Annotated in this window: 59 protein-coding genes and 2 tRNA genes (1 of these 61 running past the window's edge); 33 read left to right on the top strand and 28 right to left on the bottom strand. The window is 59.1% G+C overall.

Annotation, left to right across the window (positions count from 1 at the left end):
* Positions 1 to 170: the start of a phosphomethylpyrimidine synthase ThiC gene (gene thiC, locus WA928_RS09410; protein ID WP_424302675.1), read on the bottom strand. It extends 1,744 nt beyond the left edge of the window; the window shows 170 of its 1,914 coding nt (coding positions 1-170); the start codon lies at positions 168 to 170; its stop codon lies off the left edge, out of view.
* Between the two features lie 263 nt (positions 171 to 433).
* Positions 434 to 1,684 carry a D-amino acid dehydrogenase gene (locus WA928_RS09405; protein ID WP_417275801.1) on the bottom strand — a complete coding sequence of 417 codons (1,251 nt, stop codon included), beginning with the start codon at positions 1,682 to 1,684 and terminating at the stop codon, positions 434 to 436.
* A gap of 232 nt (positions 1,685 to 1,916) precedes the next feature.
* Here WA928_RS09405 and WA928_RS09400 point away from each other — a divergent pair, with 232 nt between their 5' ends.
* On the top strand, positions 1,917 to 2,405 hold the full coding sequence (locus tag WA928_RS09400) for an Lrp/AsnC ligand binding domain-containing protein (RefSeq protein ID WP_350382740.1): 489 nt from the start codon (positions 1,917 to 1,919) through the stop codon (positions 2,403 to 2,405).
* Here the strand turns inward: WA928_RS09400 and proB are convergent.
* The 9 genes from proB to thiD form a co-directional block, all read right to left on the bottom strand.
* The gene (gene proB, locus WA928_RS09395; protein ID WP_424302670.1) at positions 2,386 to 3,552 is read right to left on the bottom strand and encodes a glutamate 5-kinase; all 1,167 of its coding nucleotides are present in this window, start codon (positions 3,550 to 3,552) and stop codon (positions 2,386 to 2,388) included. The two genes, WA928_RS09400 and proB, sit on opposite strands and share 20 nt — an antisense overlap.
* Positions 3,553 to 3,595: 43 nt before the next feature.
* The gene (gene obgE, locus WA928_RS09390; RefSeq protein WP_424302667.1) at positions 3,596 to 4,690 is read right to left on the bottom strand and encodes a GTPase ObgE; all 1,095 of its coding nucleotides are present in this window, start codon (positions 4,688 to 4,690) and stop codon (positions 3,596 to 3,598) included.
* Between the two features lie 70 nt (positions 4,691 to 4,760).
* Positions 4,761 to 5,021, bottom strand: coding sequence for a 50S ribosomal protein L27 (rpmA, locus tag WA928_RS09385; RefSeq protein WP_350382743.1), 261 nt, complete (start codon positions 5,019 to 5,021; stop codon positions 4,761 to 4,763).
* 20 nt (positions 5,022 to 5,041) lie between these two features.
* Positions 5,042 to 5,353, bottom strand: a complete 312-nt coding sequence (gene rplU, locus WA928_RS09380; RefSeq protein WP_350382745.1) for a 50S ribosomal protein L21 — start codon at positions 5,351 to 5,353, stop codon at positions 5,042 to 5,044.
* 147 nt (positions 5,354 to 5,500) lie between these two features.
* Entirely contained in the window at positions 5,501 to 6,727 is a 1,227-nt protein-coding gene (gene argJ, locus WA928_RS09375) for a bifunctional glutamate N-acetyltransferase/amino-acid acetyltransferase ArgJ (protein WP_417275804.1), read from the bottom strand.
* Positions 6,728 to 6,842: 115 nt separating this feature from the next.
* The gene (locus tag WA928_RS09370) at positions 6,843 to 7,373 is read right to left on the bottom strand and encodes a MarR family winged helix-turn-helix transcriptional regulator (protein ID WP_424302662.1); all 531 of its coding nucleotides are present in this window, start codon (positions 7,371 to 7,373) and stop codon (positions 6,843 to 6,845) included.
* Positions 7,374 to 7,541: 168 nt separating this feature from the next.
* A complete protein-coding gene (gene hemL, locus WA928_RS09365) occupies positions 7,542 to 8,819 on the bottom strand; it encodes a glutamate-1-semialdehyde 2,1-aminomutase (RefSeq protein WP_417275806.1) in 1,278 nt (425 codons plus the stop codon).
* A gap of 25 nt (positions 8,820 to 8,844) precedes the next feature.
* On the bottom strand, positions 8,845 to 9,486 hold the full coding sequence (thiE, locus tag WA928_RS09360; RefSeq protein ID WP_417275807.1) for a thiamine phosphate synthase: 642 nt from the start codon (positions 9,484 to 9,486) through the stop codon (positions 8,845 to 8,847).
* Positions 9,483 to 10,292 (bottom strand): bifunctional hydroxymethylpyrimidine kinase/phosphomethylpyrimidine kinase, encoded by an 810-nt coding sequence (gene thiD, locus WA928_RS09355; protein ID WP_417275808.1) that lies wholly within the window; start codon positions 10,290 to 10,292, stop codon positions 9,483 to 9,485. Before thiD ends, thiE begins: the two co-directional genes overlap by 4 nt.
* A 111-nt stretch (positions 10,293 to 10,403) precedes the next feature.
* Between thiD and WA928_RS09350 the strand changes: the two genes are divergently transcribed.
* Genes WA928_RS09350 through WA928_RS09335 form a run of 4 tightly spaced genes read left to right on the top strand, consistent with a single transcriptional unit; the run spans position 10,404 to position 12,377 of the window.
* Positions 10,404 to 10,568: a rubredoxin gene (locus WA928_RS09350; protein WP_043685094.1), complete on the top strand. Its 165-nt coding sequence runs from the start codon at positions 10,404 to 10,406 to the stop codon at positions 10,566 to 10,568.
* Between the two features lie 46 nt (positions 10,569 to 10,614).
* Positions 10,615 to 11,211, top strand: coding sequence for a YqgE/AlgH family protein (locus WA928_RS09345; RefSeq protein ID WP_424302657.1), 597 nt, complete (start codon positions 10,615 to 10,617; stop codon positions 11,209 to 11,211).
* Positions 11,204 to 11,599 carry a Holliday junction resolvase RuvX gene (gene ruvX / locus WA928_RS09340; protein ID WP_424302654.1) on the top strand — a complete coding sequence of 132 codons (396 nt, stop codon included), beginning with the start codon at positions 11,204 to 11,206 and terminating at the stop codon, positions 11,597 to 11,599. Before WA928_RS09345 ends, ruvX begins: the two co-directional genes overlap by 8 nt.
* Positions 11,600 to 11,639: 40 nt before the next feature.
* Positions 11,640 to 12,377 (top strand): lysophospholipid acyltransferase family protein, encoded by a 738-nt coding sequence (locus tag WA928_RS09335; RefSeq protein WP_424302651.1) that lies wholly within the window; start codon positions 11,640 to 11,642, stop codon positions 12,375 to 12,377.
* Here the strand turns inward: WA928_RS09335 and WA928_RS09330 are convergent.
* The 6 genes from WA928_RS09330 to mpl form a co-directional block, all read right to left on the bottom strand.
* The gene (locus tag WA928_RS09330; RefSeq protein WP_424302648.1) at positions 12,341 to 13,165 is read right to left on the bottom strand and encodes a symmetrical bis(5'-nucleosyl)-tetraphosphatase; all 825 of its coding nucleotides are present in this window, start codon (positions 13,163 to 13,165) and stop codon (positions 12,341 to 12,343) included. The genes WA928_RS09335 and WA928_RS09330 overlap by 37 nt on opposite strands.
* Entirely contained in the window at positions 13,162 to 14,340 is a 1,179-nt protein-coding gene (gene lptG, locus WA928_RS09325; protein WP_424302645.1) for an LPS export ABC transporter permease LptG, read from the bottom strand. The genes WA928_RS09330 and lptG overlap by 4 nt, the downstream gene beginning before the upstream one ends.
* Positions 14,341 to 14,422: 82 nt before the next feature.
* Positions 14,423 to 15,127, bottom strand: coding sequence for a monofunctional biosynthetic peptidoglycan transglycosylase (mtgA, locus tag WA928_RS09320; protein ID WP_424302642.1), 705 nt, complete (start codon positions 15,125 to 15,127; stop codon positions 14,423 to 14,425).
* Positions 15,124 to 16,014: an energy transducer TonB gene (locus WA928_RS09315; protein WP_424302639.1), complete on the bottom strand. Its 891-nt coding sequence runs from the start codon at positions 16,012 to 16,014 to the stop codon at positions 15,124 to 15,126. The genes mtgA and WA928_RS09315 overlap by 4 nt, the downstream gene beginning before the upstream one ends.
* Before the next feature lie 6 nt (positions 16,015 to 16,020).
* Positions 16,021 to 17,901 (bottom strand): ribonuclease catalytic domain-containing protein, encoded by a 1,881-nt coding sequence (locus tag WA928_RS09310; RefSeq protein ID WP_424302636.1) that lies wholly within the window; start codon positions 17,899 to 17,901, stop codon positions 16,021 to 16,023.
* 12 nt (positions 17,902 to 17,913) lie between these two features.
* Complete coding sequence (gene mpl / locus WA928_RS09305; protein ID WP_424302633.1) at positions 17,914 to 19,317, bottom strand: UDP-N-acetylmuramate:L-alanyl-gamma-D-glutamyl-meso-diaminopimelate ligase; 1,404 nt, start codon at positions 19,315 to 19,317, stop codon at positions 17,914 to 17,916.
* A 71-nt stretch (positions 19,318 to 19,388) separates the two neighbouring features.
* Between mpl and WA928_RS09300 the strand changes: the two genes are divergently transcribed.
* The 7 genes from WA928_RS09300 to WA928_RS09270 all read left to right on the top strand — a co-directional run bounded on the left by WA928_RS09300 (position 19,389) and on the right by WA928_RS09270 (position 25,484).
* Positions 19,389 to 19,889, top strand: coding sequence for a TlpA family protein disulfide reductase (locus WA928_RS09300; RefSeq protein ID WP_424302630.1), 501 nt, complete (start codon positions 19,389 to 19,391; stop codon positions 19,887 to 19,889).
* Between the two features lie 279 nt (positions 19,890 to 20,168).
* On the top strand, positions 20,169 to 20,612 hold the full coding sequence (gene accB, locus WA928_RS09295) for an acetyl-CoA carboxylase biotin carboxyl carrier protein (protein ID WP_350382772.1): 444 nt from the start codon (positions 20,169 to 20,171) through the stop codon (positions 20,610 to 20,612).
* Between the two features lie 3 nt (positions 20,613 to 20,615).
* Positions 20,616 to 21,962, top strand: coding sequence for an acetyl-CoA carboxylase biotin carboxylase subunit (gene accC / locus WA928_RS09290; RefSeq protein ID WP_424302626.1), 1,347 nt, complete (start codon positions 20,616 to 20,618; stop codon positions 21,960 to 21,962).
* A 9-nt stretch (positions 21,963 to 21,971) separates the two neighbouring features.
* Positions 21,972 to 22,886: a 50S ribosomal protein L11 methyltransferase gene (gene prmA, locus WA928_RS09285; RefSeq protein WP_424302623.1), complete on the top strand. Its 915-nt coding sequence runs from the start codon at positions 21,972 to 21,974 to the stop codon at positions 22,884 to 22,886.
* Positions 22,887 to 22,904: 18 nt separating this feature from the next.
* Complete coding sequence (locus WA928_RS09280) at positions 22,905 to 23,984, top strand: zinc-ribbon and DUF3426 domain-containing protein (protein WP_424302620.1); 1,080 nt, start codon at positions 22,905 to 22,907, stop codon at positions 23,982 to 23,984.
* Positions 23,985 to 23,996: 12 nt separating this feature from the next.
* Positions 23,997 to 24,950: a carbohydrate kinase family protein gene (locus WA928_RS09275; protein ID WP_424302617.1), complete on the top strand. Its 954-nt coding sequence runs from the start codon at positions 23,997 to 23,999 to the stop codon at positions 24,948 to 24,950.
* Between the two features lie 33 nt (positions 24,951 to 24,983).
* Entirely contained in the window at positions 24,984 to 25,484 is a 501-nt protein-coding gene (locus tag WA928_RS09270; protein WP_424302614.1) for a glycine zipper 2TM domain-containing protein, read from the top strand.
* An 11-nt stretch (positions 25,485 to 25,495) separates the two neighbouring features.
* Here the strand turns inward: WA928_RS09270 and WA928_RS09265 are convergent, their stop codons facing one another.
* Positions 25,496 to 26,062 carry a YggT family protein gene (locus WA928_RS09265; protein ID WP_350382780.1) on the bottom strand — a complete coding sequence of 189 codons (567 nt, stop codon included), beginning with the start codon at positions 26,060 to 26,062 and terminating at the stop codon, positions 25,496 to 25,498.
* Between the two features lie 148 nt (positions 26,063 to 26,210).
* On the opposite strand from WA928_RS09265, the gene WA928_RS09260 reads away from it, so the two are divergent.
* Positions 26,211 to 27,218, top strand: coding sequence for a hypothetical protein (locus WA928_RS09260; RefSeq protein ID WP_424302610.1), 1,008 nt, complete (start codon positions 26,211 to 26,213; stop codon positions 27,216 to 27,218).
* 227 nt (positions 27,219 to 27,445) lie between these two features.
* Here the strand turns inward: WA928_RS09260 and WA928_RS09255 are convergent, their stop codons facing one another.
* Positions 27,446 to 27,880, bottom strand: a complete 435-nt coding sequence (locus WA928_RS09255) for a CopD family copper resistance protein (RefSeq protein WP_424302607.1) — start codon at positions 27,878 to 27,880, stop codon at positions 27,446 to 27,448.
* A 135-nt stretch (positions 27,881 to 28,015) separates the two neighbouring features.
* Here WA928_RS09255 and WA928_RS09250 point away from each other — a divergent pair, with 135 nt between their 5' ends.
* Positions 28,016 to 28,504, top strand: coding sequence for a hypothetical protein (locus tag WA928_RS09250; protein WP_424302604.1), 489 nt, complete (start codon positions 28,016 to 28,018; stop codon positions 28,502 to 28,504).
* 68 nt (positions 28,505 to 28,572) lie between these two features.
* Here WA928_RS09250 and gltX read toward each other — a convergent pair whose 3' ends face one another.
* Positions 28,573 to 29,988, bottom strand: a complete 1,416-nt coding sequence (gene gltX, locus WA928_RS09245; protein ID WP_424302601.1) for a glutamate--tRNA ligase — start codon at positions 29,986 to 29,988, stop codon at positions 28,573 to 28,575.
* Between the two features lie 106 nt (positions 29,989 to 30,094).
* On the opposite strand from gltX, the gene WA928_RS09240 reads away from it, so the two are divergent.
* Complete coding sequence (locus WA928_RS09240) at positions 30,095 to 32,551, top strand: GNAT family N-acetyltransferase (RefSeq protein ID WP_424302598.1); 2,457 nt, start codon at positions 30,095 to 30,097, stop codon at positions 32,549 to 32,551.
* Positions 32,552 to 32,645: 94 nt separating this feature from the next.
* On the opposite strand, the gene WA928_RS09235 is transcribed toward WA928_RS09240, so the two are convergent.
* On the bottom strand, positions 32,646 to 33,344 hold the full coding sequence (locus WA928_RS09235) for an alpha/beta hydrolase (protein ID WP_424302595.1): 699 nt from the start codon (positions 33,342 to 33,344) through the stop codon (positions 32,646 to 32,648).
* Positions 33,334 to 33,906: a ribosome biogenesis factor YjgA gene (gene yjgA, locus WA928_RS09230; protein WP_424302592.1), complete on the bottom strand. Its 573-nt coding sequence runs from the start codon at positions 33,904 to 33,906 to the stop codon at positions 33,334 to 33,336. Before yjgA ends, WA928_RS09235 begins: the two co-directional genes overlap by 11 nt.
* A gap of 51 nt (positions 33,907 to 33,957) precedes the next feature.
* Here yjgA and pmbA point away from each other — a divergent pair, with 51 nt between their 5' ends.
* From pmbA to erpA, 7 genes are all read left to right on the top strand, one after another.
* The gene (gene pmbA, locus WA928_RS09225) at positions 33,958 to 35,328 is read left to right on the top strand and encodes a metalloprotease PmbA (protein ID WP_424302589.1); all 1,371 of its coding nucleotides are present in this window, start codon (positions 33,958 to 33,960) and stop codon (positions 35,326 to 35,328) included.
* Between the two features lie 76 nt (positions 35,329 to 35,404).
* The gene (locus tag WA928_RS09220) at positions 35,405 to 36,505 is read left to right on the top strand and encodes a TRAP transporter substrate-binding protein (protein WP_424302586.1); all 1,101 of its coding nucleotides are present in this window, start codon (positions 35,405 to 35,407) and stop codon (positions 36,503 to 36,505) included.
* Positions 36,506 to 36,778: 273 nt separating this feature from the next.
* Complete coding sequence (gene rplM / locus WA928_RS09215) at positions 36,779 to 37,207, top strand: 50S ribosomal protein L13 (RefSeq protein WP_043685031.1); 429 nt, start codon at positions 36,779 to 36,781, stop codon at positions 37,205 to 37,207.
* Between the two features lie 12 nt (positions 37,208 to 37,219).
* A complete protein-coding gene (gene rpsI / locus WA928_RS09210; RefSeq protein ID WP_424302583.1) occupies positions 37,220 to 37,612 on the top strand; it encodes a 30S ribosomal protein S9 in 393 nt (130 codons plus the stop codon).
* A 162-nt stretch (positions 37,613 to 37,774) separates the two neighbouring features.
* Positions 37,775 to 38,839, top strand: coding sequence for an N-acetyl-gamma-glutamyl-phosphate reductase (gene argC, locus WA928_RS09205; protein ID WP_424302580.1), 1,065 nt, complete (start codon positions 37,775 to 37,777; stop codon positions 38,837 to 38,839).
* Positions 38,840 to 38,899: 60 nt separating this feature from the next.
* Positions 38,900 to 39,586, top strand: coding sequence for a DUF6776 family protein (locus WA928_RS09200; protein ID WP_424302577.1), 687 nt, complete (start codon positions 38,900 to 38,902; stop codon positions 39,584 to 39,586).
* Entirely contained in the window at positions 39,586 to 39,948 is a 363-nt protein-coding gene (gene erpA / locus WA928_RS09195) for an iron-sulfur cluster insertion protein ErpA (RefSeq protein WP_424302878.1), read from the top strand. Before WA928_RS09200 ends, erpA begins: the two co-directional genes overlap by 1 nt.
* Here the strand turns inward: erpA and WA928_RS09190 are convergent, their stop codons facing one another.
* Both WA928_RS09190 and WA928_RS09185 read right to left on the bottom strand, forming a co-directional pair.
* The gene (locus WA928_RS09190) at positions 39,949 to 41,076 is read right to left on the bottom strand and encodes an anhydro-N-acetylmuramic acid kinase (RefSeq protein ID WP_424302574.1); all 1,128 of its coding nucleotides are present in this window, start codon (positions 41,074 to 41,076) and stop codon (positions 39,949 to 39,951) included.
* A gap of 75 nt (positions 41,077 to 41,151) precedes the next feature.
* Positions 41,152 to 42,552 carry a peptidoglycan DD-metalloendopeptidase family protein gene (locus WA928_RS09185; RefSeq protein ID WP_424302571.1) on the bottom strand — a complete coding sequence of 467 codons (1,401 nt, stop codon included), beginning with the start codon at positions 42,550 to 42,552 and terminating at the stop codon, positions 41,152 to 41,154.
* Between the two features lie 179 nt (positions 42,553 to 42,731).
* On the opposite strand from WA928_RS09185, the gene tyrS reads away from it, so the two are divergent.
* From tyrS to WA928_RS09150, 7 genes are all read left to right on the top strand, one after another.
* Positions 42,732 to 43,958 carry a tyrosine--tRNA ligase gene (gene tyrS, locus WA928_RS09180; RefSeq protein ID WP_424302569.1) on the top strand — a complete coding sequence of 409 codons (1,227 nt, stop codon included), beginning with the start codon at positions 42,732 to 42,734 and terminating at the stop codon, positions 43,956 to 43,958.
* A 21-nt stretch (positions 43,959 to 43,979) separates the two neighbouring features.
* Entirely contained in the window at positions 43,980 to 44,612 is a 633-nt protein-coding gene (locus tag WA928_RS09175; protein ID WP_424302567.1) for a YbhB/YbcL family Raf kinase inhibitor-like protein, read from the top strand.
* Positions 44,613 to 44,698: 86 nt separating this feature from the next.
* Positions 44,699 to 45,943: a serine hydroxymethyltransferase gene (gene glyA / locus WA928_RS09170; RefSeq protein WP_424302564.1), complete on the top strand. Its 1,245-nt coding sequence runs from the start codon at positions 44,699 to 44,701 to the stop codon at positions 45,941 to 45,943.
* A gap of 35 nt (positions 45,944 to 45,978) precedes the next feature.
* On the top strand, positions 45,979 to 46,446 hold the full coding sequence (gene nrdR, locus WA928_RS09165; RefSeq protein ID WP_424302561.1) for a transcriptional regulator NrdR: 468 nt from the start codon (positions 45,979 to 45,981) through the stop codon (positions 46,444 to 46,446).
* Positions 46,433 to 47,602, top strand: coding sequence for a bifunctional diaminohydroxyphosphoribosylaminopyrimidine deaminase/5-amino-6-(5-phosphoribosylamino)uracil reductase RibD (ribD, locus tag WA928_RS09160; protein ID WP_424302558.1), 1,170 nt, complete (start codon positions 46,433 to 46,435; stop codon positions 47,600 to 47,602). Before nrdR ends, ribD begins: the two co-directional genes overlap by 14 nt.
* Positions 47,603 to 47,640: 38 nt before the next feature.
* A complete protein-coding gene (locus WA928_RS09155; protein ID WP_424302555.1) occupies positions 47,641 to 48,273 on the top strand; it encodes a riboflavin synthase in 633 nt (210 codons plus the stop codon).
* A gap of 265 nt (positions 48,274 to 48,538) precedes the next feature.
* Positions 48,539 to 48,629 (top strand) — tRNA-Ser (locus WA928_RS09150).
* A gap of 53 nt (positions 48,630 to 48,682) precedes the next feature.
* On the opposite strand, the gene WA928_RS09145 is transcribed toward WA928_RS09150, so the two are convergent.
* From WA928_RS09145 to gloB, 4 genes are all read right to left on the bottom strand, one after another.
* Complete coding sequence (locus WA928_RS09145) at positions 48,683 to 49,159, bottom strand: DUF4262 domain-containing protein (protein ID WP_424302552.1); 477 nt, start codon at positions 49,157 to 49,159, stop codon at positions 48,683 to 48,685.
* 63 nt (positions 49,160 to 49,222) lie between these two features.
* Entirely contained in the window at positions 49,223 to 50,005 is a 783-nt protein-coding gene (fabI, locus tag WA928_RS09140; RefSeq protein ID WP_350382836.1) for an enoyl-ACP reductase FabI, read from the bottom strand.
* 23 nt (positions 50,006 to 50,028) lie between these two features.
* Entirely contained in the window at positions 50,029 to 51,426 is a 1,398-nt protein-coding gene (locus WA928_RS09135; protein ID WP_417252102.1) for a transglycosylase SLT domain-containing protein, read from the bottom strand.
* Positions 51,427 to 51,433: 7 nt separating this feature from the next.
* Entirely contained in the window at positions 51,434 to 52,228 is a 795-nt protein-coding gene (gene gloB, locus WA928_RS09130; protein ID WP_424302875.1) for a hydroxyacylglutathione hydrolase, read from the bottom strand.
* A gap of 30 nt (positions 52,229 to 52,258) precedes the next feature.
* Here gloB and WA928_RS09125 point away from each other — a divergent pair, with 30 nt between their 5' ends.
* From WA928_RS09125 to WA928_RS09110, 4 genes are all read left to right on the top strand, one after another.
* On the top strand, positions 52,259 to 53,026 hold the full coding sequence (locus tag WA928_RS09125) for a class I SAM-dependent methyltransferase (RefSeq protein WP_417252100.1): 768 nt from the start codon (positions 52,259 to 52,261) through the stop codon (positions 53,024 to 53,026).
* A gap of 39 nt (positions 53,027 to 53,065) precedes the next feature.
* Positions 53,066 to 53,581, top strand: a complete 516-nt coding sequence (gene rnhA, locus WA928_RS09120) for a ribonuclease HI (RefSeq protein WP_424302547.1) — start codon at positions 53,066 to 53,068, stop codon at positions 53,579 to 53,581.
* Between the two features lie 9 nt (positions 53,582 to 53,590).
* Positions 53,591 to 54,352: a DNA polymerase III subunit epsilon gene (gene dnaQ, locus WA928_RS09115; RefSeq protein ID WP_424302544.1), complete on the top strand. Its 762-nt coding sequence runs from the start codon at positions 53,591 to 53,593 to the stop codon at positions 54,350 to 54,352.
* A gap of 109 nt (positions 54,353 to 54,461) precedes the next feature.
* Positions 54,462 to 54,536, top strand: a tRNA-Val gene (locus tag WA928_RS09110).
* Positions 54,537 to 54,737 lie beyond the last annotated feature (201 nt).

The raw sequence follows: 54,737 nt of genomic DNA, 5'->3' as shown, positions 1-54,737 counted from the left end.
GGCTCGCCGCCAAACTGCCCTGGGGTGTCATCCTGGTGGATTTCCCGGAACGGGACACGCAGGTCGGCACGTGAGCCAGTAACGTGGATTTTTTGTGACGCGGGCAATGGATGGACAGCAGCCGGGTCGACAGTGGCCTGTGTGGCCAGAAAAGAGGGATGGGTATTCAAGAAGGAGCTCCAGGTTCGAAAGAATTTCGGAAATGGAGCCGAGTCGGGGAGGATTGGACGCAAGATGCCCCTGAGAGACACCCTGCACGCTCCCAGCATCGGCATTATCCGTACTGGTACGAAGGGTGTTTCTCAACCCGCCGACAATGCCGTCGAGTACCCCCGCGTGAGGCCAAGTATACGGGTGTCGATGCGGGTTGGGCAGGGTATTGCTTAAATAATCATTATTTTGTGGTGCTCCAGGTGTGCATCAAGGCCAACACCTAGCGATAGCGCTGCACGCCCAGATCGTCGCTGCGGATGGCGGTAGGCTTGCCCGAGACCAGATCTGATATCAGTTGCCCGCTGCCGCATGCCATGGTCCATCCCAGGGTGCCATGGCCGGTGTTAAGGAACAGATTGCTTAAGCGCGTGCGCCCCACGATGGGGGTGCTGTCAGGCGTCTTGGGCCGCAGGCCTGTCCAGAAATGTGCATCACCAGGCGCGTAGCTGCCGGGAAACAGATCGTTAAGCACCATCTCCAGGGTGCGCTGACGGCGGGGATCCAGATGGGTGTCGTAGCCCACCACCTCGGCCATGCCGCCCACACGGATGCGATCGTCAAATCGTGTCAGGGCGATCTTGTAAGTTTCGTCCAGCAAAGTAGACACTGGTGCGCGGGCAGGGTCTGAGATATCCACTGTGATGGAATAGCCTTTCATGGGATAAATGGGCAAGTCGACAATACCGCGCAGCAGCAATGGCGAGTACGAACCCAGCGCCACCACATAGGCGTCGGCCTGCAGCAGCCCCGAGGCGCACTGCACACCGGTGATGCGCCCGCTGGCCTGTTGCAAGGACTGGATCACTTCGCCGAAGCGAAACTGCACACCTTGCTGTTCTGCCAGTTGCGTCAGTTCGTGGGTGAACAGCCGGCAGTCTCCGGTTTCGTCTTCGGGGGTGCGCAGGCCGCCCACCAGCTTGTGGCGCACCTGATGCAGGGCGGGCTCGTAATCCACCAGATGGTCACCGTCAACCAGCTCGAAGGCAACGCCCGCGTCGCTGAGTGCCTGGACGTCACGCTGTGCGTCGTCCATCTGCTTTTGTGTGCGAAACACCTGCAGGGTGCCTTGGCGACGGCCTTCAAACTGGATGCCCGTGTCTGCCTGCAGCTGATGCAGGCATTGGCGGCTATGAGTGGATAGCCGCAGCATGCGCTCTTTATTGGTGGCGTAGCGTGCCGGTGTGCAATTGCGCCACATGTCGTACATCCAGCGCAACTGAAACAGGCTGCCATCGGGCCGGATGGTTAGCGGCGCATGCTGGGTAAACAGCCATTTCAGGGCTTTCAGGGGAATGCCCGGTGCAGCCCAGGGAGATGAGTATCCAAACGACAGCTGGCCGGCGTTACCGAAGCTGGTTTCTTCGGCCGTACTGGTTTCGCGATCGATTACAGTGACTTCATGCCCCTGCTGAGCCAGATAGTAGGCGCTGGTAACACCGACCACGCCTGCTCCCAAAACCAGAACTTTCATGACCAAACCTCATAGAGAGTAATTTTTGATGATGATAGGCGATATCAGTGGGTGATTTTTTATGAAAAAATGTAGTTTGCAGGAATATAAACGTCTGCCCATCTATCTGGCTACAATTGTCAGCACAAAATGCTGGTTTGCCGCCTGATGGAAATTTAAATGTTTAAGATCAAGTGTTTAAGGCCTGTCTTGCGGGCCTGTCACAGGCACTCCAATGCTCGCGGGAGCCCCTATGAGAGTTCAAAAAGAATCCGTCCACGCGCTCGATAAGCTCGACCGGCGCATCCTGGATCTTCTGCAGCAAAATGGCCGTCTCTCCATGACCGAGCTGGCTGACGCGATTGGGCTGACAGTCACACCCTGCATTGAGCGTGTGCGCCGGTTGGAGCGTGACGGTGTGATTACGGGATATCACGCACGTGTGGCGCCTGTTGCCCTGGATGCAGGTTTGCTGGTGTTTGTGGAAATCACTATGTCCAGCAAGTCAGAGCGTACCTTCGAGGAATTTCGCCGCGAAGTCCTGTGTGTGCCGCAGGTACTGGAATGCCACCTGGTGTCCGGAGACTTCGACTACCTGATCAAGGCCCGTATCAAAGAAATTGGCCAGTATCGCCACCTGTTGGGCAATATTCTGTTGCGGCTGCCCGGGGTGACCCAAACCAAAAGCTGTGTGGTGATGGAAGAGGTAAAAGAAACGCTGTTTATTGCTGCCCAGAAATAGCGCCTGCGGGGCGCACCACCACCAGGTTGTCGCGGTGAATGAGTTCCGGGTCTGACAGATGGCCCAAGATCTCGGCAATCTGCGCGCTGGGCTGGCGCAGGATGCGGGCGGTATCTGCAGAAGAATAGTTGATCAGGCCGCGGCCGCACTCTACTCCATGCTCATCCACGCAGGCCACCACATCACCCCGCTCGAAATCTCCCTCGACGTCGATCACACCAATAGGTAGCAGGCTGCGATGCCCTTGTGTCAGAGCGCGCACGGCGCCTGCATCCAGCGTAACGCGGCCGCGTAAGCGCAGATGGTTCACCATCCAGCGCTGGCGTGCCGAGCGGACGGGCAATACGGCCTGCAGCTCGGTGCCGATGGGTTCGCCGGCGGTCAGGCGTTGCAGTACGGCGGGCTCGCGCCCGGAAGCGATGATCGTGTGCCCGCCGCTGTTGGCTGCCCGTCGTGCGGCCAATACTTTGGTCAACATCCCCCCGGTGCCAAAAGTACTGCCTGCGCCACCCGCCATTGCTTCAAGTGCAGGGTCGCCCGCTTGGCCCTGATGGATGAATTCGGCATCCGGGTGTTTGCGTGGATCGGCACTGTACAGGCCGGCCTGGTCGGTGAGGATGATGAGTACCCTGGCTTCAACCAGGTTGGTGACCAGCGCGCCCAGCGTGTCGTTGTCGCCCACCCGGATCTCATCGGTGACCACGGTGTCGTTCTCATTGACAATCGGCACCACGCCCAGATTCAGCAGGGTCACCAGCGTGCTGCGAGCATTTAAGTAGCGGCGCCGATCAGAGAGGTCTTCGTGGGTCAGCAGGATTTGTGCGGTGCGTACCCCGTGGCGTGCAAACGCCGCTTCGTAGGCCTGTACCAGGCCCATTTGTCCCACGGCAGCCGCCGCCTGCAGCTCGGACATTGCCTTGGGCCGCCGCGGCCAGCCCAACCGTGCCATGCCCTCGGCAATCGCGCCGCTGGAAACCAGAACCACCTGGCGCCCAGCTGCGTGCAAGGCAGCAATTTGCTCGGCCCATTGGGCCACCGCTTGGGTGTCGATGCCACGCCCTTCGTTGGTGACCAAAGAGGATCCCACTTTAAGCACCAAGCGGTGGGCGTGTTGTGCAACCGAAGGAGAGAGGCTGGATGAACTCATGCTGCAGGGCGTAACGAAAAAGTGACGGCGGTAATGGGACAGTTTAGTGCGCGTCGGGAGATGCCGGGTCTGTTTTGTCGTCCACGAAACGCGGGTCTTCATCGTGGGCGTGCTCGGCTTGCTGCTGTTCGTCCAGCCATGTCTGGATGGCGCCCATCAGGGCTGGCGTACCGGTGCCTGTCAGTGCCGAGATCCCGTAGACCGGGCCGGACCACTGCAGCTCCTGGCAAATACGTCGCTGGATCGCAGCAGCGTCTTCAACCATATCCATCTTGTTTAGTATCAGCCAACGGGGCTTGGCTGCGAGCTCGGGGCTGTAGCGCTCAAGCTCGCGGGTGATCGCCTGGGCGTCCCGCACTGCTTGTGCGCAGGCGTCGATATCGGGATCAGGCGAGTAGACGTCCAGCAGATGCAAGAGCACCCGGGTGCGGCTGAGGTGACGCAAAAATTGGTGTCCCAGCCCGGCGCCTTCGGAGGCGCCTTCGATCAGGCCCGGAATATCGGCGATGACGAAACTGTGCGAGGTGGATGTGCGCACCACGCCCAGGTTGGGATGCAGCGTGGTAAAGGGGTAGTCTGCGATCTTTGGCCGGGCATTAGATACCTTGGCAATGAGGGTGGATTTGCCCGCATTGGGCATCCCCAGCAAACCCACATCGGCCAGCACTTTGAGTTCAAGCCGCAGATGGTGCTGTTCGCCCTCGCGCCCCGGCGTAAATTGCCGTGGTGCGCGATTGGTGCTGGATTTGAAGTGCAGATTGCCCAGCCCTCCGTTGCCACCGGCGGCCAGCGTGACTTGCTGGCCGTGGTGGTCGAGATCGAAGAGTTGCTGGTTTGTCTCGGCATCGTAGATGACGGTGCCCACCGGCATGCGCAGGACAATATCGGCTGCCCCCGCGCCGTACTGGTCGGAGCCGCGGCCGTTTTCACCATTTTTTGCACGGTGCAGGCGTGCATAACGGTAGTCAATCAAGGTATTGATGTTGCGATCGGCCACCGCCAGGATAGAGCCGCCACGGCCGCCATCGCCGCCGTCGGGCCCGCCCATCGGGATAAATTTTTCGCGGCGAAAGCTGGCCACGCCGTTACCACCCTTGCCGGCAACGACTTCAATCGTGGCTTCGTCTACAAATTTCATGATGCATATTCTACTTAAACAAAAAGACCCTGCTATCAAGCAGGGCCTCTTTTTGGCTGATCGGTGAAGATCAGTTGCTGGCGTTTACCGACACGGTGCGCTTGTTAAGCGCGCCCTTGACGGAAAACTGCACGGTGCCGTCCACAAGGGAGAACAACGTGTGGTCTTTGCCGATGCCGACATTGACGCCAGGATGGAATTGCGTGCCCCGCTGGCGAACAATGATGCCGCCCGCCGAGATTTGTTGGCCGCCATATACTTTGACGCCCAGCCGTTTGGATTCTGAATCGCGGCCGTTACGCGTTGAGCCGCCGCCCTTTTTGTGTGCCATGAGTGTGCTCCTTGGTCAGGTCAGGCCGCAACGGCGTCGATGCGGATTTCGGTGAAATTCTGGCGATGGCCTTGGTGCTTTTGATAATGCTTGCGCCGGCGCATCTTGAAGATTTTGACCTTGTCGTGACGACCTTGTGCAAGAACAGTGGCTTTGACCGCAGCGCCCGTGACGAAAGGCGTGCCGATTTTCAGCGCATCACCTTCGCCAACCGACAAAACCTGGTCTAGCGAGATTTCTTGCCCAATGTCAGCTGGTATCTGTTCGATTTTCAGTTTTTGGCCAGCGCAAACACGATACTGTTTGCCACCGGTTTTTATGACCGCGTACATGGGGATTTCCTGTGAGAATATTCCTGGTGCCTCATGCTTAAAAAGAGCCTAAGCCTTGCACCAGGGATGCCAAAAAGGCCTGTGCTTAAATGCATAAGCATGGCCAAGCCAAGTATTTTTGCAGATTTGATCTTGTAAATCAAGCCCCTAAGAGCGGTAATCTGCATTGATACTGACGTATTCGTGGGAAAAATCACACGTATAGACGGTATCGGAGGTTTGGCCACGTCCCAGTGCTACCCGTACCAGGATCTCTGCTTGCGCCATGATGCGCTGGCCGTCTTCTTCGAGATAGTTGGGATCGCGACCACCTTGCGTGGCCACCTGGATGTCGCCCAACCACAGGGTAAGTTTGGAGACGTCGAGATCGTCAATGCCCGCGTAGCCAATAGCTGCGAGGATTCGGCCCAGATTGGGGTCGGACGCATAAAACGCGGTTTTTACCAAAGGCGAATGGGCAATGGAATAAGCCACCTTCAGAGCTTCTTCGGTGGTGGCGGCCTGTTCGACCTGGATGGTCATGAATTTGGTTGCACCTTCGGCGTCGCGCACGATTTTTTGGGCCAGATCGCGTGCGGCCTGAGTGAGTGCCTGCACCAGTGGCTGGAAGCGAGGGTCTTGTGGGGACTGGATCTGGACGCCGCTGGCCCCGGTGGCCATGATGATGAAGGAGTCGTTGGTGGAGGTGTCACCATCCACCGTGATGCGATTGAACGACTGGTTGGCGATCTGGCTGGCCAGGGTTTTGAGCAGTGGTGCAGGCAGGCCCGCGTCGGTGGCCAGAAAACCCAGCATCGTGGCCATATTGGGGCGGATCATGCCCGCACCCTTGCTGATGCCGGTGATGGTTACCGTGGTGCCGCCCAGATCGATCTGTTGCGAATGAATCTTGGGTTGCGTGTCGGTGGTCATGATGCTGTGGGCAGCTTCAAACCAGTGCGCCGATTGTGCATCGGCCACAGCAGCAGGCAGGCCGGCAATCAGGCGGTCTACTGGCAGGGGCTCGAGGATGACCCCCGTGGAAAACGGCAAAATCTGTGTGGCGTGCACGCCCAGCTGGCTTGCCAGTGCCTCACAGGTCTGATTGCTTGCCTGCAGGCCGGGTTCTCCGGTGCCTGCATTGGCATTGCCAGTGTTGATAACCAGCGCCCGGATGCCTGCCTGTGCCGCCAGATGGGCCTCGCACACTTGCACCGGTGCAGCGCGAAACCGGTTGCGGGTAAAGACACCAGCCACCGTGGTGTTGGGCGCGAGCAAAAAGACGGTGAGGTCGCGTCGGCCTGCTTTGCGGATGCTGGCTTCGGCCGTGCCAATACGGATGCCTGCAACGGGGAAAATGGCGTCGCGCGCCGGAATATGCAAATTGATGGCCATGGCTTGAGTGCGTGATGAGATGCCGTACCTGTGCGGGCGGGGCAAGAATGAAACAAACCCTCATTCTATGCCGAATGAGGGTTTGCATGAGAGGCCAAACCAGACTGTGCAGCGATTAGGCCACAGGCAATCGGGTATGTGTGGTGCGTTTGAGATCGCCCAGGAGTTCGAACAGGCTGGATCGTGCAGAAGGGGCCATGCCGCCGAGCAGTGATTGAATCCAGGAATCGTGGGCACTTTGCATGCGTCGGTAATAACGGCGCCCTTTTTGGGTAAGGCGCAGCAGCGAGCTGCGGCGATCGGTTTCGTTTCTCTGGCGTTCGATCAGGCCGTCTTTCTCGAGTTGGTCGGCGATGCCGGTAATGTTGCCGTTGCTGACCATCATCAGGCGGGAGAGCTCGGACATTTTGAGCCCTTTTGGGGTATGCGTGAGTTGTGAGAGGAGGTCGAAGCGTGGCAACGTGGTCTGGAACTCGGTGCGCAAACGGGATCGAACCTCGGTCTCGATGAGGTTGCAGCAACTGAGCATACGCAGCCAGAGGCGGATGTCGGGGGATTCTTTGTCGGTGATGCGGGTTTCGAGGTCGCGGGGGGGGAGTGCAACAGCGGGGTGTTGCGTGGCGACGTAGTGTGTGTAGTCGGTCATGGCGCGCCTTTGGGGCGGTAATAAGCCGCCGCTGAGATATGAATGACGAGCCTAGTGTAGGGGTGGAGGGCGCGGGTTTCCTTGCTTTACATCAAGAAACTTGAGGTTTGTACCAATCTGCCGGTGATTTCTGCAGATTGGTACATTTTCTGGCCTTGCAGGTTTGCCTTACAGGGTGGCAAATACCCGGTTGGCGGCGTCCAGCGTGGCATCGATGACAGCGTCGTCGTGCGTGGTTGATACAAACCCGGCTTCGAAGGCCGAAGGTGCGAAGTACGCACCGGCTTCAAGCATCCCGTGGAAAAACCGCTTGAAGGCCTCCTGGTTGCAGGCCGAGACTTCTGCCAGGCTTTGCGGGATGGTGTTGCGGAAATAAATGCCAAAGAGACCGCCTTGCCAGTCGCCGCAAAACTCGACCCCGTGCTGATGGGCGGCCTTGATCAGCCCCTGAACCAATTTGCCGGTTTGCTGATGCAGGTTTTCGTAGAGCCCTGGTGCGGCCAGCCGTTGTAGGGTTACAAGCCCGGCGGCCACGGCCACCGGGTTGCCCGACAAGGTGCCTGCCTGGTACACCGCGCCCAGAGGAGCAATATTGGCCATGACGTCAGCGCGCCCGCCAAAGGCCCCTACCGGCATGCCGCCGCCGATGATCTTGGCCAGGGTGGTGAGGTCGGGGGTTACGCCGCACAAGCCCTGCATGCCTTGCGGCCCGACGCGCAGACCTGTCATGACTTCATCGAAAATCAGCAAGGCGCCGTACTGGCTGCATAGCTTGCGCAGGCCTTCCAGAAAGCCTGCTGCAGGCCGTACGAAGTTCATGTTGCCGGCAATGGGCTCGACAATGACGCAGGCGATCTCCTCGGGGTATTGGGCAAAAACGGCTTCGACGCTATCCAGGTGGTTGTAGTCGAGCACCAGCGTATGTTGCACGAATTCGGGCGGTACCCCTGCCGAAGACGGGTGGCCGAAAGTCAGCATGCCGGATCCTGCCTTCACCAGAAGGCTGTCAGAGTGTCCGTGATAGCAGCCTTCAAATTTCACAATCTTGTTGCGGCCGGTGTGGCCCCGGGCCAGGCGGATGGCGGACATCGTGGCTTCGGTGCCCGAGCTGACCAGGCGCACCTGTTCAATGGACGGGATGCGCTCGATGATTGCCTCAGCGATCTGGATTTCTGCCTCGGTGGGGGCTCCGAAAGACAAGCCGCCTTCGGCTGCAGCCTGAACGGCACGGACGACTTCGGGGTCGGCATGGCCCAGGATTGCAGGGCCCCACGATCCGACATAATCAATGTAGCGGGTATTCTCAGCATCCCATAGGTAGGGGCCTTGAGCGCGCTGGATGAAGGGCGGCGTGCCGCCCACCGAGCGAAAGGCCCGTACGGGAGAATTGACCCCACCGGGGATGGCTCGGCAGGCGCGATCGAAAAGGTCTGAATTACGGGGCATGGCTGAGTACTTATCGAAAAAGGGATCAGGAAAAAAGTGCGCTGCAGCGTTGTGCTGCGGCGGTGATATCGGGGGCGTTGAACAGGGCGCTGATCACAGCAATACTGTCGGCGCCGGCCTGGATGACTGACGGTGCATTATCCGGGCCAATGCCGCCAATGGCCACTACGGCTGGACGGGGTGAGAGCAGGGCGCTGATCTTGTGCCCCTCGCGAATGTCGTCCAGAGAGGCGCGTACGGCATCTGGTTTGACCGCGGAAGGAAACATTGCGCCAAAGGCAATGTAATCCACGGGCACCTGCAGATGCTGGTGTGCCAAGGCCGGCTGGTTGTAGCACGAGCACCCGATCAGTTTGTGGGGGCCCATCTCGCGTCGTGCCTCAGCCAGTGTGCCATCGTCTTTGCCCAGATGCACGCCGTCGGCATCCAGCGCCAATGCCAGGCGCCAGTCGTCATTGATGATCAGGGGCAGATGAAGTTCGCGGCAGAGGTCGCGCACCGAGAGGGCTTGGGCCCGCTGCTTGGCCGGGTCGCCCAGTTTGCGCCGCCATTGCAGCACTTGCATGCCGCCTGCGTGTGCCTGGCGGATGGCCTCAAGCAAGCGGTGAGTATCGGGCCAGTCGGGGGTGACGCCGTATAGGCCGTGCGGAAATCTGAGTGAATTCATGGTGTGGTGAAACGTAAGATCTGCTGCCCCATCCCCGGGTGAAACGTATGTGTCAGCATGTGCCCGGCCTGGCCGGCGGCTTGCTGCACAGCTGCCTCGGGGGTAAGCCCTTGTGCCAGATGATAGGTCAGCAAGGTAGCCAACAGGCTTTCGCGGTCGGTGGCCCGTACGGGTGATGTCGGCAGGGGCCACCGTTGGCTGGCCTGATCCTGGCTATGCCAGCTTAGGCCCGGGCCATCAGTACCCGGACTGAAATGGCAGCACAGCACATGCGAGGCACCCAGCTCAAGCAAGGCCTGGATGGGGGAGTCTGCCCGGGTCTCCGAGAGCAGGCCCTGGCTGGCCCAATGTTCTGGCTGTGAGGCATTCAGCACCAAAATGTGTGCCTGGGGTACCAACAGGTCCAGCAAAGCGCCCACAGTGTCCTCAGCATCCAGATCGTCGAGGTCGGGCACATCAGGCGGCCGTGTCAGATGCAATACCAGAGGCAGGGTGCTGTAGTCGGCCGCCAGTTGGGCCAGCGTAGCGATGGTTTCCGGGTCGTATTGTGGCCCGATCTTGATGGCGCCGATTGCCATGTCTTCGAGCAGACAGCGGGCCTGTTCGTCGATGAATTCTGGAGAGATCCGCTGGACAGACTGGATGCCGGAGGTATCCTGAGCCAGAATCGCGGTCACCACAGAGCAGGCGTGCAGCCCAAGCTGCGCACAGATGACCGCGTCAGCAGGCAGGTTACTGGCGCCACTGGGATCGAAAGAGCCGAGAATCAGCGGAAGTGACAGAGACGATATAAGCGGGGAGGCCATGACACGCGCGACAAGCCGGCAGACAGCCCGGCGGATTGGGTACTATGGCATCCATTCTAATGGATGCGGCTTGCGGATTCTCTGGCAGGCCTGATTTAAGGTTTGATGGTCATGCGCACATGGATGTGTCTTATTTGCGGCTGGATTTACGATGAAGCGGCGGGCTTTCCCGAAGACGGGATTGCACCGGGCACGCGTTGGGAAGACGTGCCACCCAACTGGGTATGCCCCGAATGCGGGGCCCGCAAAGAAGATTTCGAACTCATCGAGATCTGATACTCTAGGGATATGGGCCGTTTGGCCCGCCTCCAGGGAGATCATCATGACGACCAAACCGCATGCTGCCGAAGAAAACCCTCGGATTGATCTCTCGCGCCAGTTGTTACTGGCCATGCCCGGCAGGGTGTCAGGCGAGCTCGCCAACACCGTTATTTATGTCTGCGAACACACCGAGCACGGTGCACTGGGTCTGGTGGTCAATCGCCCCACCGATCTCACCATCGGAGACCTCCTCCAGCGCATCGACCTTCCCCTGTCACTCGAGATTGGCCCGGTACGTGAAACCCCGGTTTTTTTTGGCGGGCCGGTACAAACCGATCGTGGCTTTGTGCTGCACGTGCCACGCGGTGATTACAACTCCAGCATTCCGGTAGACGACAACGTGGCACTCACCACTTCGCGGGATGTGCTGCAAGACGTTGCAGCAGGGCACGGGCCCGCCCATTTGCTAGTCACGCTAGGCTATGCAGGCTGGGGGGCCGGCCAGCTCGAGGACGAGCTCGCCAGCAATGCATGGCTCAATGTGCTGTCCTCCCACGAAATCCTGTTCGATACCCCGGCCGAGCAACGCTACGATGCAGCCCTGGCGCAGCTGGGTATCCGCTCTGCGATGCTGGCCAGCGATGCGGGTCATGCCTGAAGAGGTTCTGCTAGCCTTTGATTTTGGCCTCCGAAAAATCGGAGTAGCTCTGGGTAACACACTGACCGCACAGGCCAGGCCCTTGTGCATCCTGACACCAACCACCCGGGTGCAACGATTTGACCAGATTGCCGCCTTGCTCGACGAATGGCAGCCCAACCGGGTGGTGGTGGGTTTGCCGCTGACGCTCGATGGGCAAGAACAAGCCGCTTCACAGCAAAGCCGACGTTTTGCCCATCAGCTGGAGGGCCGATTTGGCCTGGCCGTGGTTTTGATTGATGAGCGCGGATCCAGCCTGGAGGCCCAGCACATTCTGAGCAGCAACGCCCCCGACGATGCCATGGCTGCTGCTGTGATTTTGCAGCGGTATTTCGATCAGCAGGTATGATGAGCCACATCGCCCGGGTGGTCCGGGAGCGAGGTGCTGCGTGGCGGTCGTGTTGTTTGTGATTCGTTCGGTATTCGTGGTGGTGTGGATCCTCTCGGGGCTACTCACCGAGCTGCTGGTCTTTCCCCTGTTAAGCCGCCGCTGGCGCCTGTGGGTGGTGGGCGCCTGGTCGCGCGGCCTGTTGGCCTTGTGTGGGGTGCGCGTCCGTGTACTGGGGCAGCCCCTGCGCAAAGGTCCCGGCCTTTGGGTCGCCAACCATGTGTCCTGGGTGGATATCTTTGTGCTCAACCGTGTACGCACCACCTCATTTGTTGCCAAGAGCGATATCCGGCGCTGGCCGGTGATTGGTCTGCTGGTTGCCTGGGCCGGCACGCTGTTCATCGACCGCGGCCACCGTCATGCTGTGCGTGAGGCTTGTCGGCAGATCACCCGCTGCTTTCAGCAGGGCGACGTTGTCGGCCTGTTTCCAGAAGGGACCACTACCGAAGGGCGGGATGTGAAGCCATTTCACTCCGGCCTCTTCGAGGCGGCGGTTCAGGCCCAGGTGCCTATACAGCCGGTGGCGTTGCGCTACCTGCGCCATGGGCGGCCGGCGCCCGAACTCTCGTTTGTGGGCGAGCAAACCCTGGTGGCCAATTTGTGGATACTGCTGGGTGCCTGGGGGGTGGCTGTCGAATGCCAGTTTTTACGGCCGATTGTTCCGGATGCCGAGTCTCGTCGTGGAGATCTGGCCAGCCAGTGTCACGCTCTGGTGCGGCAGGCTGTGCAGTCTTCCTGAATCAATGCATGGTCGCGCAGGCGCAATGCGGTCAGTGATCTTCCCCACACACAGCCTGTGTCCAGGCAGATGGTGTCAGGGCGGATGTTCAGGCCTAGGGCTGACCAATGCCCAAACACGATGGTCTCTGAGAGATCTCTGCGTGCCGGTAGTTCAAACCAGGGTTTGAGGTCAGGGCTGTCCTTGGGGCCGGCCTTGTGCTGAAAATTCATGCTGCCGTTAATTTGGCACATGCGCATGCGTGTCAGGGCATTGACGATCACGCGCATCCGCTCAGGCCCGACAAGCGTATCGTCCCAGCAAAGTGGTTCTTCGCCGTATAAATCGTGCACGGCTTGTTGCCAGTTGTCCTGCTGCAAGGATGCTTCGATTTCGTGCGCAAGCGCCTGGGCCTGGTCTAGTGTCCAGGCCGGCAAAATGCCGGCATGCACCATCACGTGGCGATGACCGCGAACCATCAAAGGGCGATGACGCAACCAGGAGAGCAACTCGTCGCGGTCTGGGGCGGCCAGGATGTCTTGCAGGGTGTCGGATTTTCCGTGTTTACGCACCCCCGCGGCCACTGCCAGCAGGTGAATATCATGATTGCCCAACACAACCCGTGCCCGGTTGCCCAAGCTGCGGATCAGGCGCAGGGCACCCAGAGAATCCGGGCCGCGATTGACGAGATCTCCGGCAAACCAGATTTCGGTGTCGGGGTGGGCCAGTTGGGGATGCGCAAGCAAGGCACGCAGAGGCTGTGCACACCCCTGGACGTCGCCAATCACCCAGATATCTGGGGCGCTCATGTGGGCCTTCGTTGCAGGCGGCGCTGCCGCCACCATAAGGCAAGCGGGTGGCGGTATTCCATGGCAAGCAAGACAATCAGGGCGCAGCCCAAGCCCAACATGCTGGGCACCAGCGCCGTGGCCCAGGGAGGCCAGCTGCCCAGCATGCCTGCGTTAAGCGCCAGTTGGTTGAGCATGAAAAAGCCCACCCCCAGGATGATGCCCAAAAACACCTTGACCCCTACCCCGCCTCGTCGGGTCTGCATGAATCCAATCGGTGTCGCGATCGTCATCATCACCAGCAGCGTGAACGGATAGGCAATCTTGCGCCACAGCGCAACCGCCTGGCGATCAGTTTGAAGATTATTGCTTTTGAGATAACTGATGTAATCGAGCAGATCGGAAATCGCCATGCGCTCGGGCGTCAGGATCCGGGCAATCAGGCGTTCGGGGGTAAGGGTGGTGGGAATGCTGCGGCTCTCGAGCTTGATCACCTGGCTGATGGGCGAAGTGGGTACCTTGGCGTTAGCCAGGGCGCTGGCAGATTGCGGTTCTATCCGCGTTTCGGTCACCGAGTTCAGGGTCAGGTGGCCGTTGCCAAACTGGCCGTCAGCCGCTTCTACATAGGCCTTTAACGTGTCGTCTGCACGAAACTCGTACAAGATGACACCTTGCACATGGCCTTGTCCGTCTAGCTTATGGAGATTGATTACTCGCGTGCCGCCGCTTTCGGGGTTGGACTCCTTGAACCAGTAGCCGCTGGATAGCCGTCCGCCATCTGTGCGGCCCAGCAGGGCCAGCCGTGATTCGCTGCCCTGGAGTTCTGCGGCAGGGGTGATGTACTCGGACAAAATAAAGGCACCCGCCACCAGCGGGATGGTAATCAGCCACAGGGTGCCCAGCAGCTTCAGGCCGCTGACGCCTGATGCGCGCAAAATGGTAAGTTCGTTGCGTTGTGCCAGGCCGGCCAGAGCCAGTACGGCCCCAATCAGCAACCCGATGGGTAAGAGCTCGTACAGATGGTTGGGGAGATCCAGCACCTGCAGATAAAAAAGATTCAGCAGGGTGAGGTGATCGCCCACCCTGTCCAGGCCGTCGATGAGAGCAAAAAACATGAACAGGCCTACCAGGGCCACCAGCACGACGGTGGTCGAACGGTAGATCTCGCGGGCGATGTAGCGTCGGGCTGTGCGCATGAATCCAACAGCAGCAAAAACCCCAATAGTACCCCGAACCCGGTTTCGTCTTGAGAGGGCCTACGACCGCATGCGCCAGGGATCAGGGGATTTCAACGGCAGACATACGGGCGCGCACGGTGGCCGCGCGAGACCTCAGGTAGTTCGTTCTCCCGTGCTGATCGTAGTAGGCCGGATTGGGCAGCATCGCAGCCAGTTGAGCGGATTGCGCATTGGACAGGCGTGCTGCGCTTGTCTTGAAATAGTGGTGTGCGGCTGCCTGGGCACCAAACGTGGTTTCACCCCATTGCGCAATGTTCAGATAAAGCTCCAGAATCCGCCGCTTGCTCATGATGCCTTCGATCATATACGTGAGGATCAGCTCCTGGCCCTTGCGCAAATAGTTTCGGGAGTTGGATAAAAACAGGTTTTTGGCTACCTGCTGGGTGATGGTGGAGCCTCCCCGGCGGCGCGAATGCCCCATAGATTCCTGTTTCTGGTTGTAGCGCCACGCCTTGCGGATGGCATCCCACTCGACGCCATCGTGGTCGATGAAGCCGGAATCCTCTGATGCCACCACCGCGCGCTTGAGTGTCACGCTGATCTTGTCATAAGGCACCCACTCCTGATGGATCTCGGCATCCGGCTGGGTGGCCCGGACTGCCTGGAGTGTGTCGATCATCACCGGGGTGACAGACGGATTGCGAAAATTGAACCAGACGACCATGCCCAACAGGCCGATTTCGTACAGAAACCCGGCGCATAGCGCCAGCACCAGCAGGGAGGCCAGGATCCGGCGCAGCTTCATGGCGTGTTCGTGCCCAGGCCCGCCCGTGTGAAATGCCAGGTACGGGTGATGGCCAGGATGTCGGTCTTGGCGGCTAATTTGGCAGGCAAGGGCGGAAACGGAGCTGCCAGTTCTACGATCCGGCGCGCCGCGCTGTTAAGCACCTCATGAGAGGAGGGGCGGTCGAAGCTTAAATGATCCAGCTGGCCGTCCCGGCGGATATACACGGTCAGTTGCAGGTCGCCGTAGATTTTCCCCCGGGCTTCTGGCGGGTAGTGCTCGGTGCCGATCAGTTCAATCCGCTGACGCCAGGCCTCAAGATACTGGGCGTAATCACTGGCCTGCGTGGCAGGAGCTACAAAGGTTTGCCGGGGCAAGGCGTTGTACCGCTGGATTTGTGCTTTCAGGGCTGCGATGCGCGCATTGAGAATGACGCTGTCTTGTTCCAGATCATCCTCGCCAGGCGCAGTCTGGTCTCCGCTGGTTTGAGACGAGGGCTTGGCCTGGGCAATCCGGTGTTTGGATTCAAGCTGGGTAAGCAGGCGCTGCTGTTCGGTTTCAAGCTCGGCCTGGCGCTTGCGCAAGGCTTCGAGGATGGTTTCTTCTGCCGGCACGTCTGTGGTGCGGGGCAGGGGTGATGCGCTGATGCCTTGCTGGGCTTGGCCGCCGCCATCCAGGTTTTGCTGTGCCAGGGCTTGTGCCTTAAGCGGCGCTTGTTGCGTATGGCTGTTGACCAGCGTGATTTCGAGTGAGGATTCACGAACCACTGGTGCGGGTGTGTGCCAGCGCCACGCCAGCAGCAGCCCATGGGCGCACAAGGACAGCAGCAGGGCAATCGCCATGCGGCTGCGGCCTTCGTGGCGGGGTTCCAGTAACTGCAGGGGCAGCAGGTGTGCCGGCTGTGTCATGGGGGGTTAGACTGCCTCGCGCAGACGGCAATCGATGTCGAGTCCAAGTTCATCGTAGCCCAGAATGTCCAAGATCAGGGCCTGGCCGCGGTCAAATACGGGCAGGCCGTTGATTCGCGTAACCAGTGGTGCGCAGGCCAGGCGCACCAGGTTGTCGCGCAGCACATGGGCCTGTACTTCCTTTAAGCCCTGTTGCTGCAGCCAGCGTACGCACCAGTAGCGCTCCATGGCCGATTGGAACTCGCCCCACAAGGTGTACTGCGAATCGAAGGCGCCAATCAGTGCGTAGAGGTCGGCATCCTTCGGCTTGAAGGGCGCCACCAGCCGCGCAGACACGCCATGCTCGGCGGCTGCCAAAATCTGACCCTGATTGATGAGGTCGACATAGCGTCGTAGTGGCGACGTGGACCAGATGTATTGCGGCACAGCGATGGATTCGTGTGGCAGGGCCTGTGTGGACATGCGCGTGCGGCCCATTTGCTGCGAGCGATAGATACCCGGCACCCCATGGCGTGACAGCAATGCCCCCCACTGGGTGTTGGTCAGGATCATGTATTCGGCCACCAGCCGCTCAAGCGGCGCGTTGCGCTGGCGGGGGATCAGCTGGATGATGGATTCGGGGTCGTCCGGAGGGCCATCCAGTTCGAAGCTGTACTCGACGCGATCATTGTTCTCGGGTTTGCCACGGGCTTTGTCGCGTACGGATCCCAGCTGTTGTGCAAACTGCCACAGCGGGCGCAACCAGTGCCCGTAGGGCAGCTCGGCCTGGGGGTCGGCCAGTGCGTCGGCGGTGATCTGATCGCTAAGCCGGTCGTGGCGCAGGTTGCGTGTCACCGAGATGCGCTCCAGGCGGGTCTCGGTATCCAGGATTTCGCCAGTGCTCAGGCGGCCGGTGACATATAGAGACAAGGCTGGCCGCCACTGGCCTTCATCCAGAGAGAAGGCGGCAATCAGTTCACGCGGCAGCATCGGGATTTTGTCGCCCGGCATATATACCGTGGACATCCGGCTGCGGGCCATTTGATCGAACTCGCTGCCGCGTGTGATGGCCAGGGCGGGCACGGCGATATGGATCCCTACCCGGATGGTATCGGGGGCGGGTGTGGAAACGGACAAGGCATCGTCGATTTCAATGGTGCTGGAGTCGTCTACCGAATAGGCTTCGATCTCGGCCTGAGGCAGATCGTGACCCCAGTCGGCCACCTGTACTGCGGGCCACTCGGTGCCCTTGGGGAAATGAGTGGCCAAAAACCGCTGGCGCATCATGCTGAGTGCGCTGGGCCATACCCCTAGCGACAACAGCAGTTTCTCGGGGCTGAGCCCTGCTTGCTGTACCGCAGCGTCAAAGGCTTTCCATTCCAGAGAATTCTTGTCTGGCGTATCCAGAAACGTGCTTGCAACGGCCTTTAGTTCGTCTGGCAGACGGCCGGCCACCATGGCGTCCGTCCATTCTTGCTGCTGCACCGCTTGCAGACGTTTTTTCTCGATGGCTGCCAGTGCGGCCTTGAGGATATCCGGTGGGGCGGGGCGGTAAGTGCCCCGGCCACGCCGGTGAAAATAAGCCGGCGCAGCTGAAAGTGCCAGGATGAGCGCGGTTTTCTCGATGGCGCTGGGTGCGTGGCCAAAATAGTCTTCTGCCAGGTCGGCCGCTTCAAACTCTTCTTGTGGGGCCACCTCCCAAAGAAAATCCGGCTCGAGTGTGCCGGCCAGTGCTTCAGCTTCGGGCAGCAGACGCTCTGGGGTGGGCTGCTCGAAGGTAAACAGCACGTTATTGCGTTTGATCTTGCTGCGCTTGCCAGAAGCAGACTCCACTTGCAATGAGGTGTCTGCTTCGGAAAAAATGGTTTCGGCTTTCAGCTTGCCAGCGTCTTCGTAGAGAACGTGCATAAAGGATGGAACTCAGTGTGTCTGTGGGGATGAAGCGGTGGGGGTTTGGAGCAGTGCGTCCAGCAAGCGGGCATGGATGCCGCCAAAGCCACCGTTGCTCATGATGAGGATGTGGTCGCCCGCCCTGGCCTGACGGGCCAGTTGTGCAATCAGTGCGTCCAGATTGTGGCCGGTATAGACCAGTGCGTCTCCCAGGGGAGCCAGCACCTGTGCGGGATCCCAGCCCAGGGCCTGTTTGCCGGTGATCTCTCCGTAGCAATACACGGCATCCGCCTGGCTCAGCGATGCGGGTAGACGCGCGGCCATTGTGCCCAGTTTCATGGTGTTGGAGCGGGGCTCAAGAACCGCCAGGATACGGGCCTGTGGCCCCACGCGGCGGCGTAGGCCGTCGAGGGTGGTTTCGATGGCACTGGGGTGATGCGCGAAGTCGTCGTATACGGCGATGTCACGCACGGTGCCACGCAGCTCCAGGCGCCGCCGTATCCCTGAAAACGCATGCAGAGCGGCAATGGCGGCGGATACCGGGATGCCGGCGTGGTGAGCCGCTGCGATGGCCGCCAAGGCATTGGCCTGGTTGTGCCGGCCGGCCATGTCCCACTCGAGACAGCCTTGCGAGACACCTTTGTGCAGGACCTCGCATCGCCGGTCTTCTTTAGGATCTTGCCGGGCCTGCCACTGGCCGCCGGGGCCGAAAGTTTCGATCGGTGTCCAGCAGCCGCGCGCCAGGGTGCGATCCAGGGCGTCGCTGCTGGCCGGGCGCACAATCAGGCCGCTGGCGGGAATGGTGCGCACCAGATGATGGAACTGGGTTTCGATGGCGGCGAGGTCGGGGAAAATATCCGCGTGGTCATATTCGAGGTTGTTCAAAATAGCCGTTTTGGGACGGTAATGAACAAACTTCGAACGCTTGTCAAAAAATGCTGTGTCATATTCGTCAGCTTCGATCACGAAATGAGTGCGCTCTGGCTGATAGCTGGCGGATACCTGGAGGTCGGGTGCAACACCGCCGATCAGAAAATTGGCCGGTCGGCCCGCATGCTGAAAAATCCAGGCCAGCAAGGCACTGGTACTGGTTTTTCCGTGGGTGCCAGCAACCGCCAGCACATGCTGATCGACCAGAATGTGGTCTGACAGCCATTGTGGTCCCGAGGTGTATCGCAGACCTTGATCCAGGATGGCCTCCATCAGCGGATTGCCGCGGCTAACCACATTGCCGATGATGTAGAGATCGGCATTCAGGCGCGTCTGGTCGGCGTCGAAACCTTCGATCAGCTCGATGCCCTGTTCGCGCAACTGGGTGCTCATGGGGGGGTATACACCGGCATCACAACCCGTGACGCGATGGCCGGCAGATCGCGCAATCAAGGCCAGACCGCCCATGAAAGTGCCGCAGATTCCCAGTATATGTACGTGCATCGTATCCTCCGGCCTGTATTGTAGGGCCCAATGCTATGATGGCCCGGCATGACTTTTTGATGGATGGTGCCATGAACAGGCGGTTATTTTTGCATGCCTCGGCAGCTGCGCTGCTGGGCGCTGGCAGCGTGCCACGGCTGGCGCAGGCCGGTATGCTGCCTGCCGATCCCGTCTTTGGTCGCCGCTTTGATGATTTGCAGGGGCAATCACAGGCCCTGTCAGCCTATGTAGGGCGTCCATTGGTGCTTAATTTCTGGGCCAGCTGGTGTGCGCCTTGTGTGCGCGAAATGCCGTTGCTCGAGGATCTCCATCATCGGCATCCCGAGGTCACCATATTGGGTCTGGCCATCGATACACGCGTCAATGTGCAGCGGTTTCTGCAAAAAATCCATGTCTCCTATCCCCTTTTGCTGGCGGGGCCGCAAGGTATTACCCTGATGCGCGAGCTGGGCAACACGGGGGGCGGCTTGCCGTTTACCGTAATGTACAACCGGCAGGGGCGGGCAAGTTCCACCGTCATTGGCGAGCTCAAACCGGATGTTTTGCAAGCCCGGCTGCAGCAGATACTTTGAGTTTCAATTTCCAGGCAACGCATCCAGTTCCAGCCTGTTTTAATAGACAAATCGGTGGTTTTAGCGTAAAAAGGCGGCTTAAGGGCTGATGCGTTCAGGTTTATGGTTGCTTTGGCGGGGTCTGATATCCCCTCACCAACCCTGGATCCCCCGTCAGATGCGGCCGTCGTGGATTCTCCCTACTAATCTGGGTTGAACCGACGGCGTATTTGTTTCTGCGGCCCGTGTCTCATAAAAACAGCTTGGCATGTGCCGGGCCTGCACACAGGAATTTTTCTCATGGATCTTAGAAAGCTGAAGACACTGATCGACCTCGTGGCCGATTCGGGTATTGCCGAACTGGAAATCACTGAAGGCGAGGGCAAGGTCCGTATCGTCAAGTTTTCCCAAACAACCGCCGTAGCAGCTCCGGTGGCGGTTGCCCCCGTGCAAGCAGCTGCGGTGCCAGGGGCTGCAGCACCTGCCGAGCCCGCTGCACCGGTCGTGCAGGGCCATCAGGTCAAAGCACCTATGGTGGGTACGTTCTATCGTGCACCAAATCCCAATTCGCCCGCCTTTGTTGAAGTCGGGCAAAGCGTCAAAGAGGGCGAGCCTCTGTGCATCATCGAGGCCATGAAGCTGCTCAATGAGATCGAAGCCGACAAATCCGGTGTGATCAAGGAAATCCTGGTCGAAAACGGCGAGCCCGTCGAATACGGCCAACCTCTGTTCATCATCGCTTAAGCTATGTTCGAAAAAATTCTGATTGCCAATCGCGGTGAAATTGCATTGCGGATTCAGCGCGCCTGCCGCGAGCTGGGCGTCAAGACGGTAGTGGTTCACTCCGAGGCAGACCGCGACGCCAAGTATGTGCGGCTGGCCGATGAGTCCGTATGTATCGGGCCGGCCTCGCCGCGCGACAGTTACCTTAATATGCCCGCCCTGATTTCCGCCGCCGAAGTCACGGATGCCGAGGCTATCCACCCGGGTTATGGGTTCCTGTCCGAAAACGCCGATTTTGCCGAGCGTGTTGAAAAAAGCGGTTTTGTCTTTATCGGACCACGTCCCGAAAGCATCCGTACGATGGGCGACAAAGTGCGCGCCAAGCAGGCCATGATCGCAGCTGGTGTGCCTGTGGTGCCCGGCTCGGGCGGCGGCTTGCCCGATGATCCAGCCGAAATCCAGCGCATTGCTGCCGAGGTCGGTTTTCCAGTCATCATCAAGGCAGCTGGCGGTGGCGGTGGCCGTGGTATGCGGGTGGTATACGACGCACAATCCCTGCTTAATGCGGTGGCCATGACACGCACCGAAGCCGGGGTGGCGTTTAACAACCCCGAGGTCTACCTCGAAAAATTTCTCGAAAATCCCCGGCACATCGAAATCCAGGTGCTGGCGGATGGCGAAGGCAAGGCTGTGTGGCTGGGTGAGCGCGATTGCTCGATGCAGCGACGCCACCAGAAAATCATCGAAGAAGCGCCCGCGCCGGGCATCGACCGCGCCCTGATCGAACATATTGGCGAGCGTTGTGCTGAGGCTTGCCGTCAGATGCGCTATCGCGGTGCCGGTACTTTTGAGTTTCTGTACGAAAACGACGAGTTCTTCTTCATCGAGATGAACACCCGCATCCAGGTTGAGCACACCGTTACCGAGATGATCACCGGCCTGGATCTTGTCCAATGGCAAATCCGCATCGCTGCCGGCGAGAAATTCACGCTGCGTCAGCGAGATATTCATCTGCATGGCCATGCGATCGAGTGTCGCATCAATGCTGAGGATCCGTACAAATTTACGCCTAGCCCAGGCAAGGTCACCAATTGGCACGTGCCAGGGGGGCCGGGCGTGCGGATGGATTCTCACGTGTTCACTGGATATACCGTGCCGCCGTACTACGACTCCATGGTTGCCAAGCTGATCACCTTTGGCGATACTCGTCAGCAGGCCTTGGTACGCATGGATATTGCTCTGTCCGAGATGATCGTCGAAGGTGTGCGCACCAACATCCCGCTGCATCGCGAGCTTCTTCAGGATGAAAACTTCATTCATGGCGGCACCAGCATCCACTATCTAGAGCACAAGCTCGCCCAGCGAAGCTAAGGGCCGGGCATGCGAGAACTCGTCCTCAATTGCACCGAGACCCAGGCGGATGCCTGGTCTGACGCGCTGCTTGATGCCGGCGCCCTGTCGGTGTCCCTTGAGGACGCTGACGGTGACACCGAACAAGAGCAGGCTCTGTTTGGCGAGCCCGGCACCGAGCCCGAGACACTCGCCTGGCGGCGCAACCGTCTGGTGGCATTGCTGCCCGATGGCGAAGACCCTCAGCACTTGCTGGCTGCCCTTGAAGGCCTGGCAGGCCCCGCGCCTGCCGAGGGCGACTGGCTGCTGCGCACGGTGCCGGACGCCGATTGGGTGCGCTTGACGCAATCACAGTTTGGCCCCATCACAGTGGGCAAGCGCATCTGGATTGTGCCCAGTTGGCATCGCGAAGATGAGGGCCTGCCTTCTGCCGGCGTGCATGATGGTGTGGTGCGTATCGAGCTCGACCCAGGTCTTGCCTTTGGTACCGGCAGTCATCCCACCACGCACCTGTGCCTCGAATGGCTGTCCGAGCATTTGCAAGGCGGCGAGACCGTGCTGGATTACGGTTGTGGCTCTGGTATTTTGGCTATTGCCGCCCGTCTTCTGGGCGCTGGCGATACCTGGGCGGTGGATATTGACGACCAAGCGGTTCTATCCACGCACAATAATGCAACGGTCAATCAGGTGGTGCTGAACGCTTGCCTGCCCGATGGCCTGTCTGCCGGTACGCGGCAGGTGGTTGTTGCCAACATTCTCTCCAATCCGCTCAAGGTACTGGCGCCGATGCTGTCCTCGCGCGTTTCTGCTGGTGGCAGCCTGGTGCTGTCTGGCGTTCTCGAGCGTCAGGCCACCGAAGTGGCACAGGCGTATGCACCCTGGTTGGCGCTGGATGTCTGGGCGGCGCGTGATGGCTGGGTGTGCCTGGCTGGCCAAAAGGCTTAAGCAGTGGGAGACGCCGGCATGGATCTCACAACCCGGTGTCCGCGCTGCGGAACCGTCTTTGAAGCCAGCCTGTCAGATCTGCAGTTGCGCAAGGGCTATATCCGCTGTGTGCAGTGTGCGCATATTTTTGATGGCTACGCCGAGGTCGTGTCTGGCGCTGCCGGTTCAGCGTCAGATGCTCCCAGCCCTGAATCCAGCGAGCACACGCGCTTGCCGGTGCAAGTTCCGGCAGGTAGGGATCACACGCTGTCAGATACCGAACGAGGATCTGCCTCGTCAGGGCCGGATTTCAATGTGCCGTTCAGGTCGTCGCCGGTGCCGTTGCCTGAGGATGAGCCTTTCCTGACACCCCACGTTTTCCGAGCTCGCCGGGATACGGTGCCCGGGCCTTCCGAGCCTGCGATTGGTCGCCTCACACTTGACGAGGACGAGGCGCAAGACATCCATCGGGCAGGTGCACGTCCTTTTGTGATTGATCCCCGGCCTGACTACCGTAGCCAGGGTGGGTCGGCCGCGCCGTTGATGGCTGAGGATGAGCCTTCATGGTGGGGCGGCATCGGGCGGTTGCTGGGACGTTTGATCCTGCTTTTGCTGCTGGTGCTGTTGTTGGCGCAGCTACTGTATGTGTATCGCGGCCAGGTAGCGCAAGTGGTTCCGGCGCTACGGCCAGTGCTGGAGCGGGCCTGTCTGTCGCTTGGATGCCAGGTACCATATGCACGGAATCTGGATCAACTTTCCATCACGCATTCTGCGCTTAAGGTGGAAACCCATCCGACAGATGCTCAGGCGGGTAGTGCCGCGTCGGCCGATGGCCGGACGGACAAAACCACCGGGCCTGAAGCGCAGCAGCATTTCATTTTGCAGCTGACATTGCGCAATCAGGCGGACCGGCCGCAAGAGTGGCCGACGCTGGTGCTGGATCTCAAAGATGGGGCTGGTACGCTGCTGGTCAGGCGCAACCTGGCCCCTATTGATTATCTGGGGGCCGATGCGGTTCGCCAGCCATTTGCGGCGCGCAGCCAGGTGCTGGTTCAGGTACCCCTGTCGATTAACGGTTTGCGTGTCAATGGCTACGAGATCGATCCCTTTTACCCTTAAGGATCCTGATTCATGACCCAAAGCAAGGATGTACTGATTTGTGGCTCGATGGCGTTTGATACCATCGCCGTGTTTGAAGGCCGCTTTCGCGACCATATCCTGGGCGACAGCCTGAAGTCCCTGAGTGTCTCGTTTTTTGTGCCGACCCTGCGTAAAGAGTTTGGCGGGTGTGCAGGCAATATTGCCTATAACCTCAAGTTGCTGGGCGGGCATCCTGTGCCGGTTGGTACGGTTGGCCAGGATGCGGATGACTACCTGCAGCGCTTGCGCAGCCTGGGTATCGACACCAGCCTGGTACGCGTTTTGCCGGATACCTATACTGCCCAGTGCTATATCACCACCGATCAAGACAATAGCCAGATTGCTTCGTTTCACCCGGGTGCAATGCAATACTCTGCCGACAACGACCTCACAGGCCATGACGCCAGCTGGGCCATTGTTTCACCTGACTCCAAAGACGGGATGTTTGCACATGCCCGGCGGCTGCATGCTGCAGGGATCCCGTTTGTATTCGACCTCGGGCAAGCCATGCCTTTGTTTGATGGCGCAGATCTCAAGCAGATGCTTGAAATGGCCAGCATCCTGACGGCCAACGACTACGAGGCAAGTGTCATCGAAGATCGCATGGGTCAGCCCATTGCCGAAATTGCCGCAGGGTTGAAAGCCGCTGTGGTGACACGCGGCGCCGAAGGCGCCACGCTGTACCATGAAGGCAAGGAAATTTTCATCAAGCCCTCATCCGTCAGCCGGGTGGTTGATCCCACTGGTTGTGGAGATGCACACCGGGCGGGTTTGTTGTATGGCCTGGTCAATGGCTGGTCTTTGCCCAATGCGTGTTGTTTGGCTAATGTGATGGGCGGCTTTAAAATCGAAAGCCAAGGCCCGCAAAATCACAGCCCTTCTCGTGATCAAATCATGGCGGTCCTTGATCAACACTACGGTGTTGGTGCAGGCAGCGTCGCCTGATCTACTGTTATCAGCCATTGCAGGAGTCCTTTCATGGCGATCTCTACCATTTCAGTCATCCCGTCTCGTGCCGTGCGGCTTGCCGCTGCGCTGGGCGTCTCTGTTTCACTGCTGGCATTGGCGGGATGTGCCAACCAGTCGGCCTCGGGCTCGGTATATACCTACGGTCAGGCCCAACAAGAACAAATCGTCCGTTATGGCACCGTAGTGTCCGTGCGCCCCGTTGTGATCCAGTCAGATAAATCGTCTGGTATTGGGGCACTGGCTGGCGGTGCGCTTGGCGGTGTAGCCGGCAGCTCTATTGGTGGTGGCCGTGGGCAAATCCTCACTTCTATTGGTGGAGCTTTGTTGGGCGGGCTGGCCGGTAATGCTGTCGAAAACCAGGTAGGCAAAACTCAGGGGCTAGAGATCACCGTGCGTCTGGATAACGGCGAAACACGCGTGATCGCGCAGGCAAACGACATCCAGCTAAGCTCGGGGCAGCGGGTTCAGGTGATTAGCGGTGGTGGGCCCACCCGTGTGGTGCCCATGTAAGCTGGGGCTAGCTAAACCCCAAAAGACGAAAACGCCAGGTGGTTCAGGATCATCATCACGATCTGGGCCACCACCAGAAGCACCAGCGGTGACAGATCCAGCCCACCCATGCGGGGCAGCATGCGCCGGATAGGATCCAGCAATGGGGCGGTTAAGGTATACAGCACCGGCATCACCGGTGACAGCGGGTTGATCCAGGACAGCACCGCCTGGATCAGTGTGACCCACACAATGACGTTGAATGCCCACTTCAGGCCGATCAACAGGCCGCTGAGCAAAACACCGCCAATGGCCGATGCTGGCGGCAACATGCCCCCCATGGCAATCAGCCAGGTAAGCAGCAAGTACACGATGGCTGTCAGCCAGCAGGCCAATATGCTGGGCCAATCCAGCCGCCCGCTGACAGGGATAATGCGCCGGATCGGCTGAATCAGCCAGTCGGTGGCCCGAAGCACAGCCTGCGAATAAGGATTAAACGGATGCAGGCGGATCGCAAAAATCCATGCCCTGAGGATCAGGGCAATGCCAAACAGCGAAAAAATGATATCGATCAGAAAGATCAGGATGTCACGGAGCATGCGGTGTTCTCGGGCAGCGTCAAGTAGGCCATTGTCTCATTAGCTGAAACTGGGCAGCAAGTTGGGGCACCAAAAAAATGTGATCACAGGCGGCTGCCTCGCAAAAAGGCCTATGGCCGTTTGGCAGCGCCAGAAAAAACCGCGCGCAATGGCACTTAAAAACGATGTGCCATTGTGCGCGGGTAATGCCGTAATGTGGCTAGCAGCACCACAGGGCGTTTTCTTTTATGGACGGCTGTTAAGCGGAAAAGGCCAGTTGCCCGCCGGGTTTGTATCTGTGCGTGCGGGTTCGGCCGGCGTTTTAGACCTGCCGGCTGCTTTTTTGGGCGCTGCCGGTTTTTTAGCAGCCGCTTTAACAGCAGGTTTTGCTGCCGGCTTAGCCGCTGGTTTAGTGGCGGGGGCTTTTTTTGCAGGCGCGGCTTTAGCACTTGCGGCCTTTTTGGGTGCTGCTGCTTTAGGGCTGGCTGCTTTTGATGCAACCGCCTTGGTGGCTGCTGCCTTGGATGCCGTAGCCCTGGTGCCCGCCTTTTTTGCTACTGGCTTGGCGCTGGCGGATTTTTTGCTGCCAGCTGCTGTTTTTACAGAGGCTGCCTTGCTGGGTGCTTTACTGGCAACCGTTTTTTTAACAGCTGCCGGCTTGGCTTTGGCTACCGGTTTTTTGGCCACCGCTGCCTTGGCGGTGCTTGCTTTGGCTGCCGGTTTTTTTGCTGCGCCAGCTTTACTGGCTGCAGGTTTTACTGCAGCTTTCTTGGCGGCAGGTTTGGCTGCTGCTTTGCTTGCGACTGTTTTGGTTGCGGTTTTGGCAGTGGTAGGCTTTTTGGCAACGGTGGCCGGTTTCTTGGCGGCGGTTTTAGCGGTGGCCGCTTTTTTTGCTGTAGCAGGCGCCTTTACAGCGCTGGTGGGTTTTTTGGCGGCCGTTTTGGCAGTGATCTTGGCTGCGGATTTTGCAGGCGTGGCCTTGCTGCTTGCTTTGGCCGGAGTGGCCTTGGTAGCAGTGGCCTTGGGTGCTGCACTGGCCTTTTTAGGCGCAGCCTTTGCAGCGGGTTTTGTGATGGATTTGCTTGAGGCAGGTTTTTTTGCTGGGGTGGCTGCGGCTTTCTTGGCAAGTGCCATTGTCGTGCTCCTTGGGGGCAATAGGAAAGGTCCACCCATTTGATATGGCCCCCACATCTGGTGCGGCCCATCTCAAATGGCGCAGGCGTGCAATATCATGAATATTGCACGCCTTCAAGTCTATCTTAAGGTAGTTAGGGTTCCAAGCCTTATTGGCTTGAATATGGCCATTATTCGGCATTGGAAAGGCTGCTTGTCTCGAAAATGACGCGTTTTTTATTATTAGGGACTATTTTCGAGAAAGATATCCCTTGTGCGGCAAGACATTATTTACAGGTAAAACATCGCCTTGGCCAGAAACACAATCAGCACCACGTGGCAGAACACACTGATGTGGATGAGCTTGAAATGACGGGATTTCAGCCGCCCGGTGCCGCTCATGGTGATTGCAAAAATAAAATGCCCCAGTACGCTGAATGCCAATATGATTTTGATCCAGAGCAGTGTGGCGAAGTGGCTGCCAAAGGGCTGAGCCAATGCTTCACGAAACTGCCAGGCCATGGCCAAACCCGCGCCAAACAATACTATCATCACGAACGGCATGATGCGGCGTGCGCGCCGGCCGATGGCAATCTCGACATTGCGCATGGCTTCGTGCCCCAGAGGCTTGCGTATGCCCTCTAGAATCAGTACCTCGAAGAAGACTGTGCCCACAAACATAATTGCGGCAAACAGATGCAATGTGACAAGTACAGAATGGCTCATGTCAGTAGAATAAGAATTTTCCTGTAAACCACACAGGCACAAAAAAATTGTAGGCCGCTCGTGCGCTCCGAGTGCGAGCAGCCCTGTTGTGGTCGAGGGCATTGGATGACAATTGTCATGAATAGGATTCAAGCAATGCGATTCGTTCGTCTCTCCAACATGGCTGCTGGTGTCGCTGCGCTGGCCTTGTTGTCAGCGTGTGCACCTACCCGTCAGACAGCCAGTACCGCTGCACCCAAAGCACCGCCGGCTTGCGTTGCCGCAACACCCGGAGACGCGCTGGTGGGCAACTGGCTGTCCGTCACAGCGCAAAAGGGCGTGGCGGGGGCCTTGCGCACGCTGTATACGCTCAAGCCTGATGGCACCATGATGTATGTCGAGCAGGTCAAGCGTCCGCGATCCCCCTCTCAGGGTCTCGAAGAATCCGGCTGCTGGTCCAGAGAGGGCAAGACGTTGGTGCTGCGTACCCTGCAGTCCAATGGGGTGCCGGTCAATCTCGAAGATCCCATTTATACCAACCGTGTGCAGGTGCTCCGTGCGGATGCCAGCCAGCTGCTTTTGCAAGGCGGGCAAGGCACCATCCGCGCCAAGCGGATGTCTCCCGGATACCGTTTGCCGTTCTAGGCGGACGGTTGTTGCAATACCCCACCAACCCTGGCGGCGTACTGCAGAGGCTAGCGGGTGCAGCTTGCTTAAGCCAAGGTATCAGCCAGGCGTTGCAAGACGGCATTGCGGCCCAACAAAGACAGCACTGCACTGATCGACGGCGTGTGCTTCTGCCCGGTAACCGCCACCCGCAAGGGGATGGCAAGCTTGGGCATTTTTACGCCTTCTGTTTTAAGAATGCTCTTGATCAGGTTGTCCAACCCGGCTTCGGTCCAGCCGGGCAGCGCTTGCGCCTGGGTGTGAAACTGCCGTAGAAGCCCCAAGGCTGTCTCATCCAGAACCTCGGTGCGCAGGGCGGTATCTGCCGGTGTGTAGGGCCCGCAAAACAATAAGGCGCCTTCGGCAAGATCTTCGAGTGTTTCGCTGCGCTCGCGCAGTAGCTCCATGACGGCGACGAGATCAGCGTTGCCGGGCGAGCCGCCGCGCCGCTGGATTCGGGGGGCGACGCGTTCAGCAAGATCTTGCGGGCTTAGCTGGCGCAGAGCGTGGGCATTTACCCAGTTCAGCTTTTTGGGATCCCACTGGGCCGCGGAGCGGCTGAGGTGGGCAGGGTCGAACCAACTGACAAACTGCTCGCGGGTAAACAACTCATCGTTGCCGTGACTCCAGCCCAGGCGAGCCAGATAATTGATCATGGCTTCCGGCAGATATCCCAGACGATCGTATTCCATGACACTGACGGCGCCATGACGCTTGGAGAGTTTTTCGCCATCGGGCCCGAGGATCATGGGGACATGACCATAGCAAGGAGGCTCGGCACCGAGTGCTCGCAAAATATTGATCTGTCGTGGCGTGTTGTTGACATGGTCATCGCCCCGGATGACGTGGCTGATCTGCATGTCCCAGTCGTCGACGACCACGCAAAAATTGTATGTAGGGGTGCCGTCGGGGCGGGCAATCACCAGGTCGTCCAGCTCTTGGTTGTCGAAGCTGATGGGCCCTTTGACCAGATCGTCCCAGGCCGTGACGCCGATTTGGGGGCTGCGAAATCGCACCACAGGCTGGATGCTGTCCGGAACCGGCGGCAAGGTTTTGCCGGGCTCGGGGCGCCAGGTGCCATCGTAGCGAGGCTTGGCGCCGATGGCGCGGGCCTTCTCGCGCATGGCCTCTACCTCGGCAGGGGTGCTGTAGCAATAATAGGCAGTGCCCTTGGCCAGCATGTCCGCGATTACCTCGCGGTAGCGGCTCATGCGCTGCATCTGGTAGTAGGGGCCTTCGTCTGCAGACAGATCCAGCCATTGCATGCCGTCGAGAATCGCCTGAACGGCCTCGGGGGTTGAGCGTTCGAGGTCCGTGTCCTCGATGCGCAGCACGAAGCTGCCCCCGTAGTGACGCGCAAAGGCCCACGAAAACAGGGCGGTTCGGGCGCCGCCTAGGTGCAGGTAGCCAGTGGGTGATGGGGCAAAACGGGTGCGCACGGGGCGCGAGGCAGTGGCGGTCATGGTGTCAGTGGCGGTAATAGGGCTTGAAGCAAAGGCCCTGTAGAATCAGGGGGTAAATCGTGTATTTTAAAGGACACGATCTTTTCAGGGGCCCGGGGTTCTTTTTATGTTGCGTCATCGCCTGGCAGCTCTCTTCGAGCCGCGTTCCTTGCTCGTGCTTAGTTCGCGAGAGCTTCCGGTTGTACAGGCGCCCCCTCCATTGCTGCGGGGGCGGGTTACGGGTGTCACGGTAGACGCCGGCGGTCAGTGGCATTTGCCTGCCACTTTGGAGTATCTCCAGCCAGATCAACGGCTGGATATGGCCTTGTTGTGCCTCGATCCGGCCCGCCTGCCGGCCGCCTTGGGCGATTTGCGCCGCTACCGGCCGCGCTCGCTGGTCTTGCTGCCACACGAGACGCCGTCTGCCGATCCCATCGAGACCCTTACGTATTGTCAGGCCTGGGGCCGCATGAACGACTGTCTCGTGCTGGGGCCAGGCGCGTTGGGCATTCAGCGGCCTCATCTTGGTCTCAACCTCGGGCTGGATGACAAGGGTGCGCCTGTGGGCCGTGTAGCGCTGGTGGCGCAGTCGCGCATGGTGGCGGCCGCTGTACTGGATTGGGCAGGAGACATCCATCTGGGGTTTTCTGCTGTCGTATCCACGGGAGACACATCCGGCGTAACCGTGGCCGAGGTTCTCGAGTATCTTTCGATGGATCCCCGCTCCGACAGTATTGTCCTGTATCTCGAAGAAGCCGATTCCTCACGGCGTTTCACCAGTGCCTTGATGGCGGCAGCCAGTGTAAAACCGGTGATTGTGCTCAAGGCCGGGCGCCAGGGAGCGGGCGACAGCGCAGCTGCAGATGCCGTGTTCGATGCCTTGCTGCGCCGTACCGGAGCTGTGCGGATCCGGTTCTTTGTTCAGCTGTTTTCTGCGCTCAAGGTGCTGGTGCATGCAAAGCACCAACGAGGTCGCCACATTGCGCTGTTTTCCAATGGGCATGGGGCGGCGCACCTGGCGCTCGATGCGATTGCACCCAATGGACCGGTTGCACGGGCCGATCTCGGTGCGCAAACGCGCCGTGATCTCGCCGCTTTGCTTGAGCCAGGCGCGTCGGTCAGCAATCCGGTGGTCAGCCATGCGCCGCTCGACCCCGTTCGGTTGAGGCAGGCACTGCATCTGATCGTGTCGGATCCCAATGTGGATGGCGTGCTGGTATTGATTGCGCCTGACCCGCTGTCTGATATGGATCAGGCAGCCGGTACCCTGGCAGATGTCTCGGAGGCTGCCAGCAAGCCGATTATTTCGTGTTTTCTGGGTGATGCCTCGATGCGCCCTCAGCGCCATCGGCTGGATGCAGTCGGTTTGCCGGCGTTTCGCACGCCAGAGTCCGCTGCCAACGCCTACGCCATTCTGGCGTCCTATCACTACAACCAAACCCTGGCGCAGCAGGCCTTGCCCCCCGAAATGCTCAGTCGCCCGCCGCGTCTGGACGAAGCCCGCACACTACTCAACGATGCCATCATGTCGGGCAAGACCGCTCTGGACAGCGGCAGCTGTCGCTGGCTGCTCGACTGCTTTCATGTGCCCATCCGGGTAGAGGATCACGAGCCGCCCGAGACGGCCCGCCAGAATCTGCCCATGGCCATCCATGTGCGCCAGGACAAGCACTTTGGGCCCTACATCCAGTTTGGCCCTGGTGGCCGCCCTGCGCGCCTGGCCTCGCCCTATGGTGAGATCGAGCTTCCGCCACTCAATAATTATCTGGCGCGCCAGTTGATTCAGCGGGGCAAGTTTTGGTCTCGTGTCCTCGAACGCGAACTAACGCCTGCGGTGTTTGAGCAATTACGTGAATCCCTTGAACGCGTCTCCGAGATCATCAGCGCGCTGCCGGGTATCAAAACCTTGTCCGTCAATCCTCTGTGGTGGGATGACAGCAGTCTTTTTGCCGGTGAGATCCGCGTTGAGATTGACCCCAATTACGATGGTGAGCGGCCCGAAAACCAGGCCTATCGCCACATGGCCATCCATCCCTATCCGCGCCGTTTGGTGCGTCCGATGGTGATGTCCGACGGCCAGGAATGGCTGTTACGCCCGATCCGGCCCGAGGATGCAACCTTGTTGCAAGAATTTATTCGCGGCTTGTCGGATGAATCCCGCTACATGCGGTTTGTGTCGATGTTGCGCGAGCTCACTCCACGGATGCTGGCACGCTATACGCGCATCGACTACGACCGTGAAGTGGCGTTTGTCGCCACGGTGCAGGTGCCTAACCCCGAAAACCGTGGCCTTTTGCGCGAGCGCATCGTGGGTTTTGCCCATTACCTGCGCAATGCCGATGGGCAAGGTGCCGAATATGCTTTGGTGATTGCCGACGACTGGCAGCGCCGTGGCCTGGGTGGCGAGCTCATGCAAAGCCTGTTTCAGGTGGCCCGTCAACAAGGCTTGCGCTACATCGAAGGCATCGTGCTAGCCAGCAACCGCGCGATGATCGGCCTGATGACGTCTCTTGGCCTGCAAAATGATGCCGACGAAGAAGACCCCACAACGCGGAGAATTTGGATGAATCTGGACACAAAATAGTCCTGAGGACTATTTTGTGCCTGATTCATCCGAGCGGCGTGCAAGCCGCGAGGTGGATGCCACGAACCAAGAGGAAATAAAAGCCTCCTGAGGACTATTTTGTGCCTGATTCATCCGAGCGGCGTGGGTTGAACACACTCAAGATAAATGCCCGGATATCGTCGATCTCTTGCGGATGCAGCCCGTGGGGCATCGGATACGTATGCCACTGTACCGGCTGATTCTGGCTTAGCAGCAAGTCGCGGCTGGTTTCGGCAAAGCTGATTGGGATCACCGGATCTTGCGTGCCATGAGCCATAAACACGGGGGTATCCGCATTGGCTGGATGGCGTTCTGCTGCAGTGGTGTTTCGCAGGGGCAGATAACCCGATAGGGCAATCAGGCCGGCCAGGCGATGGTCCAGACGTAGCCCGGTGTAGAGCGCCATGGCGCAGCCTTGCGAGAATCCAGCCAGAATAATGTTCTCCCGGGGACTACCGCGCTCGGCTTCGCGCGTGATCAGTGTATTAATGCTGCGTCGCATTGCGCGGATACCGTCGACATCTTCACGAGTGTCGCGGTTTACGCCGTAGGCGTCGTACCAGGCGCGCATGGGCATGCCTTGGTTGAGCGTCACCGGGCGCACGGGGGCGTGCGGAAACACGTAGCGAATGGCGGGGAGATCGGGGTGGCTGAGTTCGGGCACGATGGGGGCGAAATCGTGGCCATCAGCCCCCAGGCCATGCAGCCAGATGATGCTGTGCGTAGGTTCGTCGCCCGTGGTGCGTTCAATGGTTTCGAGTTCAGTATCCATCGGCTTGTTTGTCCTCAAAGTCGATCTGTTTCAGGGTCTGGAACAATGCCCGATAATGCTTTCGGACAGGCTCTTGGCCGGGGTTGCGGGCAAGGTTGTCTTTGGCCTCCTTGCGGGCGGCCCGGATCTGGTTGCGCAGCGCCTGGATATCCAACTGCGGAAACGATTGCAGGAGTTCGGTCAGTGCTTCGTCGCTCTCCAGCAGGCGGTCGCGCAGCGCTTCGAGGCGGTGCATGGATTGTGTTTGTTCGCGCGATCCGTTGGCCCATTCGGCCAGCTGCCGTCGCAGGGCTGTGGCGTCGGCATTGCGCAGTAACTTGCCCACGTAATGGGTTTGTCGCCGCCGTCCCTCGTGAGCATGGATGCGTTGTGCCAGGGCAATCGCATCACGCAGAGAGTCGTCCAACGGCAACTGGGCCAATCGTGCGGCGGGTAATTCGATCAGCTCTCGTCCGAGATCAAGCAGGGCGTGGAGGTCGCGCTTAACCTGGGATTTGCTGGGCGGCCGCTCGTCGCGGGTGGATTCTTCGTCCTGAAGGCGTTCGACCATGGGTTCAAGCATAAAATGGTGTCAATTGGCTATGATAACCGTCCTGACTCCGGCAGATTGCGTATGAACTCCCCCACCTCTGATCAATTCCTGGATATTCCCGCCCAGCAGGCACAGTTTCGTCAGCTGATTACCGATGCATTGCAATGTGCGGCAAAGGCGGGTGCATCCGATGCTGCCGCCGAAATCTCCGAAAGTCGCGGGCTTTCGGTGGCAGTGCGCCACCGCACGCTGGAAACCATTGAACAGACCCGCGACCGTTCTCTGGCGGTTACGGTCTTTGCCGGCCAGCGCCGGGGGTCGGCCTCCACCTCGGATTTTTCTGCCGATGCTATCCAGAAAACCGTGCAGGCGGCCTGGCATATCGCCCGGCATACCGCCGAAGATCCCGCCGCCGGTTTGCCGGAAGCCGAGCAGTTGGCCGCGCATTATCCGGATCTGGATTTGCATCATCCCTGGGATATTTCTGTGGACGATGCGGCCAGGATGGCGATTCAGGCCGAGCGCGCCGCGATTTCCACCAGCGGGCAGATCACCAATACCGAAGGTGCATCGCTGGATACTTCCGAGGGCCATTTTGTGTTGGGCAACTCGCGTGGTTTTCTGGGGGGCTACCCGTATTCGCGGCATAGCCTATCGGTTGCGCCCATTGCCGGCACGGGTGATGGTATGCAGCGAGATTACTGGTATACCTCGGCGCGCCGTGCGCAGGATCTTGCCGCACCTGCTCAGGTAGGCCGTTACGCGGCCCAGCGTGCGCTGTCCCGTCTTCATGCCCGCAGCCTTAAAACCGGCCGTTATCCGGTTCTGTTCGAAGCGCCGCTTGCAGTGGGCCTGCTGGGTGCCCTGGTGCAGGCTACCAGTGGTGGCGCCCTGTACCGCAAAGCCAGCTTTTTGCTCGATAGTCTGGGTAAACCCGTGCTGGCGGATCATCTGGATGTGGTCGAGAACCCCTATATTCCCGGTGCCATGGGCAGCTCCCCCTTTGACGCCGAAGGCGTGCGTGCCCAGGCTCGTCAGGTGGTGGATCAAGGCGTCCTTACGGGTTATTTCCTGTCCACCTACACGGCACGCAAGCTTGGTCTGGCCACCACTGGCAACGCTGGCGGCTCGCATAACCTCAGCTTGCGCTCACGGGCAACTCAGGTGGGCGATGATCTAGCTGCCATGCTGCACAAAATGGGCACAGGCTTGCTGGTTACCGAGCTCATCGGCCAAGGCGTCAATTACGTCACAGGTGATTATTCGCGCGGCGCCTTTGGCTATTGGGTACAAAACGGTATCATCCAGCATCCCGTGCACGAAATCACTATCGCCGGCAATCTGGCAGAGATGTTCAAGCAAATGGTGGCGGTGGGCGCCGATGTCCATGTGCGCGGTGCAAAGTCCACTGGTTCCATCCTGATCGAACAAATGGCGGTTGCAGGCCAATAAGGCTTACGCGGCTGCAGATACACAGTGTAATATCACAGCGTTACTGCACCTCATAACAAACAGGAGATCTTTCATCATGCAGCGTCGTGCATTTCTCAAAAAGGCCGGGCTGGGTGCTGTTGCCGGTACCGCCACTGTCGCAGTCCCTGCCATCGCGCAGACCACGCCCCAGCTCAACTGGAAGATGACGTCCACGTATTCGTCTGCGACGCCTGCCCTGTTTTCAACCGCGCAGCTGTTTTGCAGCATGGTCAAAGACCTCACCGACGGCAATTTCAATATCCGTCTGTATCCGGTGGGCGAACTCGTCCCTGGCTTTGGCGTCATGGATGCAGTCGGTAACCGCACTGTCGAGTGCGGCCAGACGGCTTCGTATTACTACTATGGCAAAAACCCGGCGTTTTGCTTTGATACCGCAGTGCCCTTCGGGCTTAACGTGCGCCAGATGAACGCCTGGATGCAAGAAGGCGATGGCCTCAAGCTGATGCGCGAGCTCTTCGCGCCCCGAGGCATCGTCAATTTCCCCCTTGGCAACACCGGCACCCAAATGGGCGGCTGGTATCGCAAAGAGATCAAAACACCCGAGGACATGAGGGGACTCAAAATGCGCACGGCCGGCTTTGCCGGCGAAGTCCTGTCGCGCATGGGCGTGGTGCCTCAGCAAATTGCCACGGGTGATATCTACCCGGCCCTCGAAAAAGGTGCCCTGGATGCCGTTGAATTCGTCGGGCCTGTCGACGACGAGAAACTCGGCTTCCAGAAAGTGGCCAAGTATTACTACTATCCGGGTTGGTGGGAAGGCTCTGCCCAGGTGTCGCTGTACGTCAACGACAAGGCCTATGCCGAACTCCCCAAAAGCTACCAGGCCGCCATTCAGGTAGCCTCGCGGGCAGCCGCCAACCACCTAGTTGAGTACTACGACAATAACAATCCGGATGCTTTGCGTCGCCTGATTGCTGGTGGTGCCGTACTCAAGAGCTTCCCGCGCGAGGTCATGGACGCTTCCTTCAAAGCCTCTGCTGAGGTGTACAAAGAGTTCTGCGACAAAGACGCGGGCTTCAAGAAAATCTTCGACAACTACATGGCCTTCCGCGATAACGTGGTGCCCTGGTTCCGTGTGGCCGAAGGCTCGTTTGATAACTACCTGGGTGCTGCCCTGGCGCGCCAGAAAAAATAATCTGGCTGGCCGGGCTCAGACGCCTGGTGGCAAAGCCCTCTGGCCGGCGAGCGCGAGCTTCGCCGCCAGAGGGCTTTTTACTTGCCAGGTTTGTGCTGGCACGCGCTGCTGTGTACAATGGTGGGATTTTCGTTTGCATTCACCTTTGTACGGGCCACCAGGTTTCTTTGCAGATATGCACCGTTTCTGGCGGGCATCCTTGCTGGCATCTGGCCAATAAGGCCCAGACAAAAAAGCGAAAATTTTTCATTTCTCTTAATCAGGAACACCATCATGAAGACCTTTGTGGCCAAGCCGCATGAAGTCAAGCGTGACTGGTTTGTGATCGACGCCAAGGGCAAGGTCCTCGGCCGTGTGGCCAGCGAAGTCGCACGCCGTCTGCGTGGCAAGCACAAACCCGAATTCACGCCGCACGTTGATACGGGCGATTACATCGTCGTCATCAATGCTGCCGATATCGTTGTCACCGGCGCCAAAGCGCAAGACAAACGCTACTATCGTCACTCTACGTACCCAGGTGGCATCACCGAAACCAACTTCCAGAAAATGCAGCAGCGTTTTCCGGGCCGTGCCCTGCAGAAAGCCGTCAAAGGCATGCTGCCCAAGGGCCCGTTGGGCTACGCCATGGCTAAAAAGCTGAAAGTCTATGCCGGTGCTGAGCACCCGCATACTGCTCAGCAGCCGCAACCCCTGGACTTCTGAGGATAGGCCACTATGATCGGTAATTGGAATTACGGCACTGGCCGCCGCAAGACTTCGGTGGCACGAGTGTTTCTCAAAAAGGGTACGGGCAAGATCATCGTCAACGGTCTCCCCGTTGACGAATACTTCGCTCGTGAAACCGGCCGCATGGTCGTGCGTCAGCCTCTGGCGCTCACCAACCACCTCGAGTCCTTCGACTTCCACGTCAATGTGCACGGTGGTGGCGAATCCGGCCAGGCAGGTGCAGTGCGCCACGGGATTACCCGTGCCCTGATCGAATATGATGAAACCCTGAAATCCCCGCTGAAACAAGCTGGATTTGTTACCCGCGACGCCCGCGAGGTCGAGCGTAAAAAGGTTGGTTTCCACAAAGCCCGTCGTCGCAAGCAGTTCAGCAAACGCTGATTTTGTTTCCCTGGCGTCTCTGGCGCCCGGCGATCCCAAAAACCCAGGCCGTGTGCCTGGGTTTTTGCTTGAGGGACATGTCATAATTTAAGTAGCCCCCTACATCTGGCCGCGTTTTGCCATGTCGCAGGCAGGCTTTCGTTTTTCAGACAGGACATTCGCATGAGCACACACACCACAGCACCCATCAAGGCCGGCATTGTCGGTGGAACCGGTTATACCGGGGTCGAGCTCCTGCGCCTGTTGTCGCAGCACCCCAACGTACAGTTGCACGCCATTACCTCGCGCAAAGAGTCCGGTATGCCGGTGGCCGACATGTTTCCCAACTTGCGCGGCCATGTCGGTTTGTGCTTCCAAACTCCTGAAGAAGCCGCTCTCGATCAATGTGATGTGGTGTTTTTTGCCACCCCGCATGGCGTGGCTATGGAGCAAGCCCCGGCATTGCTGCAACATGATGTCAAAGTCATCGATCTCGCCGCCGATTTTCGCCTGCAGGATGTCGATACGTTTCAGCAGTGGTACAAAATGCCGCATAGTTGTCCAACGGTGCTGCGCGATGCCGTGTACGGCTTGCCAGAACTCGACCGCGATCGTATCCGCCAGGCGCGCGTCGTAGGCAATCCTGGGTGCTATCCCACAACGGTGTTGCTGGGCCTGGCACCTGTGTTGCAGGCGGGGCGTCCATTGGTGGATATGAACCATATCATTGCCGATTCCAAGTCCGGGGTGTCGGGCGCCGGCCGTAAAACCCAAGTGGGCTCGCTGTTTTCTGAAGCCGCCGATAACTTTGCTGCCTATGGGGTTACCGGGCACCGGCATCATCCCGAGATCTCCGAGTGCCTTACCCGCATTGCCGGCCAGCCGGTTGGCCTTACCTTTGTGCCCCATCTGGTGCCGATGATTCGCGGGATGTTCTCCACTCTGTATCTGCGCATTTTGCCCGACGCCCTCGAGACGGATTTTCAGGCACTGTACCAAGAGCGTTACGTCGACGAGCCCTTTGTTGACGTCATGCCGGCCGGCAGCCTGCCTCAGACACGCTCGGTGCGGGCCTCCAATATGCTGCGCATTGCCGTGCATCGGCCTGCAGGCGGCGACACCCTGGTGGTGCTGGTGGTGCAGGATAATCTGGTCAAGGGGGCCGCGGGCCAGGCTGTACAAAACATGAACCTCATGTTCAATTTCCCAGAAACCACCGGGCTGCAACAGGTGGCGGTTCTGCCCTAGAGGCCTGTCATGACACCTTATCCTTCTCAAAGGCACGGGATGCGGCACTGGTTTCTGAGGATGCTGAAACTTGGCTTGGCCATGCTGCTTGCGTTTTTGGCAGGCGCCGCGGCCATGCATCTGGGTATGCATGCAGATGACCAAGACCACATGCAAGCGATGCAAACCCAGTTGGCCACTCAGCAGGCTGATCTTAACCAGGCGCGTGCCGATTTGGCTACGGCGCATAACCAGGCGGATGTGCAGGCAGGTACCCAGCGTGCCTTGCAGGATTCTCTGACCAATCTGCAAACGCAGCTGTCTCAGGTACGAGACCAGCTCTCTTTTTACGAACAACTCATCCCGCCCGGCCCTGCGGGTACACTGACGATTCGCGCCCTGGATGTTCAACCTGATGGCGAGTTTCTGCGCTATCGGGTATTGCTCACGCGCAATGCAGAAGCCGGGGCCGAGCCCTTCAAAGGCCGCATGCGCTTTGTGGCCCAGGCAGTGCAACAGGGTAAAACCGTTAAAATAGACCTTAATCCCGCGCAGGCAGAAGGCGGTGACGCCACGCCTGCAGAGCCCGCCGATGCCTTGAGCCTGGTGTTTAATCAGTTTCAGCGCAGTACCGGGGTTCTGCAGATGCCCAGCCAGGTGCAGATACGCGCTGTGCGCCTCGAGATCCTCGAAGGTGACACCGTGCGTGCTACCGAAGATGTTGCTTTAAATCGCACGGGCAATCCCGTGCAGGAGTCCCAGCCATGATGTCCGCAGATCACGTCAATCTCGATGTCCCGCCCAGCCCATTGGTTTTTACAGATGCCGCAGTGGCAAAAGTACGCGAGCTCATGTCCGAAGAAAACAACACCGCCCTCAAGTTGCGTGTGTTTGTGCAGGGGGGAGGCTGTTCCGGGTTTCAGTACGGATTCACCTTTGACGAAGACGTCGCCGAAGATGACACCACCATCGAGCGCGATGGCGTTCAGTTGCTGGTTGATGCCATGAGCTTTCAATACCTGGTGGGGTCCGAGATCGATTACAAAGACGATCTCGAAGGCTCGCAATTTGTGATTCGCAACCCCAATGCCAACACCACCTGCGGTTGTGGCTCGTCGTTTGCCCCCTGATTAAGCTGGGTACAAACATCCGGCAATGGTGGCCTTGGGCGCACCGGTAACTGCCGGTAGACATGCCGCATAACCGCATAGGTGCGCGTGGGCCAGCCAGGCAAACGCCAGGGCTTCAACTGACTGCACCGGCACGCCGTGCGCCTGGGTGGTTTCCAGCGTGCAGGGCAGGGCTTGCGCCAACGTGTGCATCAGATGTGTGTTCAGTGCACCGCCGCCACAGACCAGTACCTCTTTGGTATCTGGTGCGTGTTGCTCGATGGCCTGCCTGATTGTCTTTACAGAGAACTGCAGCAGGGTGGCCTGTACGTCGTTGTTGGAGATTGCCTGCGGTAATGTCTGCAGGTGGGTGCGCAGCCAGGCAAGATTAAAAAGATCACGGCCCGTTGATTTGGGTGGCGGCAGGCCAAGCCAGGGCTCTGCCATCAATGATGCCAGCAACTGTGGGTTGCATTGGCCGCTGGCGGCCCAGGCGCCGTCCTTGTCAAACAACACGCCCAGGTGCTGCCGGGCCCACGCATCCATCAGCATATTGGCTGGTCCGGTATCAAAGCCGCGCACCGGCGCGCTCAGCACAGTAAGGTTTGCGATACCGCCAAGATTCAAGATCACCCGGCCTGGCTTATTACCAAACTGCGCTGCATGGAAAGCCGGGACTAAAGGGGCACCTTGGCCGCCCGCCGCCACGTCGCGGCTGCGAAAATCCGCCACGACTGCAATGCCGGTGCGCTCTGCCAGGCGTGCAGGTGCGTTGATCTGTATGGTGTAGCCGGATTCTGGCACGTGCCGGACTGTTTGTCCGTGTGCACCAATGGCATGGATGGCAGTGGCTGGCAAGCCTGCATCCTGCAGCAAGGTGGTGACGACGTCGGCGTAACAGTCTGCCAGCGTGTTGGCTGCCTGGGCGGCACGGGCTAGCTCATCGTGGCCGGTAGTGTTCAGTGCCAGAAGGCTGTCGCGCAGAGTCTCCGGCAAAGGCAGGCTGGCGCTGGCCAGTATCTGGATGCCGGTAACGGATTTTTGTGTAGGATCGGGTGGGGTGGAGATCTGTGTCAATACACCGTCGATGCCGTCGGTGCTGGTACCTGACATCAGGCCGATATAGTAGCCATCCATCGGCTGGATCATGTTGGATACCCTTGAAGGGCCTGGCTGGCCAGCCCTGAAGTGGGCTGGCCCGGAAAATGACCAGCCCCGGAATAACTAGCGGGAGGCCACCTGGATGCGGCTGTCTTGCAGCTTGGCCAGCATTTGCATCTGGGGCTGATAGCGGGCAACCAGAGTCTGGAATGCTTTTTTATCGGCGGCTTCAAGAGGGCGGGCGACGGGGAGATCGACTGCCAGAGGATCGACCGGCCGGTTATTGATGCGGAATTCGTAGTGCAGGTGAGGCCCAGTAGCCCAGCCTGTTTGGCCCACATAGCCGATCAGTTGCCCTTGCTGGATATGGTCGCCTTTTTTGATGCCTTTGGCAAAGCGGCTTTGGTGTGCGTACAGCGTGGAATACTGGCCAAAGTTTTTGAGGATGATGACATTGCCATACCCGTTTTGCTTGCCGATAAAGGCTACCGTGCCATCGGCTGTGGCATGGATGGGTGTGCCAGACGCCGCGGCGTAATCCACCCCTTTGTGGCCTGCCCAACGCTTGTGGACGGGGTGCATGCGCATCCCGAACCGGGAGCTGATCCGAGTAAATTTGATGGCGGTGCGTAAAAATGCACCCTTTAGGCTGGCGCCTGAGAAATCGTAGTAGCTTGCCTGGCCTTGGCTGTTTTTGAACCAGACAGCACTATATTTTTTGCCTTTGTTGATGAACTCGAGTGCGCGGATTTGTCCGGAGCTGACTTCTTCGCCATCGTGCATGTAGGTGTCGTACACCACACGGAAGCGGTCTCCCTTGCGGAGGTCTTTAAGGAAGTCGATGCGGCTGCTGAGAATATCGACCATCTGCAGGGTGACGGCATCCGGCAGCCCGGCGTCGTCAGCAGCGCCAAACAAAGAACTGTTGATCTCACCCTCAGCTACCCGGGTTTCTTGTACGGCGGCAGTGGTGCGCTCTTGGGCAGTGAAGTCTCCCTGCTTGTCGGGGCTGATTTCGAGCCATGCCGACTGAACACCTGATTTGATGCTGGAGCCTGGGGTATGTGCATAGCGCAACCACACCATATCGCCTGCGTCGTTGAGTGCTGCTTGCACCGTGCGGCCCGGGTACAGCTTGTAAATGGATCGTGCACTTTTGTCGTGCGTAAGAAACGCCAGTAAGCCGTCTTCGTGGACACCCAGGCGGTTAAGCAGGTCGGAGACAGTGTCTCCGCGGCGGATGCGTGTGGATGCCACATAGGGGGCGGCATCGTGTTCATCCAGGGTTCCCATGGGTGGGAGATCCAGCGTTTGCCGGGCCTGGAACACAGGTTCTGGGGGAGCGGAGGGCTTGACGACCGCCAGTGCGGCAGCGGTGAGGAAAAGGCCACCCGCGGCAAACAGCAAACTACGGGTGATATGGCGGTGACGGTGTGTCTGGTAGGCGTCAGGCATCATGGGCAAAAGAGAATTTGGAGGGTCTGTGTGCGAGGCACCGTTATCCTGCTGCAGGCGGTCGCGCAAAAAAAGGTATTGCTGCGGGCATTGCTAACAGATAACCCGGCAAGCGGCTCTGCTAATATGGGCGCTCTTGAGGGTTCGGGTCTTGTTGTGTTGTACAGAAGCTGCGATGGCACGTTATGCTAGCGCATTAATCCCGATTTTTCGAGCATTTTTTTAATTTTTCTGATAAAGCCAGTATCATGTCGTCCCCCAGCGCCCCTGAAGACCCCCAGATTACGCACGATCTGCGTGTGGCTCAGCGCGGCTGCGACGAGCTTCTCGTTGCCTCCGAATTTGCCACCAAGCTTGCGCGCAGTCACGCAACCGGCACGCCTTTACGTATCAAACTTGGGCTTGATCCTACCGCGCCAGATATCCATCTGGGCCATACGGTGGTGCTCAATAAAATGCGCCAGTTACAAGATCTTGGTCATACCGTTATTTTTTTGATCGGTGATTTCACCGCGCAAATTGGCGACCCCAGTGGGCGCAATGCCACCCGGCCGCCGCTTACCCCAGAGCAAATCCAGGAAAACGCCAAAACGTATTATGCCCAGGCCAGCCTGGTGCTGGATCCTACCCGTACCGAGATCCGCTATAACTCCGAGTGGTGTGATGCATTGGGCTCTCGTGGCCTGATCCAGCTGGCTTCGCGTTATACGGTGGCCCGCATGATGGAGCGCGACGATTTCACACGCCGCTTCAAGGGTGGCGTGCCTATCTCTGTGCACGAATTCCTCTACCCCTTATTGCAAGGATACGATTCAGTTGCGCTGAAGGCCGATCTCGAACTCGGCGGCACCGACCAAAAGTTCAATCTTCTGGTTGGACGTGAGCTGCAAAAAGAATATGGCCAGGAGCCCCAATGCATCCTCACGATGCCGCTGCTCGAAGGTACAGACGGTGTCGAAAAAATGTCCAAGTCCAAGGGCAATTACATTGGCATCTCCGAGGTACCAGACTCCATGTTTGGCAAGTTGATGTCTATCTCGGACACCCTGATGTGGCGCTATTTTGAGCTCCTGTCGTTTCGATCCCTCGAAGACATCGCCGCCTTGCAGGCAGAAATCACGGCGGGACGCAATCCGCGCGACGCCAAGGTCATGCTGGCGCAAGAGATCGTTGATCGCTTCCACGGTGCGGGCAAGGGCGCTCAGGCACTCCATAACTTCAATGCCCAGTTTCGTGATGGCGCCGTTCCTGAAAATCTGCAAGAAATCACGGTGGGCGCTGCACCCATGGGTATTCTTAAGGTGCTGCGCGAGTCCGGGCTGGCAGCGTCCGCTTCTGAAGCCCAGCGCAACATCCAGCAAGGTGGTGTGCGTATCGATGGCGATCGAATCGAAGACAAATCCTTGCAGCTTCCGGCCGGCACGTATGTCATGCAGGTTGGCAAGCGCAAGTTTGCCCGGGTCACCCTGACCTAGGCTGCTTTTTCCGGAGGGCCCATGAAACTGCACAGTGAATCCTTTCCCGATCAGGGGGTCATGCCCGAACGCAATGCTTTTGGGCGCATCGATCCGCAGTCCCATATCGCCCTGGCGGGTAACAATAATCCGCATCTGGCCTGGTCTGACGTGCCCGAAGGGGTGCGCTCGTTTGTGGTGCTGGCAGTCGACCCCGACGTGCCCAGCCGTCCTGATGATGTCAATCAGCCAGGCCGTGAGGTACCCGCCGATTTGCCGCGTACCGATTTCTATCACTGGGTGTTGGTGGATATTGCCCCCGAGGTTCGCACCCTGGCCGAAGGCAGTTATGGTGCAGGCATTACGCCTCGTGGCAAGGCGGGGCCGCTGGCCTTGGACAACACCCGGCAGGGGCTCAATGGCTATACCCAGTGGTTTGCCTCTGATCGCGACATGAATGGCGACTACTTTGGCTACGACGGCCCGTGCCCGCCCTGGAACGACGCGTTGGTGCACCGGTATGTGTTTACGGTCTATGCCCTGGATGTCGCCGAACTCTCGCTCTCCGGGCGCTTTGGCGGTGCGGAAGTTCTGGCCGCTATACAGGGGCATATCCTGGATCAGGCGTCGATCACCGGAACCTACACGCTCAATCCTCGGCTGCATGCGCTGTAAGCGACGTGCTTCGCGCTAGAATGATCTGATTTCCTGTGCGTATTGGCGCGCAGGCCCCTTTTTATCCCTCGTCTCCAGGATCTTTCATGTTTGACCGCTCCCGCACCCTTGACCAGGCTGATCCCGCTATCTGGGCTGCCATTCAACAAGAAAATGTCCGCCAAGAACAGCACATCGAACTCATCGCGTCCGAAAACTATGCCAGCCCCGCAGTCATGCAGGCACAGGGCACCCAGCTTACCAACAAGTACGCTGAAGGCTACCCTGGCAAACGGTATTACGGCGGTTGCGAGTTTGTCGACATTGTTGAACAACTGGCTATCGACCGAGTGAAAGAGATCTTTGGTGCCGAGTGCGCCAACGTGCAGCCCAACTCGGGCTCGCAGGCCAATCAGGGTGTCTACATGGCGGTGCTCAAGCCCGGTGATACGGTGCTGGGCATGAGTCTGGCCGAGGGGGGGCACCTTACTCATGGGTCATCTGTCAACGCATCAGGCAAGCTTTATGATTTCCACTCCTATGGCCTGGATGCCAACGAGGTTCTGGACTACGACAAGCTCGAAGAACTCGCCCGCACGCTCAAACCCAAGCTGATCGTCGGGGGCGCTTCTGCCTACGCTTTGCGTATTGATTTCGAACGCATGGCCCGTATTGCCCACGATAACGGTGCCCTGTTCATGGTGGATATTGCCCACTATGCCGGCCTGGTGGCTGGTGGGGTGTATCCCAATCCCGTGCCGCATGCCGATTTTGTCACCACCACCACTCACAAATCGCTGCGTGGGCCGCGGGGCGGCGTCATCCTGATGAAATCCGAGTTCGAAAAAGTCATCAATTCGGCAATCTTCCCGGGCATTCAGGGGGGGCCGCTGATGCACGTGATTGCAGCCAAGGCAGTCGCCTTTGGCGAAGCCCTGCAACCCGAGTTCAAGGCCTACGCTGCCCAGGTGGCTGCCAACGCGCAGGTATTGGCAAACACGCTGGTCAAGCGCGGCCTGCGGATTGTCTCCGGGCGCACTGAAAGCCATGTCATGCTGGTCGATCTCCGTGCCAAGGGCATCACCGGCAAGCTGGCCGAGGCTGTTTTGGGCGAAGCACACATCACAGTCAATAAAAACGCCATCCCCAACGACCCCGAAAAGCCTTTTGTCACCAGCGGTATTCGTCTGGGTACCCCGGCCATGACCACTCGTGGCTTCAGAGAAGCCGAAGCCGAGCTTACCGGTAACCTGATTGCCGATGTGCTGGACAATCCTCAGGATGCCGAGAATATTGCCCGAGTGCGTGGGCGGGTTCACGAGCTCACCACCCGATTGCCTGTGTACCGCTAAAACAGGACGGGCGCCGAAGGGCGCTCGAAACGCCCATGAAGTGCCCGTTTTGCAGTTGCGCTGACACCCAGGTGGTGGATTCGCGAGTTTCCGAAGAAGGCGACACCATTCGTCGTCGACGGCGCTGCACGGCCTGTGATCGGCGCTTTACCACCTACGAGCGCGTCGATCTCATGATGCCGGCTGTTGTCAAGCGCAATGGCACCCGGGCTGATTTCGATCCATCAAAGTTGCACGCCAGCATGGCGCTGGCGTTACGCAAGCGGCCTGTCAGTGCGCTTGCGCTGGATGCTGCCGTGGTGCGTATCCAAGAAAAGCTTCTCACCAGCGGCAAGCGCGAGGTTCCATCCGACCACATCGGCGAGCTTGTCATGGCCGAGCTCAGGCAGCTCGATCAGGTGGCCTATGTGCGGTTTGCATCTGTGTACCGCAGCTTTGAAGACATCCGCGAGTTCGTCCACACGATTGACGAATTCAAGGGACACGACCATGGCCCCCGTTGATTCGTCCGGCCAGAATACCGAAGATCACCGTTGGATGCGCCGTGCGCTGACAGTGGCCGAGCAGGCCTTGTTTGTCAGCCATCCCAATCCGCGGGTGGGATGTGTGCTGGTGCGCGACGGCCGTTGGCTGGTTGAAGGCAGCACCCAGCAGGCAGGCGAGCGCCACGCCGAGGCACAAGCCCTTTGGCTGGCCCAACAGCAAAACATCGATGTGCGCGGTGCCACCGCGTATGTCACCCTCGAGCCCTGCAGCCATCAGGGACGCACGCCCCCCTGCGCGGATGCGCTGGTGGCCGCAGGTATCTCGCGTGTCGTGGTGGGGATGCAGGATCCCAATCCCCGGGTGGCCGGGCAGGGGATTGCGCGCCTGCAGGCCGCGGGTATCACCGTACAAACAGGCCTATTGGCCGAAGATGTCCTGGCACAAAACCCTGGATTTTGCGCTCGTATGACGCGTGGCACGCCTTGGGTGTGGTTGAAATCTGCCGCCTCATTTGATGGTCGTACGGCACTGGCCGATGGGCGGTCTCAGTGGATCACCGGTGATGTGGCCCGCGCAGATGGTCATCGCTGGCGTGCACGTGCGGGCATGGTACTTACCGGCATTGGCACTGTACTGACGGATAACCCGCTGCTGGATGTTCGAGCTGTGTCTACGCCCCGTCAGCCTGTGCGAGCGGTGCTCGACACCCAGTTCATCATCTCCGAGCAAGCCCGTTTGTTCAACGGCGATCCCGTTTGGGTATTCACTGCCCGCGCAGACGCGGGCAAGGCTGCGCGCCTGGCCAGCCGTAATGTGCGGGTGATCGTCTTGCCCACGGCCCCAAATGGCGGGCTGGATCTTGCCGCCCTGTTCCGCTGGGCCGGTAGTAACGAAATCAATGAAGTCCATGTCGAAGCCGGTGCCCGGCTGCAGGGCGCGCTGGTGGCTGGTGGGTATGTCGACGAGTGGGTGGCGTATATGGCGCCCAGCGTGGTGGGCGATGGCCAAAGCCTGGCCGCATTGCCAGAGCCACTGACGTCTCTGGATCATGCTTACCGGTTTCAGTTTCTCGATGCCCAGCCCATGGGTGCCGATTTGCGCCTTAGATTGCGCCACCCCGGCCACTGGCAGGCACTGCGCCAGGCCTGCGGCCTGACAGAACGCCCGGCCTGAGCCCCGGTCATCCCCAATTCTCTCGTGGATCAGACATCATGTTTACAGGTATTGTCGCTGCGCTTGGTCGCATTACAGAAATTCGTCCGCTAGGAGACCCCGAAACCGCCGGTGTCCGTCTTGTGATTGATGCCGGTAACCTACCTTTGCAACGTGCCCGGCTGGGTGATTCAATCGCAATACAGGGTGCCTGCATGACAGTGGTTGCCTTGCATGAAAGTGCTTTCGAGGTGGATGTCTCGCGCGAGAGCCTGGCGCGCACGTGTGGCCTGAATGCTGAAGGCGAAGTCAATCTCGAGCACGCCTTACGTCTGGGTGACAGTCTGGACGGCCATCTGGTGTCCGGACACGTTGATGGTGTGGGCAAGGTTACCCGGCTGGATCCCGTTGGAGAGTCTGTCGAGTTTCGCCTGTTGGTGCCGGCGCATCTGTCGCAATATGTGGCCTACAAGGGCTCGCTAACCGTCAACGGCGTAAGCCTTACGGTGAACCAGGTGCTGGATGACGAGCAGGGTGCAGAGGTTTCGATCAACCTGATCCCGCACACCTTGCAAATGACCACCTTGCGGCTGCTTGAGGTAGGTAGCCAGGTTAATCTGGAGATCGACATGCTGGCCCGTTATGTCCAACGTATGGTCGGGCATATCCAAAACCCCAGTCCGTCGCCTTAAGCCGCGTCTTGCTGTCTGCGTCACCTGCAAACGGGATCTGGCCCGAAAAATACAGATCGCCAGAAGGGTGATCTGATCGAACGCTTTGGGTCGGTGGAATATCATCAGCCTTTGTCTGCACATACCCGGACGATTCCTTTAAGCCAGTTTTCTGCTTAGGTGCCCGCGTGTTGGGGTGGTGCCTGCCGTCCCATGCCCGGATTAACAGCCAATCATTATTCTGCTAGAATAGCGGACTTCGCCCATAAATAAGTGGTGTGGATTAGGACAGGTGGCCGAGCGGTTGAAGGCGCACGCCTGGAAAGCGTGTATACGTTTATAGCGTATCGGGGGTTCGAATCCCCCCTTGTCCGCCAGATTGTTCAAACCCCTGCAAACAGCGTGTTTGCAGGGGTTTTGTTTTGGCCTGTTAGCCTGCATCCCACAGCGTTTGCTGTGGCGATTTTTGCTGGTCGTAGGCGGGGTCGTCGGGGAAGCGCCCGTTGTCGTCGGCCCAGAGCACCTGAAAGACGCGGATGGACTCGCCAAACCGGCTGCTGGCCTGGGCCACCCGTTGCTTGAGGACAAACGGTGTGGAGACATCGCGCAGTTGCACCGGGATACGCACGGCCTGCCCTGGCAGGGCCTGGTCGGCCAGCCCGCCGTGTTGGCGGGCATAGGCCACTACGTCGGATATCACATCCATGGCCAGTTGGCTGTCCAGTGTGCCCGTGAGGATAAGCTCGGGGTGTTTGGTGCGAGCCAGGCCGAGGGTGTGGATGAACCACGTGGCTGGATCCATGTCGTCGTCGGAGACGATGAGGTGGGTGTAGTCGTGCCACTTGAGTTTGTCTTCCAGAAAGCCTTGCAGCTTGCTCCGGTTTCTTTCTTCTTCTGATGTGGCCATATGTCTTGATGTGAGGTGGGCAGAGGATAGGCGCTGGCCCCGCGGCCAGCCCCGCCCGTATTATCAGCCCATCCCGGGGACAGTATTGGAGAAGCCGCAGTCGACGTGCAGGATTTCACCGGTGATGCCTGATGCCAGGTCAGACAGCAGGAAGGCGGCTGCGTTGCCGACGTCCTCGATGGTGACGTTACGGCCCAGCGGAGACTGGGATTCGACGTATTTCAGCATGTTGGAAAAATCGCGGATGCCGCTGGCCGCCAGGGTTTTGATGGGGCCGGCCGAGATGCCGTTGGCGCGCAGGCCCTGTTTGCCCATGGATTTGGCCAGGTAACGCACGCTGGCTTCGAGGGAGGCCTTGGCCAGCCCCATCATGTTGTAGTTGGGGATGGCTTTTTCGGCGCCCAGGTAGGTTAGTGTAAGCACCGAGCCCTGGCGCCCTTTAAGCATGGGCAGCGCAGCCTTGGCCAGCGCTGGGAAGCTATAGGCCGAGATATCGTGTGCCACGCGAAAGTTTTCACGTGTCATGCCATCCAGGAAATCGCCCTCCAGGGCGTCACGGGGTGCAAACCCAATCGAGTGCACCAGGCCGTCCAGGCCATCCCAGTGTTGGCCCAACGCGGCAAACGTGGCCTCGATCTGGGCGTCGTCGCCGACATCACAGGGGATGACAATATCGCTGCCCAGATCTTTAGCGAAACCCCGTACGCGATCCTCAAAGCGCTCACCGACATAGGTGAGTGCGAGTTCAGCGCCCTGAGCGCGGCAGGCGTGGGCGATGCCGTAAGCGATGGAGCGATTGGACAGTACGCCGGTGATCAGAATGCGTTTGCCGTTGAGAAAACCCATGATGTGTGGTCCTGTGAGTGAGATCAGCCCTGGACATCCGTGCCCGGTACGCGCAAGCGTTGTCCGGTGGATAGTGCAGAGCCTTTAAGATTATTGAGCTTACGCAGTGCGTCAACCGATGTGTTGTAGCGTCGTGCCAGGGAGTACAGGGTATCGCCCTTGCGGATGGTATGCGTGCGGACACTGGGTGCGCTGGGCCGCAGGCTGGCGGTTTGCTTGGCCGTGCGGGCTTGCTGCGCGGTATTGCCCGCTGGCTGCACACTGGCGGTGGCTTCTCTGTTTGGCGTGTACGAGGCCAGTAAAACGCCTGCGTTGTTGGGCGCTACAGGTGTTGGCACCAGCAAAGTGGCAACCTTGGCCCGGGTTTGCCTGGACGACAGATTGTTGGCCTGACGCAGGGCATCCAGCGTGATGTTGTGCGCCTTGGCGATGCTGGCCAGGGATTGGCCCCGCTTTGGATGCACGACCTGCCAGGAGGACAGGCTGCCGGTGTAGGTTTTCAGGTTGCTGTTAAAAACCGCCACTTTATCCAGCGGCAGATGTAGCGCAGGATTGTGCGCAGCCAAAATAACCGGACGGTTATAGGATGGGTTTAGTGCGCGGAAGTCTTCGACCGGCATTTCGGCCAGGGCTGCCGCCACGGCGATATCCATGTCACGGCTTTTGTGTACGGTGGTGAAATAGGGGGCGTTGCTAACCTTGGGCAGCAAGATGCCGTATTTCTCGGGGCGGGCGATGATGTTTTTGATGGCCTGCAGCTTGGGTACATAGTTGCGGGTTTCATCAGGCATGTCCAGCTGCGTATAGATGGGCTCGTTGCCCTGACTGACAGCTTTATCCAGTGCCCTTTTAACCGAGCCCTCACCCCAGTTGTACGACGCCAGCGCAAGGTACCAGTCGCCCTGAAAATCGTACAGGTAGCTCAGGTAATCCAGGGCTGCCTGTGTGGATGCGACGGGATCGCGCCGTTGGTCGCGCCACCAGTCTTGCTGCAATTTGTAGTGCAGTCCGGTGCTGGGGATAAATTGCCACAGGCCTGAGGCCTTTGATCGCGACAAGGCGTTGGGATTGTAGGCAGACTCGACAAACGGCAGCAGGGCGAGCTCGGTGGGCAGGCCGCGGCGGTTAAGCTCGTCGACGATGTAATACAGGTATTTGCCTGCTCGCTGGCTCATGAGCAGCACCGACTGCGGGTGCTCGGCGTAGTAGTCTGTCCAGTAATCGACGCGTTCGCTGTGCAGATTGGGGATGGCAAATCCACGCCGGATGCGGTCCCACATGTCGCGTGGGGGGTGAGTGAGATCGACTGTGCGGGAGGTGTCCTCTGCCACGTAAGCCTGGCGATCTTTTGAACCTGGTTGGGTAGCACAACCGGCCACAAGCAGCAGCAAGAGTGGAAATATCAGGCGCAGGATTCTCATGTCTGGATCATCTGAAGTTGTTCTTCCATTCGCGCAGACACGCGAAAACTGTTTCGGGTGTCGTTAATCGGGTGGCAGCATGCTGGTTGGCAGCCGCCTGGACATCAGGGTGCCGGGTGCGCAGAAACGGGTTGGTTTGCAGCTCCAGGCCCAGACGCGACGGCACAGTAGGCAAGCCTTGTGCGCGCAAATGCGTGGTTTCCTGGGCACGCGCTTGCAGTGCGGTGTTGGCCGGCTCTACTTGTAAGGCCCAGCGGATATTGGATGCGGTGTACTCATGAGCACAGCACACCAATGTGTCTGGCGCCAAACTTGCGATTTTACTCAAGGATTGCAACATTTGTGCAGGGGTGCCTTCAAACACCCGGCCGCAGCCTGCCGCAAATAGTGTATCGCCACAAAAAACGATGTTGGTATCGGGGCTGATTTGCCCCGTGTAGGCGATGTGTCCGGCTGTGTGGCCGGGGATGTCGAGTACCTTGAACTGCAGGCCGCATCCTGGCAGCGTGATTTCATCGCCTTCGCCTAGCAAGGTATCGCAGCCCGGGATTTTTTCAAGACGCGGGCCGTAGACGTGCGCGCCCGTTAGCTGTTGTAATGCCTGCATCCCGCCGGTGTGATCATGGTGGTGATGTGTGATCAGGATGGCTTCCAGCGTGCAACCCTTGGGCAGCCGCTGCAAAACGGGCTCTGCTTCGCCGGGGTCTACCACGACGGCATGGCCGTTTTTTTGTACCATCCAGATATAGTTGTCGGAGAGTGCCGGGACAGGTGTCAGCGTAGCCGGCGCGTCGGTAGACACAGAAAGGGAATTCATGGCAAAGGAGTTAGGGTGGCACCGCATCGTGCAATGCCAATCGAGTTAGCTGAGTGGCTGGAAACGCCGGCAGGCCAGTATGTGCGCACCTGGGAGCAACAGCAGGTAGACGCGATGGTCAGCAACGCATTTGGCTATCATGCCATACAAATTGGCCTGCCGCACTGGGATCTGTTGCGTGCCAACCGGATTCCTTACAAAGCCTGGGCGCACAGCCCCGATGCCCCGTTTGGCACGCGGGCGGGGCGCCTGATCTGCCAGCCAGAGCAACTGCCCTTTGATAGCCAAAGCGTGGATCTTATCGTCATGCCGCATACTCTGGAATGGTGCGACGATCCGCACCAGGCCTTGCGCGAGGCCGAGCGTGTCTTGATGCCCGAAGGGCGCGTTGTGATGACCGGTTTCAACCCTTACAGTTTATGGGGCCTGCGAGAATCACTTCCTGGCCTGGCCTTGCAACTGCCTATCCCCGTGCCATCCCAGGTGGCGCCCTCACGCCTGAAAGACTGGTTCAAGCTGTTATCCTTCGAGCTCGATCGTGGCCGGTTTGGCTGCTACTCGCCGTTGTGCGCCAGCGAGTCCTGGCTGCAGCGCTGGCGATTTATGGAGCACGCCGGAGACCGCTGGTGGCCGGCGGGCGGCGCGGTGTACGCCATTGCAGCCGTCAAGCGGCTGACGGGCATCCGGCTGGTGGGGCCCGCCTGGCGCAAGGGCCGGCGGCGGCGCGTTCGGCGCGACGTCGTGGTCCCGGTGGCTAATCAGGTTGAAGATACAGGACGGTAGTGGCTGGCCAGGCCAGCCCGCCATCTAAATAAGGATTTCATGAGTTTGACAACAGACACGCCGCAGTCTGCGGCGGCACAGACCAATACGGGCGCAGCCGACGAGCGTTTGTCCCATGTGGAAATCTGGACAGACGGTGCCTGCAAGGGCAATCCTGGCCCTGGCGGCTGGGGCGCCTTGTTGCGCCAAGGCAAGTTTGAAAAAACCCTGCACGGCGGAGAACCCCTGACCACCAATAACCGGATGGAACTGATGGCGGTGATTCAGGCGTTGCAGGCACTGAAGCGCCGCTGCGAGGTGACGGTGCATACGGATTCCGTGTATGTGCAAAAGGGGATGACGCAGTGGCTGGCCAACTGGAAGCGCCGCGACTGGCGCACCGCCGACAAAAAGCCGGTTAAAAATGCTGATCTCTGGCAAGCCCTGGATAAGCTGGCTGCCCAGCATGAACTACACTGGCGTTGGGTAAAGGGCCATGCGGGCGACCCCGGCAACGAGCGCGCTGACGCGCTGGCCAACCAGGGCGTCGATTCCATGCGCTCACCCTCATCTTAAGTAAAACCTATGCGTCAAATTGTCCTGGATACTGAGACCACCGGCCTGGAGCCTGAGCAAGGCCACCGCGTGGTAGAGCTTGCCTGTATAGAGATCATCAACCGTCGCGTCAGCAAGCAACACCTGCATCTGTACCTGAACCCTGATCGGGACAGCGACCCCGAGGCGTTAAATGTTCATGGCCTGACCACCGAATTTTTGTCTGCACATCCCCGGTTTCCAGAGGTGGCGGGGCAACTGGTGGAGTTTGTGCAGGATGCCGAAGTCATCATTCATAACGCGGCATTTGACGTCAAGTTCTTGAATGCCGAGCTTAAACGTGCCGGGTTGCCCGTGTTTACGGATTTATGCGGCAAGGTCACAGACTCACTGGCTGTGGCGCGCGAGATGTTTCCGGGCAAGCGCAACAATCTGGATGCGCTGTGCGAACGGTTTGGTATTTCCAATGCGCATCGCACCCTGCACGGCGCCTTGCTGGATTCAGAGCTTCTGGGCGAGGTGTGGCTGGCCATGACCCGTGGCCAGAACTCGCTGCTGGGGGATCCCTCGGATCGCAACCGGCGCCGCGGCCAGGGGGCTGATTCGTTTGCGGGTACCCGGTTTGATGCCTCGGGCCTTCCCGTCATTACCGTGTCAGACGCTGATCAGCAGGCGCACGAAGCCTATCTGGACGGCCTGGACAAGGCTTCGGGCGGACGCAGCCTTTGGCGAGAGCTGGAAGCGGGTGAAACTGCTGACGCTGCCAGCACCGAGAGCCCCTTGGCAGGCTGAGAGCCGGCTTAACGACTGTCTGCGGTTTTTTTAGGTTTCGTGTACAATTTCGGTCTTTCCAGTCGGCTGCCTTTGCGTGTCTTGCGCATCTTCTGGCAGCATCCCGATTGGGCGGTTAGCTCAGTGGTAGAGCACTGCCTTCACACGGCAGGGGTCACAAGTTCGAACCTTGTACCGCCCACCATCTAAATCCCCATAAAATCAATCAGTTACGCGATTTTTGGGCTCTACCCCATAATCGGGGGATACGCATTCATCGGCTCTACCCCATAATCGGGGGATACGCATTCATCAGACACGGTTGATCACACCGTTCCAGCCGCATTGAGCCAAGACTCTTAAGCGGTAATTCTCAAAATTCCTGAAGCCATATGCACGGCGCGAG

Origin of the sequence: Castellaniella sp. (genome assembly GCF_049651205.1) — a bacterium.
Lineage (GTDB): Bacteria > Pseudomonadota > Gammaproteobacteria > Burkholderiales > Burkholderiaceae_B > Castellaniella.
Note: the sequence above shows the minus strand (reverse complement) of the source record. Positions and strands in the feature narration are given on the sequence as shown.

Coding starts and splice junctions, on each gene's coding strand:
- WA928_RS09405 (WP_417275801.1), bottom strand. CDS start 1,684: ATGAAAGTTCTGGTTTTGGGAGCAGGCGTGGTCGGTGTTACCAGCGCC.
- WA928_RS09400 (WP_350382740.1), top strand. CDS start 1,917: ATGAGAGTTCAAAAAGAATCCGTCCACGCGCTCGATAAGCTCGACCGG.
- proB (WP_424302670.1), bottom strand. CDS start 3,552: ATGAGTTCATCCAGCCTCTCTCCTTCGGTTGCACAACACGCCCACCGC.
- obgE (WP_424302667.1), bottom strand. CDS start 4,690: ATGAAATTTGTAGACGAAGCCACGATTGAAGTCGTTGCCGGCAAGGGT.
- rpmA (WP_350382743.1), bottom strand. CDS start 5,021: ATGGCACACAAAAAGGGCGGCGGCTCAACGCGTAACGGCCGCGATTCA.
- rplU (WP_350382745.1), bottom strand. CDS start 5,353: ATGTACGCGGTCATAAAAACCGGTGGCAAACAGTATCGTGTTTGCGCT.
- argJ (WP_417275804.1), bottom strand. CDS start 6,727: ATGGCCATCAATTTGCATATTCCGGCGCGCGACGCCATTTTCCCCGTT.
- WA928_RS09370 (WP_424302662.1), bottom strand. CDS start 7,373: ATGACCGACTACACACACTACGTCGCCACGCAACACCCCGCTGTTGCA.
- hemL (WP_417275806.1), bottom strand. CDS start 8,819: ATGCCCCGTAATTCAGACCTTTTCGATCGCGCCTGCCGAGCCATCCCC.
- thiE (WP_417275807.1), bottom strand. CDS start 9,486: ATGAATTCACTCAGATTTCCGCACGGCCTATACGGCGTCACCCCCGAC.
- thiD (WP_417275808.1), bottom strand. CDS start 10,292: ATGGCCTCCCCGCTTATATCGTCTCTGTCACTTCCGCTGATTCTCGGC.
- WA928_RS09350 (WP_043685094.1), top strand. CDS start 10,404: ATGCGCACATGGATGTGTCTTATTTGCGGCTGGATTTACGATGAAGCG.
- WA928_RS09345 (WP_424302657.1), top strand. CDS start 10,615: ATGACGACCAAACCGCATGCTGCCGAAGAAAACCCTCGGATTGATCTC.
- ruvX (WP_424302654.1), top strand. CDS start 11,204: ATGCCTGAAGAGGTTCTGCTAGCCTTTGATTTTGGCCTCCGAAAAATC.
- WA928_RS09330 (WP_424302648.1), bottom strand. CDS start 13,165: ATGAGCGCCCCAGATATCTGGGTGATTGGCGACGTCCAGGGGTGTGCA.
- lptG (WP_424302645.1), bottom strand. CDS start 14,340: ATGCGCACAGCCCGACGCTACATCGCCCGCGAGATCTACCGTTCGACC.
- mtgA (WP_424302642.1), bottom strand. CDS start 15,127: ATGAAGCTGCGCCGGATCCTGGCCTCCCTGCTGGTGCTGGCGCTATGC.
- WA928_RS09315 (WP_424302639.1), bottom strand. CDS start 16,014: ATGACACAGCCGGCACACCTGCTGCCCCTGCAGTTACTGGAACCCCGC.
- WA928_RS09310 (WP_424302636.1), bottom strand. CDS start 17,901: ATGCACGTTCTCTACGAAGACGCTGGCAAGCTGAAAGCCGAAACCATT.
- mpl (WP_424302633.1), bottom strand. CDS start 19,317: ATGCACGTACATATACTGGGAATCTGCGGCACTTTCATGGGCGGTCTG.
- WA928_RS09300 (WP_424302630.1), top strand. CDS start 19,389: ATGAACAGGCGGTTATTTTTGCATGCCTCGGCAGCTGCGCTGCTGGGC.
- accB (WP_350382772.1), top strand. CDS start 20,169: ATGGATCTTAGAAAGCTGAAGACACTGATCGACCTCGTGGCCGATTCG.
- accC (WP_424302626.1), top strand. CDS start 20,616: ATGTTCGAAAAAATTCTGATTGCCAATCGCGGTGAAATTGCATTGCGG.
- prmA (WP_424302623.1), top strand. CDS start 21,972: ATGCGAGAACTCGTCCTCAATTGCACCGAGACCCAGGCGGATGCCTGG.
- WA928_RS09280 (WP_424302620.1), top strand. CDS start 22,905: ATGGATCTCACAACCCGGTGTCCGCGCTGCGGAACCGTCTTTGAAGCC.
- WA928_RS09275 (WP_424302617.1), top strand. CDS start 23,997: ATGACCCAAAGCAAGGATGTACTGATTTGTGGCTCGATGGCGTTTGAT.
- WA928_RS09270 (WP_424302614.1), top strand. CDS start 24,984: ATGGCGATCTCTACCATTTCAGTCATCCCGTCTCGTGCCGTGCGGCTT.
- WA928_RS09265 (WP_350382780.1), bottom strand. CDS start 26,062: ATGCTCCGTGACATCCTGATCTTTCTGATCGATATCATTTTTTCGCTG.
- WA928_RS09260 (WP_424302610.1), top strand. CDS start 26,211: ATGGCACTTAAAAACGATGTGCCATTGTGCGCGGGTAATGCCGTAATG.
- WA928_RS09255 (WP_424302607.1), bottom strand. CDS start 27,880: ATGAGCCATTCTGTACTTGTCACATTGCATCTGTTTGCCGCAATTATG.
- WA928_RS09250 (WP_424302604.1), top strand. CDS start 28,016: ATGCGATTCGTTCGTCTCTCCAACATGGCTGCTGGTGTCGCTGCGCTG.
- gltX (WP_424302601.1), bottom strand. CDS start 29,988: ATGACCGCCACTGCCTCGCGCCCCGTGCGCACCCGTTTTGCCCCATCA.
- WA928_RS09240 (WP_424302598.1), top strand. CDS start 30,095: ATGTTGCGTCATCGCCTGGCAGCTCTCTTCGAGCCGCGTTCCTTGCTC.
- WA928_RS09235 (WP_424302595.1), bottom strand. CDS start 33,344: ATGGATACTGAACTCGAAACCATTGAACGCACCACGGGCGACGAACCT.
- yjgA (WP_424302592.1), bottom strand. CDS start 33,906: ATGCTTGAACCCATGGTCGAACGCCTTCAGGACGAAGAATCCACCCGC.
- pmbA (WP_424302589.1), top strand. CDS start 33,958: ATGAACTCCCCCACCTCTGATCAATTCCTGGATATTCCCGCCCAGCAG.
- WA928_RS09220 (WP_424302586.1), top strand. CDS start 35,405: ATGCAGCGTCGTGCATTTCTCAAAAAGGCCGGGCTGGGTGCTGTTGCC.
- rplM (WP_043685031.1), top strand. CDS start 36,779: ATGAAGACCTTTGTGGCCAAGCCGCATGAAGTCAAGCGTGACTGGTTT.
- rpsI (WP_424302583.1), top strand. CDS start 37,220: ATGATCGGTAATTGGAATTACGGCACTGGCCGCCGCAAGACTTCGGTG.
- argC (WP_424302580.1), top strand. CDS start 37,775: ATGAGCACACACACCACAGCACCCATCAAGGCCGGCATTGTCGGTGGA.
- WA928_RS09200 (WP_424302577.1), top strand. CDS start 38,900: ATGCTGAAACTTGGCTTGGCCATGCTGCTTGCGTTTTTGGCAGGCGCC.
- erpA (WP_424302878.1), top strand. CDS start 39,586: ATGTCCGCAGATCACGTCAATCTCGATGTCCCGCCCAGCCCATTGGTT.
- WA928_RS09190 (WP_424302574.1), bottom strand. CDS start 41,076: ATGATCCAGCCGATGGATGGCTACTATATCGGCCTGATGTCAGGTACC.
- tyrS (WP_424302569.1), top strand. CDS start 42,732: ATGTCGTCCCCCAGCGCCCCTGAAGACCCCCAGATTACGCACGATCTG.
- WA928_RS09175 (WP_424302567.1), top strand. CDS start 43,980: ATGAAACTGCACAGTGAATCCTTTCCCGATCAGGGGGTCATGCCCGAA.
- glyA (WP_424302564.1), top strand. CDS start 44,699: ATGTTTGACCGCTCCCGCACCCTTGACCAGGCTGATCCCGCTATCTGG.
- nrdR (WP_424302561.1), top strand. CDS start 45,979: ATGAAGTGCCCGTTTTGCAGTTGCGCTGACACCCAGGTGGTGGATTCG.
- ribD (WP_424302558.1), top strand. CDS start 46,433: ATGGCCCCCGTTGATTCGTCCGGCCAGAATACCGAAGATCACCGTTGG.
- WA928_RS09155 (WP_424302555.1), top strand. CDS start 47,641: ATGTTTACAGGTATTGTCGCTGCGCTTGGTCGCATTACAGAAATTCGT.
- WA928_RS09145 (WP_424302552.1), bottom strand. CDS start 49,159: ATGGCCACATCAGAAGAAGAAAGAAACCGGAGCAAGCTGCAAGGCTTT.
- fabI (WP_350382836.1), bottom strand. CDS start 50,005: ATGGGTTTTCTCAACGGCAAACGCATTCTGATCACCGGCGTACTGTCC.
- WA928_RS09135 (WP_417252102.1), bottom strand. CDS start 51,426: ATGAGAATCCTGCGCCTGATATTTCCACTCTTGCTGCTGCTTGTGGCC.
- rnhA (WP_424302547.1), top strand. CDS start 53,066: ATGAGTTTGACAACAGACACGCCGCAGTCTGCGGCGGCACAGACCAAT.
- dnaQ (WP_424302544.1), top strand. CDS start 53,591: ATGCGTCAAATTGTCCTGGATACTGAGACCACCGGCCTGGAGCCTGAG.